Source organism: Streptacidiphilus anmyonensis (assembly GCF_000787855.1).
GTDB lineage: Bacteria > Actinomycetota > Actinomycetes > Streptomycetales > Streptomycetaceae > Streptacidiphilus > Streptacidiphilus anmyonensis.
This window is the reverse complement of the sequence record NZ_BBPQ01000047.1, coordinates 1-57,671: the sequence shown is the minus strand read 5'-3', so window position 1 is coordinate 57,671 and position 57,671 is coordinate 1. Positions and strand designations below refer to the sequence as shown.

General features: G+C 74.2%; 43 protein-coding genes (1 of these 43 running past the window's edge). 13 read left to right on the top strand and 30 right to left on the bottom strand.

Annotated features, from left to right (window positions below):
- The 5 genes from TR50_RS30080 to TR50_RS30060 all read left to right on the top strand — a co-directional run.
- Positions 1 to 94, top strand: partial view of a lantibiotic dehydratase gene (locus TR50_RS30080; protein ID WP_042429246.1) — the end only. Its footprint begins 2,213 nt before the window's first position; 94 of the gene's 2,307 nt are visible here — the last part of the coding sequence; its start codon lies off the left edge, out of view; it ends in the stop codon at positions 92 to 94.
- A gap of 257 nt (positions 95 to 351) precedes the next feature.
- Positions 352 to 6,813 carry a non-ribosomal peptide synthetase gene (locus TR50_RS30075; RefSeq protein ID WP_042429244.1) on the top strand — a complete coding sequence of 2,154 codons (6,462 nt, stop codon included), beginning with the start codon at positions 352 to 354 and terminating at the stop codon, positions 6,811 to 6,813.
- 39 nt (positions 6,814 to 6,852) lie between these two features.
- Positions 6,853 to 14,142: a non-ribosomal peptide synthetase gene (locus TR50_RS30070; protein ID WP_084701211.1), complete on the top strand. Its 7,290-nt coding sequence runs from the start codon at positions 6,853 to 6,855 to the stop codon at positions 14,140 to 14,142.
- The gene (locus TR50_RS30065; protein ID WP_042429241.1) at positions 14,139 to 15,368 is read left to right on the top strand and encodes a cytochrome P450; all 1,230 of its coding nucleotides are present in this window, start codon (positions 14,139 to 14,141) and stop codon (positions 15,366 to 15,368) included. Before TR50_RS30070 ends, TR50_RS30065 begins: the two co-directional genes overlap by 4 nt.
- 64 nt (positions 15,369 to 15,432) lie before the next feature.
- Complete coding sequence (locus tag TR50_RS30060) at positions 15,433 to 16,710, top strand: MFS transporter (protein WP_042429238.1); 1,278 nt, start codon at positions 15,433 to 15,435, stop codon at positions 16,708 to 16,710.
- A gap of 80 nt (positions 16,711 to 16,790) precedes the next feature.
- On the opposite strand, the gene TR50_RS30055 is transcribed toward TR50_RS30060, so the two are convergent.
- The 3 genes from TR50_RS30055 to TR50_RS30045 all read right to left on the bottom strand — a co-directional run bounded on the left by TR50_RS30055 (position 16,791) and on the right by TR50_RS30045 (position 23,518).
- Positions 16,791 to 19,745 (bottom strand): helix-turn-helix transcriptional regulator, encoded by a 2,955-nt coding sequence (locus TR50_RS30055; protein ID WP_042429234.1) that lies wholly within the window; start codon positions 19,743 to 19,745, stop codon positions 16,791 to 16,793.
- A 145-nt stretch (positions 19,746 to 19,890) separates the two neighbouring features.
- Complete coding sequence (locus tag TR50_RS30050; RefSeq protein ID WP_042429231.1) at positions 19,891 to 20,106, bottom strand: hypothetical protein; 216 nt, start codon at positions 20,104 to 20,106, stop codon at positions 19,891 to 19,893.
- A gap of 136 nt (positions 20,107 to 20,242) precedes the next feature.
- Positions 20,243 to 23,518, bottom strand: a complete 3,276-nt coding sequence (locus tag TR50_RS30045; RefSeq protein WP_042429280.1) for a type 2 lanthipeptide synthetase LanM family protein — start codon at positions 23,516 to 23,518, stop codon at positions 20,243 to 20,245.
- A gap of 525 nt (positions 23,519 to 24,043) precedes the next feature.
- Between TR50_RS30045 and TR50_RS30040 the strand changes: the two genes are divergently transcribed.
- The 3 genes from TR50_RS30040 to ddaH all read left to right on the top strand — a co-directional run bounded on the left by TR50_RS30040 (position 24,044) and on the right by ddaH (position 25,973).
- Positions 24,044 to 24,709 carry a helix-turn-helix transcriptional regulator gene (locus TR50_RS30040; RefSeq protein ID WP_042429228.1) on the top strand — a complete coding sequence of 222 codons (666 nt, stop codon included), beginning with the start codon at positions 24,044 to 24,046 and terminating at the stop codon, positions 24,707 to 24,709.
- Positions 24,710 to 24,747: 38 nt separating this feature from the next.
- Positions 24,748 to 25,047 (top strand): response regulator transcription factor, encoded by a 300-nt coding sequence (locus TR50_RS30035; protein WP_152648719.1) that lies wholly within the window; start codon positions 24,748 to 24,750, stop codon positions 25,045 to 25,047.
- A 101-nt stretch (positions 25,048 to 25,148) separates the two neighbouring features.
- Positions 25,149 to 25,973, top strand: coding sequence for a dimethylargininase (gene ddaH, locus TR50_RS30030; RefSeq protein ID WP_369405796.1), 825 nt, complete (start codon positions 25,149 to 25,151; stop codon positions 25,971 to 25,973).
- Positions 25,974 to 26,063: 90 nt separating this feature from the next.
- On the opposite strand, the gene TR50_RS47155 is transcribed toward ddaH, so the two are convergent.
- A complete protein-coding gene (locus TR50_RS47155; RefSeq protein WP_160311210.1) occupies positions 26,064 to 26,711 on the bottom strand; it encodes a glycoside hydrolase family 16 protein in 648 nt (215 codons plus the stop codon).
- Between TR50_RS47155 and TR50_RS47150 the strand changes: the two genes are divergently transcribed.
- Positions 26,692 to 27,099, top strand: a complete 408-nt coding sequence (locus TR50_RS47150) for a hypothetical protein (RefSeq protein ID WP_160311209.1) — start codon at positions 26,692 to 26,694, stop codon at positions 27,097 to 27,099. The genes TR50_RS47155 and TR50_RS47150 overlap by 20 nt on opposite strands.
- 665 nt (positions 27,100 to 27,764) lie before the next feature.
- Here TR50_RS47150 and TR50_RS43070 read toward each other — a convergent pair.
- The gene (locus TR50_RS43070; protein ID WP_052441498.1) at positions 27,765 to 28,784 is read right to left on the bottom strand and encodes a hypothetical protein; all 1,020 of its coding nucleotides are present in this window, start codon (positions 28,782 to 28,784) and stop codon (positions 27,765 to 27,767) included.
- 160 nt (positions 28,785 to 28,944) lie between these two features.
- On the opposite strand from TR50_RS43070, the gene TR50_RS30005 reads away from it, so the two are divergent.
- The 3 genes from TR50_RS30005 to TR50_RS29995 all read left to right on the top strand — a co-directional run bounded on the left by TR50_RS30005 (position 28,945) and on the right by TR50_RS29995 (position 31,993).
- Positions 28,945 to 30,333: a VWA domain-containing protein gene (locus TR50_RS30005; RefSeq protein WP_042429214.1), complete on the top strand. Its 1,389-nt coding sequence runs from the start codon at positions 28,945 to 28,947 to the stop codon at positions 30,331 to 30,333.
- Positions 30,330 to 31,199, top strand: a complete 870-nt coding sequence (locus TR50_RS30000; RefSeq protein ID WP_236654641.1) for a hypothetical protein — start codon at positions 30,330 to 30,332, stop codon at positions 31,197 to 31,199. Before TR50_RS30005 ends, TR50_RS30000 begins: the two co-directional genes overlap by 4 nt.
- 200 nt (positions 31,200 to 31,399) lie before the next feature.
- Complete coding sequence (locus TR50_RS29995) at positions 31,400 to 31,993, top strand: NADPH-dependent FMN reductase (protein WP_042429211.1); 594 nt, start codon at positions 31,400 to 31,402, stop codon at positions 31,991 to 31,993.
- Positions 31,994 to 32,016: 23 nt separating this feature from the next.
- Here TR50_RS29995 and soxR read toward each other — a convergent pair whose 3' ends face one another.
- From soxR to TR50_RS29970, 5 genes are all read right to left on the bottom strand, one after another.
- A complete protein-coding gene (gene soxR, locus TR50_RS29990; protein WP_042429208.1) occupies positions 32,017 to 32,475 on the bottom strand; it encodes a redox-sensitive transcriptional activator SoxR in 459 nt (152 codons plus the stop codon).
- Positions 32,472 to 33,338: a hypothetical protein gene (locus tag TR50_RS47980; RefSeq protein WP_174514873.1), complete on the bottom strand. Its 867-nt coding sequence runs from the start codon at positions 33,336 to 33,338 to the stop codon at positions 32,472 to 32,474. The genes soxR and TR50_RS47980 overlap by 4 nt, the downstream gene beginning before the upstream one ends.
- Before the next feature lie 84 nt (positions 33,339 to 33,422).
- Positions 33,423 to 34,133 carry a TetR/AcrR family transcriptional regulator gene (locus TR50_RS29980; RefSeq protein ID WP_201776897.1) on the bottom strand — a complete coding sequence of 237 codons (711 nt, stop codon included), beginning with the start codon at positions 34,131 to 34,133 and terminating at the stop codon, positions 33,423 to 33,425.
- A 66-nt stretch (positions 34,134 to 34,199) separates the two neighbouring features.
- The gene (locus TR50_RS29975) at positions 34,200 to 34,706 is read right to left on the bottom strand and encodes a 3-hydroxyacyl-ACP dehydratase FabZ family protein (protein WP_174514872.1); all 507 of its coding nucleotides are present in this window, start codon (positions 34,704 to 34,706) and stop codon (positions 34,200 to 34,202) included.
- Entirely contained in the window at positions 34,703 to 35,098 is a 396-nt protein-coding gene (locus TR50_RS29970; RefSeq protein WP_052441494.1) for a 3-hydroxyacyl-ACP dehydratase FabZ family protein, read from the bottom strand. Before TR50_RS29970 ends, TR50_RS29975 begins: the two co-directional genes overlap by 4 nt.
- 137 nt (positions 35,099 to 35,235) lie before the next feature.
- Here TR50_RS29970 and TR50_RS29965 point away from each other — a divergent pair, with 137 nt between their 5' ends.
- On the top strand, positions 35,236 to 36,108 hold the full coding sequence (locus TR50_RS29965; protein WP_042429202.1) for an SCO6745 family protein: 873 nt from the start codon (positions 35,236 to 35,238) through the stop codon (positions 36,106 to 36,108).
- Positions 36,109 to 36,154: 46 nt separating this feature from the next.
- Here TR50_RS29965 and TR50_RS29960 read toward each other — a convergent pair whose 3' ends face one another.
- The 20 genes from TR50_RS29960 to TR50_RS29865 form a co-directional block, all read right to left on the bottom strand.
- On the bottom strand, positions 36,155 to 36,781 hold the full coding sequence (locus tag TR50_RS29960) for a nuclear transport factor 2 family protein (protein ID WP_042429199.1): 627 nt from the start codon (positions 36,779 to 36,781) through the stop codon (positions 36,155 to 36,157).
- Between the two features lie 44 nt (positions 36,782 to 36,825).
- Entirely contained in the window at positions 36,826 to 37,470 is a 645-nt protein-coding gene (locus TR50_RS29955; protein WP_042429196.1) for a DsbA family oxidoreductase, read from the bottom strand.
- An 84-nt stretch (positions 37,471 to 37,554) separates the two neighbouring features.
- Entirely contained in the window at positions 37,555 to 38,550 is a 996-nt protein-coding gene (locus TR50_RS29950) for a Gfo/Idh/MocA family protein (RefSeq protein ID WP_042429193.1), read from the bottom strand.
- On the bottom strand, positions 38,547 to 40,007 hold the full coding sequence (locus tag TR50_RS29945) for an NDP-hexose 2,3-dehydratase family protein (protein WP_042429190.1): 1,461 nt from the start codon (positions 40,005 to 40,007) through the stop codon (positions 38,547 to 38,549). Before TR50_RS29945 ends, TR50_RS29950 begins: the two co-directional genes overlap by 4 nt.
- 33 nt (positions 40,008 to 40,040) lie before the next feature.
- Entirely contained in the window at positions 40,041 to 40,802 is a 762-nt protein-coding gene (locus TR50_RS29940; RefSeq protein WP_042429188.1) for an NAD-dependent epimerase/dehydratase family protein, read from the bottom strand.
- 40 nt (positions 40,803 to 40,842) lie between these two features.
- Positions 40,843 to 41,820 carry a dTDP-glucose 4,6-dehydratase gene (rfbB, locus tag TR50_RS29935; protein ID WP_042429186.1) on the bottom strand — a complete coding sequence of 326 codons (978 nt, stop codon included), beginning with the start codon at positions 41,818 to 41,820 and terminating at the stop codon, positions 40,843 to 40,845.
- The gene (locus tag TR50_RS29930) at positions 41,817 to 42,884 is read right to left on the bottom strand and encodes a glucose-1-phosphate thymidylyltransferase (RefSeq protein ID WP_042429184.1); all 1,068 of its coding nucleotides are present in this window, start codon (positions 42,882 to 42,884) and stop codon (positions 41,817 to 41,819) included. The genes rfbB and TR50_RS29930 overlap by 4 nt, the downstream gene beginning before the upstream one ends.
- A 58-nt stretch (positions 42,885 to 42,942) precedes the next feature.
- The gene (locus TR50_RS29925) at positions 42,943 to 44,088 is read right to left on the bottom strand and encodes a nucleotide disphospho-sugar-binding domain-containing protein (RefSeq protein WP_042429181.1); all 1,146 of its coding nucleotides are present in this window, start codon (positions 44,086 to 44,088) and stop codon (positions 42,943 to 42,945) included.
- Positions 44,085 to 45,317, bottom strand: coding sequence for an MFS transporter (locus TR50_RS29920; protein WP_052441493.1), 1,233 nt, complete (start codon positions 45,315 to 45,317; stop codon positions 44,085 to 44,087). Before TR50_RS29920 ends, TR50_RS29925 begins: the two co-directional genes overlap by 4 nt.
- A gap of 7 nt (positions 45,318 to 45,324) precedes the next feature.
- Entirely contained in the window at positions 45,325 to 47,289 is a 1,965-nt protein-coding gene (locus tag TR50_RS29915; RefSeq protein ID WP_236654642.1) for an SDR family oxidoreductase, read from the bottom strand.
- A 66-nt stretch (positions 47,290 to 47,355) separates the two neighbouring features.
- Positions 47,356 to 48,294 (bottom strand): aromatase/cyclase, encoded by a 939-nt coding sequence (locus tag TR50_RS29910; protein ID WP_042429175.1) that lies wholly within the window; start codon positions 48,292 to 48,294, stop codon positions 47,356 to 47,358.
- A gap of 33 nt (positions 48,295 to 48,327) precedes the next feature.
- Complete coding sequence (fabG, locus tag TR50_RS29905; protein WP_042429172.1) at positions 48,328 to 49,113, bottom strand: 3-oxoacyl-ACP reductase FabG; 786 nt, start codon at positions 49,111 to 49,113, stop codon at positions 48,328 to 48,330.
- Positions 49,114 to 49,311: 198 nt separating this feature from the next.
- Complete coding sequence (locus TR50_RS29900) at positions 49,312 to 49,581, bottom strand: acyl carrier protein (RefSeq protein ID WP_042429169.1); 270 nt, start codon at positions 49,579 to 49,581, stop codon at positions 49,312 to 49,314.
- Positions 49,582 to 49,625: 44 nt separating this feature from the next.
- Positions 49,626 to 49,955 (bottom strand): TcmI family type II polyketide cyclase, encoded by a 330-nt coding sequence (locus tag TR50_RS29895; protein WP_042429166.1) that lies wholly within the window; start codon positions 49,953 to 49,955, stop codon positions 49,626 to 49,628.
- A gap of 29 nt (positions 49,956 to 49,984) precedes the next feature.
- A complete protein-coding gene (locus tag TR50_RS29890; protein ID WP_042429163.1) occupies positions 49,985 to 51,469 on the bottom strand; it encodes an FAD-dependent monooxygenase in 1,485 nt (494 codons plus the stop codon).
- 32 nt (positions 51,470 to 51,501) lie between these two features.
- Entirely contained in the window at positions 51,502 to 53,076 is a 1,575-nt protein-coding gene (locus TR50_RS29885; RefSeq protein WP_042429160.1) for an acyl-CoA carboxylase subunit beta, read from the bottom strand.
- A complete protein-coding gene (locus TR50_RS29880; RefSeq protein WP_042429157.1) occupies positions 53,073 to 54,041 on the bottom strand; it encodes an alpha/beta hydrolase family protein in 969 nt (322 codons plus the stop codon). The genes TR50_RS29885 and TR50_RS29880 overlap by 4 nt, the downstream gene beginning before the upstream one ends.
- A 52-nt stretch (positions 54,042 to 54,093) precedes the next feature.
- Positions 54,094 to 55,413 (bottom strand): aldehyde dehydrogenase family protein, encoded by a 1,320-nt coding sequence (locus TR50_RS29875; RefSeq protein WP_042429153.1) that lies wholly within the window; start codon positions 55,411 to 55,413, stop codon positions 54,094 to 54,096.
- Positions 55,414 to 55,492: 79 nt separating this feature from the next.
- Positions 55,493 to 56,887, bottom strand: a complete 1,395-nt coding sequence (locus TR50_RS29870; protein ID WP_042429149.1) for a carotenoid oxygenase family protein — start codon at positions 56,885 to 56,887, stop codon at positions 55,493 to 55,495.
- On the bottom strand, positions 56,884 to 57,671 hold a 788-nt coding region (locus TR50_RS29865; RefSeq protein WP_052441490.1), incomplete at its 5' end, for a thioesterase II family protein. The genes TR50_RS29870 and TR50_RS29865, both read right to left, overlap by 4 nt.

The window sequence follows — 57,671 nt, the reverse complement described above, 5'->3', positions numbered from 1 at the left end:
GACGTGGCTCACGGACGCGGCCGGCCACACCTACACCAGCGAGCTGCGGTTCGTCGCGGTGGACGAGCGAGACGTCGCCGGAGGTGATGCCTAAAGGTCAGCTCAGACGCGGTGTTGTACCACCTCAGGGGCGCGAGGAACTGCGCGACAAGCCACCGGCATGCGGATGGTCCCGCTGCGACAGGCCGTCCGCCCCGGGGGTGCTCGCGCCCACGCGGCGGAGCCGCATGTCGGGCACAGCCTCGCGCCCCTGTGCGGGAGCGCGCGCTGCGCGCAGCGCTGCGTCTTCTTCCCTACTGGCCATGGCGGCCCGAGCGGCAATCTGCAGGAAACACCGCTTGGAGGCCCCCTGTGACCGCAACCTCAGCCGTCGCCGACGGCGCGCACGACGACGATCGCCCACGCACCGCGTCCTTCGCGCAGCGCCGGCTCTGGTTCCTGGACCAACTCGCCAAGGACGCCTCGGGCTCGCTGCTTCCGCTCGCCCTGCGGCTCCGCGGTCCCCTCGACGCCGACGCGCTGGAGCGCGCGCTCACCGGGATCGCCGACCGCCACGAGGTCCTGCGGACGCGCTTCACCGCCGTCGGCGGCGAGCCCGTGCCGACGGTGGATCCGGCGGGCAGCTCGACGCTGGAGCGGGTCGAGGCGACGGACGTCGCCTCCCTCTTCGCCGAGCAACTGGCCCGTCCGCTCGACCTCGCGACCGAGCACCCGATGCGCGCCGTCCTGGCCAGGCTCGCGGCCGACGACCACGTGCTGCTGGTGACGATCCATCACATCGCGGTCGACGGCTGGTCCTGGGACGTGCTGATGCGCGAGCTCGCGGCCGGGTACCAGGGCGAGGCCGTGGCCGCGCCCGCCCTGCAGTACGCCGACGTGGCGGCCGCGCAGGCGGAGCGGCTCAACGGCGCGCGGATGGAGAAGCTGCTCGGGTACTGGCGCGAGCGCCTCGACGGGCTGGCGCCGCTCGCCCTGCCGACGGACCGGCCGCGTCCCCGGTTCTGGGACGGCGCCGGCGACGTGGTCCGGTTCCGGCTCCCGGCCGAACTCGTCGCCGAGGTGGACGTGCTGGCGCGCAAGCACCGGGCGACCCGCTACATGCTGCTGCTCGCGGTCTACCAGGCGCTGCTGGGACACTGGTCCGGCCGCACCGACATCGCCGTCTGCTCCACCCTCGCCGACCGCGGCAGCGCCCAGGTGGCCGACCTGATCGGCCCGTTCGTCAACACCGTGGTGCTGCGGGCCGACCTCTCCGGCGGGCCCGCGTTCGGCGCGCTGCTGGACCGGGTGCGGGGCGGCGTGCTGCAGGACCTGTCCCGTTGCGAGGCGCCGTTCGACACCGTCGTGCGGGCCGTCGGCGGCGAGCGCGACCTGTCCCGGCACCCTCTGGCGCAGGCCTCGTTCACCCTGCTGAACACCGCCCACCACGAGCTGAGCCTGCCCGGCCTGGAGGTCGAGCTGGTGCCGCCGCCGCTCGGCGGGACGGCGCTCGACGTCTTCCTCGACCTCAACCTCTGCCCGGACGGCGCCATCGCCGCCCGGCTCCAGTACGCGACGGCGCTGTTCGACCCGGCGACGATGGAGCGGTTCGGTGCCGCGTACGTCGAGCTGCTGCGCGCGGTGCTGGCCGAGCCGCAGACCCCGGTACGCGAGCTGGCTGCGCGGACCGGCCTGCTGCCGGGCGCGTCCGAGGGTGTGGACGTCGACACCGTCGTGCAGGAGTGGAGCCGCGCCGCGGACCGGCCGGACGGCGAGCCCGCGCCGGTGGCGATCGGCGGTCCGGCCGAGGCCGTCGCGCTGGTCTGCGGCGACCGCCGGGTGGGCTACGGCGAGCTGGACGGCCTGACCGGCGGCCTGGCCGAAGCCCTGCGGGACGCGGGCGTCGGCGTGGGCGGACCGGTCGGCGTGCTGGTGCGGCGCGGCGTCTGGTCCGTGGCGGCGATGGCGGCGGTCTGGCGCGCGGGCGGCGTGTACGTGCCGCTCGACGCGGACCTGCCGCGGCAGCGCCTCGCCTTCATGGTCCGGGAGGCGGGCCTCGCGGCGCTGGTCGCGGACGAGAGGACGGCGTTCCTCGCCGAGGAGTTGGCCGTGCCGGACCCGGCCGACGCGCCGCACGCGGGCCCCGCGCCCGCCGCCAACGCACCTGGGGCAGACGCGGCCCCGGCCGGCGGGCCGACGCCCGCCGACGGCTCCGGTACCGCTGTTCCCGCCCCGGGCGCGCCTGTCGCAGGCGGCGCGCCGCTGCCTGTGGTCCGGGTCGAGGCCGTCGTGCCGAACGCCGATGCGCCGCGGCACACCCCGCACCCGGCCGAGCTCGCCCACGTCATCTTCACCTCCGGCTCCACCGGCCGCCCCAAGGCCGTCGGCGTGGAGCACCGCGCGCTGGCCGCGCACGTCGCCGCCGCCCGTGAGCGGTTCGGGGTGACCGCCGAGGACCGTGTGCTCGCCTTCTCCTCCTTCTGCTTCGACGCCTCCCTCGACCAGCTGCTGCCCGCCCTCGGCTGCGGCGCGCAGGTGGTGATCCGCCCGGACGAGCCGTGGCTGCCCACCCAGGTCGCCGAGGCCGTCGCCCGGCACGGCCTCACCGTCGTCAACCTGCCGCCGACCTTCTGGACCGAGCTCGCGTTCAGTCTGGACCGCCGCTCCGCCGCGCAGCTGGCGACGCTGCGCCTGCTGATCCTGGGCGGCGAGGCGGTCCCCTCCGGCGCGCTGGCCGCCTGGCAGGAGGCCGCGCCGCAGGTGCGGGTCTGCAACGCCTACGGCCCGACCGAGACCACCGTCACCGCGGCCGTGTTCGACGCCGTCGGGCCGGTGGAGGGCCGCGTGCCGATCGGGCGACCGCTCGGTTGGCGGCGCGCCTACGTGGTCGACGCGCACGACGAGCCGGTCCCGGTCGGCGTCCCCGGCGAGCTGCTGATCGGCGGACCGGAGGTGGCCCGCGGCTACCTCGGTCGTCCGGCGCTGACGGCCGAGCGCTTCGTGCCGGACCCCTTCTCGGCCGACGGGGGCCGTCTCTACCGCACCGGCGACGTGGTGCAGTGGCTTCCCTCGGGCGAGCTGGAGTTCCTGGGCCGCCGCGACGACCAGGTGAAGATCCGCGGCTTCCGTATCGAGCTGGGCGAGGTCGAGGCGGTGCTGCGGTCGGCCCCCGGCGTGACCGCCGCCGCCGTCCGCCCGGACGCGGCCACCGGGCAGAGCCTCGGCGGCTACGTCGTCGGCGAGGACGTCGACCCCGCCGCGCTGCGCGCCTGGTGCGCCGAGCGGCTGCCGCACTACGCGGTGCCCGCGGACTTCCTGGTGCTGGACGCGCTGCCGGTCACCGTCTCCGGCAAGCTGGACCGGGCCGCCCTGCCGGACCTGCGCCCGGACCGCTCCGCCTCCGGCGCCGGCTGTGCCGCGCCGCGCACCGACGACGAGCGGCTCATCGCCTCCGTCTGGGCGGACGTGCTGGGTGTGGAGCGCATCGGCATCGACGACAGCTTCTTCGAGCTGGGCGGCCACTCGCTGCTCGCGACCATGGCCGTCTCCCGCGTCGCGGAGCGCCTGGGCCGCGACGTGGAGCTGCGCGCGCTCTTCGAGAACCCGCGGATCCGCGAGTTCGGCCCGCTGGTCGCCGCCGCCCGCAAGTCCGCGGGGGCGCAGGTGGTCCCGGTGGACCGCTCGGGTCCGCTGCCGCTCTCCTTCGCGCAGGAGCGCCTGTGGTTCCTGGACCGCACCTCGGACCAGGGCGACGAGTACGTGCTCTGGTTCTCCTGGCGGCTGCGCGGCCGGTTGGACCGGAACGCCTGGCAGGCGGCGCTCAATGCCATGACGGAGCGTCACGAGGTTCTGCGCACGGCCCTGCTGGAGATCGACGGCCGTCCGGTGCAGCAGGTCTGCGACGCCGTCCCGGTGCCACTGGAGTGGTTCGGCGCCGGGCACGGCGTGGACGAGGCCGAGCGCCTGGAGGAGATCCGGCGACAGGCCCACGCCCTCGCCACCCGCCGCTTCGACCTGACCCGCCCGCCGATGCTGCGGGCCGGCGTCTGGCAGCTGGACGCCGAGGACCAGGTCGCCGTCGTCGTCTTCCACCACGTCGCCACCGACGGCTGGTCCAAGGACGTGTTCCTGTCGGAGCTCACCGAGCTCTACCGGGCCGAGCTGGTCGGGCGACGGGCCGTCCTGCCGCCGCTGCCGGTCCAGTACGGCGACTACGCCGTCTGGCAGCGCGACCGCGCCGAGAGCGGCGCGCTGGACGCGCAGCTGGACCACTGGGCGGAGGCGCTGCGGGGCGTGCCGGTGCTGGAGCTGCCCACCGACCGTCCCCGCCCGGCGGGTTGGTCGGGGCGCGGCGGCGCGGTGGAGCTGACGCTGCCGACGGAGATGGGCGCGCGGCTGGAGGGCTTCGCCCGCGAGCACGGCGTGACGCGGTTCATGGTGCTGCTCGCCGTCACCCAGGCGGTGCTGGCCCGCTGGACCGGGCAGACGGACATCGCCGTCGGCACGCCGGTGACCGGGCGCGGCCGGGCCGAACTGGAGCGGCTGGTCGGCTTCTTCGTGAACACCGTGGTGCTGCGCAGCGACCTCTCCGACGAGCCGACCTTCACCGCCCTGCTGGAGCAGGTCAAGGGCCGGGTGCTGGACGCCTTCGACCACCAGGAGGTGCCGTTCGAGCGCGTGGTGGAGCAGCTGCGCCCGGAGCGCGACCTGTCGCGCAACCCGCTGTTCCAGGTGATGGTCGACGTGCAGGAGTCCGCGACCGGCGGTCCCGGCATCGAGGGCCTCACGGCGAGCGGCTTCACCCTCCCGTGGCGCTCGGCCAAGTTCGACCTGACGGCCGCCTTCCTGCTGTACCCGCACCGCTTCGCGCTCAACGTCGAGTTCGCCGCCGACCTGTTCGACCCGGAGTCCGCGCTGCGCTTCGCCGCGCACGTCGGCCGGGTGCTGGAGGCGGTGCTGGACGACCCGGACGCGGTCGTGGAGCGGATCGAGCTGCTGACAGCCGAGGAGCGCGCCGAACTGGTCGCCGCCGCGGGCGTCGAGGCCGCCGCCGCGCCGCCGTTCGCCGTCGCGGGGGAGCCGGACGCGGTCGCGCTGGTCTGCGAGGGCGAACGGCTGACCTACGCCGCACTCGACGCGCTGACCGGCGGCCTGGCGGCGGCGATGGTCGCGGCCGGGGTCACCGCGGGCACGCCGGTGGGCGTCTGCCTGCGGCGCGGCACCGGCTCGGTGGCGGCGATGACCGCCGTCTGGCGTGCGGGCGGCATGTACGTGCCGATGGACGCGCAGCTGCCCGCCGAGCGCCTGCGCTACATGCTGGCCGAGGCCGGCGTCGCCCTGGTCCTCGCCGACGCGGCGACCGCCCCCGTCCTCGCCTCCGCCCTCGCCGGACTGGACGTGCCGCTGCTGCGCGTCGACGAGGTGCGGCCGGACCCGGACGGACCTCGGCACCGGAACGCGCCCGACGACCTCGCCTACACCATCTTCACCTCCGGCTCCACCGGCCGTCCCAAGGCCGTGGGCGTCGAGCACCAGGCGCTGGCCGCGCACGTGGCCTCGGCGCGCGAGCTGTTCCGGCTCACGCCCGAGGACCGGGTGCTGACCTTCGCCTCGCTCTCCTTCGACGCCTCGCTGGAGCAGATCCTGCCCGCGCTGAGCGTGGGCGCGCGGGTGGTGGTCCGGCCGGACGAGGTCTGGTCGGTGGAGGAGTTGGCGGCCCGGGTGCGGGACGAGGGCGTCACCGTGATGGAGCTGACCCCCTCGTACTGGGAGGAGGTCGTGGCCCGCCTGGACACGGTCAGGTCCGACCTGGCCTCGCTGCGGCTGCTGGTCACCGGCGGCGAGGTGCTGCCGTCCGGGCCGCTGGCTGCCTGGTTCCGGCACCTGCCGGAGGTGCACGTCGTCAACACCTACGGGCCCACCGAGACGGTCATCTCCGCGACCGCGCACGAGATCGACGCCCCGGTGGCGGGCCGGGTCCCGATCGGCCGCCCGCTCGGCTCGCGCCGCGCCTACGTGGCCGACGCGCACGGCGCGCTGGTCCCGGTCGGCATCCCGGGTGAACTGCTGGTCGGCGGCCCGGAGTTGGCGCGCGGCTATCTCGGCCGTACGGCGTTGACCGCCGAGCGGTTCCTGCCGGACCCGTTCGGTGCCGGCGGCGGCCGCGTCTACCGCACCGGCGACCTGGTGCGCCGACTGCCGAGCGGCGAGCTGGAGTTCGTCGGCCGCAGCGACAACCAGGTGAAGATCCGCGGCTTCCGGGTCGAGCCGGGTGAGGCCGAGGCGGTGCTGCGTCGCCACGCCGGGGTGCACGCCGCCGCGGTGCTGGTGCGCGAACTGCGCGGCGAACCGGCGCTCGTCGGCTACGTCGCAGGCTCCGGTCTCTCGGCCGACCAGCTGGCCGCGCACTGCCGCGCCGAACTGCCCGGCTATCTCGTGCCCTCGGTCTTCGTGCTGCTGGACCAGCTGCCGCTGACCGTGCAGGGCAAGCTCGACACCGCCGCCCTGCCCGAGCCCGAGCCGCCGGCGCCCGTCGAGTTCACCGCCCCGCGCACCCCCACCGAGATCGTCATCGCGCAGATCTGGGCCGAGGTGCTGGGCGTGGCCAAGGTCGGCGTCCACGACGACTTCTTCGCGCTCGGCGGGCACTCGCTGCGCGCCGTCTCGGCGGCCTCCCGCCTGCGGACCGCCTTCGACTGCCCCGTCCAGGTGCGGGACCTGTTCGAGCACCCGACCGTCGAGCTGCTGGCCGCCGAGGTCGAACGGCAGCTCGTGGAGCTGATCTCCGCCATGAGCGAGGACGAGATCGACCTGTCCCTGACCTGGACCGACTGACCGAACGACCGACTGAGCCCTGATTGGACCCCAAGCATCATGACCACTTCGGAGATCCGGCCGGTCACCGTACCCGGCGCCGAGCCCCGTCCCGTCCTGTCCGACGCCGCGCGCAAGCTGCTGGAGCAGCGGCTGCGCGGACTGGCGGCCCAGGTCGCGCCCACCGGGATCCCGCGGCTCGACCCGCGCCCCGAGGAGGTGCCCCTGTCGGCGCCGCAGCAGCGGCTGTACTTCCTCGACCAGATCGACCCCGGCGCGCCGACCTACCTGATGCCGGCCGCCTGGCGGCTGACCGGCCCGCTCGACACGGCCGCGCTCGCCGCCGCCGTCGACGACCTGGTGGCCCGCCACGCACAGCTGCGCGTCACCTTCCCCGCCGAGGACGGGCTGCCGATGCAGCGCGTCCACGCCGCCGGGCTGCCGCTCGCGGTCGTCGAGGCGGAGGGCGACGCGGTGCGCGCGGCCGTACAGGAGGCCGCGACGCGCCCCTTCGACCTGGCCGCCGGGCCCGCCTTCCGGGCCACGCTCGTGAAGGCGGGCGACGAGGACCACGTGCTGGTGCTCGCCATGCACCACATCGTCTCGGACGGCTGGTCGCTGGACCTGCTGGTGCGCGACCTGCGCGAGCTCTACCGGGCTCGCGCCGAGGGCGTCCCGGCGTCGCTGCCCGCCCTGCCCATCGACTACACCGACTACGCCGTGTGGCAGCGCGCCGCCGACCAGAGCGCCGAACTGGACTACTGGCGCGGCCGGTTGACCGGACTCACGCCGCTGGAGCTGCCGACCGACCGGCCGCGCCCGGCCACCCCGTGCCACGAGGGGGCCGCCCACCGGGCCGCCCTGCCCGAGGAGCTGTGCGCCTCGCTCGCGGAGCTGAACCGCCGCACCGACACGTCCTCCTACATGACCGTCGCCGCCGCGTTCCAGGCCGTGCTGGCCTTCCACAGCGGGCAGAGCGACGTGTCGCTCGGCACGGTCGTCGCCAACCGCGAGCGGGCCGAGACCGAGCAGTTGGTCGGCTTCTTCGTGAACACGCTCGTGCTGCGCGCCGACCTGTCCGACGACCCGACGCCGGCCGCGTTGCTGACCCGCACCCGCGACAGCGTCCTCGGCGCGCTGTCGCACCAGGGTCTGCCGTTCGAGCAGGTCGTCGACGCGCTCAGCCCCGAGCGCGACCTCACCCGCAACCCGCTGTTCCAGGTGCTGTTCACGCACGCCGAGGCGGGGCGGGGCGGCTTCGCGCTCGGCGGCGCGCAGGCCGTGCCGTTCCCGGTGGAGCTCACCAGCGCCAAGTTCGACCTGCACCTGGAACTGCGCGACGACCAGGGCGCGCTGGAGCTGGTCCTGGTCTACCGCCCGGACCTCTACGACGCCGCCACCGCCGAGGCGCTGACCGCGCACACCGTCGCCGTGCTGCGCGCCTTCGCCGAGGCCCCGGACGCGCCGCTGAGCACCGTCGACCCGCTGACGCCCGCCGAGCGCGCCTGGCTGCTGGGCGCGCGGGGGCCGGCGCAGCCCGCCGCCGTAGCGGCGTCGCGGCCGCGCACCGCTCCCGAGCGCGTCGCGGAGCACGCCGCCCGCACGCCGCACGCCGTCGCCGTGAGCGGCGGCGGGCGGAGCCTGACCTACGCCGAGCTGGACGAGGCCGCCTCCGCGCTGGCCCGGCGACTGCGGGCGCTCGGGGTGGGCCGGGAGTCCCTGGTGGGGGTCTGCCTCGGCCGGTCCGTGGACCTGGCCGTGGCGCTGCTGGCGGTCTGGCGCGCGGGCGGCGCGTACCTGCCGCTCGACCCCCACCACCCGCGTGCCCGCCGGGAGTTCACCGTGCACGACGCGGGCGTGCGCTACGTGATCGCCGACGCGGTCGGCGGCGCGGCCGTCGAGGGCCTGCCGGTCGAGATCGTCCCGCTGCACGCCGACGGCACTGCGGACAACACGGCAGAGCCGGACGCCGCACCCGAGGCGGACGTCTCCCCGGCCGCCGAGGACCTGGCCTACGTCATCTACACCTCCGGCTCCACCGGCCGCCCCAAGGGCGTCGAGCTGACCCACGCCAACCTGGCCTGGCTGCTCGCCGCGGCCGACGAGCACTTCGACTTCGGCCCCGGGGACGCGTGGACGCTGGTCCACTCCCCCGCCTTCGACTTCTCCGTCTGGGAGCTGTGGGGTCCGCTGGCCAGCGGCGGCCGCGTCGTCGTGCTGACCGAGGACGAGGTGCGCGACCCGTCGTCGGTGGTGCGGGTGCTGCGGGACGAACGGATCACGGTCTTCAACCAGACCCCGGCCGCGTTCAAGGGTCTGCGCGCCCATCTCGCCCAGTCCGGCCTCGACTTCGCTGATCTGAGCCTGCGCGTGGTGGTCTTCGGCGGCGAGGCGTTCGACGTGCGCGACTACCGCGACTGGTTCGCGGGCGGCACCGTGAGCGCTGCGGGCAAGCCGGCGCTGGTCAACATGTACGGGATCACCGAGACCACCGTGCACGTCACCTTCCGCGCCGTCACCGCCGCCGACCCGGACGGGCCCGTCCGCTCGCCCATCGGCCGCCCGCTGACCGGGCAGCACGGCTACGTGCTCGACGCCCACGGCCGCCTCGCCCCGCGCGGCGCCGTCGGGGAGCTGCACGTCGCGGGCGGCGGCGTGGCCCGCGGCTACCGGGGCCGCCCGGAGCTGACCGCCGAACGCTTCCCCGCCGACCCGTTCACACCAGGCCGGCGCATGTACCGGACCGGCGACCTGGTCCACGTGCTGCCCGACGGGGAGCTGGCCTACGTCGGCCGCGCCGACCACCAGGTGAAGATCCGCGGCTACCGGATCGAGCCCGGCGAGATCGAGACGGCGCTCAAGGCCCAGTCCGGCATCGCCGACGCCTGCGTGGTCGCCCGCACCGAGGCGCACGGCGGCGCACGCCTGGTCGCGCACGTGGTGACGACCGAGGGCCGCCCGCTGGACCCGGCAGCCGTGCGCGACCGGCTCCGGATCGACCTGCCCGAGTACATGGTCCCGGCGCTCTTCGTGCGCCACCCGAAGCTGCCGATCACCGCCAACGGCAAGGTCGACCGCAACGCGCTCGCCGCCGTCGCGGGCGCCGACGAGACGGCCGGGACCGCCTACGAGGCCCCTGTCGGCGCCACCGAGGAGGCGCTGGCCCGGATCTGGGGCGAGGTGCTCAGCACCGAACGGGTCGGCCGCACGGCCAACTTCTTCGACCTGGGCGGGGACTCCATCCTCGCGCTGCGGGTGGTCGGCCTCGCCCGCGCCGGCGGGCTGGGCGTCAGCGTCGCGGACGTGTTCCGCGCCCGCACGCTGGCCGACCTCGCCCGGCTGGCCACGACCGCCGTGGACACGCCCGCGCCCGTCGCGCCCTTCTCACAGCTGGACGAGGCGGACGCCGCCCGGCTGCCCGAGGGGCTGGAGGACGCCTACCCGCTCACCCCGCTCCAGGCCGGGATGCTGCACGAGATGCTGGCCGATCCGGGCAGGGGCGCGTACCACAACGTCACCGACCTGAAGATCACCGTCCCGGAGGGCTTCGACCTCGTCGCCTTCCAGGCCGCCGCCGACGCGGTGGTGCGCGCCCACAGCATCCTGCGCTCCTCGGTCGACCTCGCCTCGTTCGCCGAGCCCACGCTGCTGGTCCACCCGACGGCCGAACTGCCCATCGGCTACAGCGATCTGCGCGGCCTGTCGCACGAGGAGCAACGCGCCGCCCTGAAGGTCCACGTGCAGGGCGAGTTCGACCGGCGCTTCGACCTCGCCGCCGCGCCGCTGGTGCGGATCCACCTCTTCCACGTCGACGAGGCCGAACTGCGGCTGGTCCTGACGGACTGCCACATCGTCCTCGACGGCTGGAGCCTGACCTCGCTCATCGCCGACCTGCTGGACCTGCACCGCAGGGCCGTCGTCGACGGCGCCGCACCGGAGCTCCCGCCGGCGCCCGCGTTCGCCGAGTACGTGGCCCTGGAGCGCGCGGCGAGCGGCAGCGCGGAGAGCCTCGCCTACTGGCGGCGCACGCTCGCCGACCTGGAGCCGGTCCACTTCGTCCGCCGAGCCGCCGAGGACAGCTCGCTCTACGAGGCGCGGCGCTCCTTCCCGCAGCTGACCGGGCCGCTCGGCGAGCTGGCCCGCCGTGCCGGCGTGCCGCTGCGGACGGTGCTGCTGACCGCGTTCCACCACGTGATGGGCATGTTCGCCGAGCAGAACGACGCGGCCGGCCCGCACGCGGTCGGCATGGTCGTCAACGGCCGCCCCGAGTACGCCGGTGCGGACCGGATGCGCGGGCTCTTCCTCAACACCGTGCCGTTCGGTCTGCCGACCGCGGCCGAGGACACCAGCTGGCTGGGCCTGCTGCGTCACGTCTTCGCCGCCGAGCAGGAGTTGATGCCGCACCGGCGCGTACCGCTGGCCCGGATCCAGCAACTGTGCCCCGGCGCAGGAACGCTGGTCGAGGCGGTCTTCAACTACGTCAACTTCCACCGGCTGGAGGGCGACAGCTGGGACGAGTCGCTGGAGGTCGCCCGGACCACCTTCCCGCTCGCCCTCAACGCGAGCCCCGGCGGCTTCACCCTGGACACCGACGCCGCCTGCTTCGACACCGCGACCGCCGAGCAGCTCGCCGACCTGCTGCGCGAGTGCCTCGACGCGATGCTCGCCGACCCCGGCGCCCCGGCCGCACGTCCGGTACTACGCGGCGCGGCTCGCGAACAGGCCCTGGTCACCTGGGCGGAGGGACCCACGGCCGCCGACCCGGAGCTCACCTTCCACGGTTGCGTCCGCGAGCAGGCCCGGCTCCGTCCGGACGCCCCGGCCCTCGCCCACGGGGAGACGGTGCTGAGCTACGCCGAACTCGACGCCTCGGCCGACCGCCTGGCCGTGCGGCTGCGCGAACTGGGTGTCGGCGCCGAGACGATGGTCGGCGTCTGCCTGGACCGGGGACCGGAGCTGGTGCGGTCGGTGCTGGCGGTGCTCAAGGCGGGCGGCGCGTTCGTCCCGCTGGACGCCGCCTACCCGACCGAGCGCCTCGCCTTCATGGCCTCCGACAGCGGCATGACCGTGCTGATCAGCCAGCGCGGGCTGGCGGACGCGGTGCCGTTCGACGGGCGGGTGCTGCTCGTCGACGACCCGGCCGACGCGACGCCGCAGAGCGAACCCGAGGACGGGGACGAGGCGGTCGACCCGCTGCACGCGGCCTACGTCATCTACACCTCCGGCTCGACGGGCGTCCCCAAGGGCGTCACCGTGCACCACGCCGGCCTCGCCAACATGCTCCAGGCCCAGCGGGACGGCCTGCGGCCGACGCCGCAGGACCGGGTGCTCCAGTTCGCCTCGTCCAGCTTCGACGCCTGCGTCTTCGAGCTCACCTGGGCCCTGGCCAACGGCGCGTGCCTGGTGACCGCGCCCAAGGACGCGCTGCGTGCCGGCCCGGACCTGGCCCGCACCCTGCGCGGGCAGCGGGTCACCGCGGCCGTGCTGCCGCCGACCGCGCTGGCCGTCATGCCGGGCGAGCACCTGCCGGCGCTGGCGACGCTGATGGTCGCGGGCGAGGCCTGCCCGGCCGAACTGGCCGACGCCTGGTCCCGCGGCCGCCGCTTCCTCAACGGCTACGGCCTGACCGAGACCTCGGTCTGGTCCCACCTGGCCGAGTGCCACCCGGGCGAGGGCCGCCCGGCGATCGGCGGACCCGTCCGCAACACCCGCTCCTATCTGCTGGACCGCGACCTCCAGCCCGTCCCGGTGGGCGTGCCCGGCGAGATCCACGTCGGCGGGCCGAGCGTGGTCCGCTGCTACCTGGGCCGTCCGGCGCTCACCGCGGCGAGCTTCGTGCCCGACCCCTTCGGTCCACCCGGCGCCCGTCTCTTCCGCACCGGCGACCTGGGCCGCCATCGCGCCGACGGCTCCGTCGAGTACCTGGGCCGCCGCGACTCGCAGGTCAAGCTGCGCGGCCTGCGGATCGAGCTCGGCGAGGTCGAGGCGGCGGTGCGGCAGCTGCCGCAGGTGCACTCGGCGGCGGTGCTGCTCCGCACCGACCTGCCGGGCGGCCCCGGCCTGGTCGCCTACGTCGTGCCGTCGCCGGGCGCGGAGCTCGGCGCGGAGACGATCCGTCAGGCACTGCGCACCCGGATGCCCGCCTACATGGTCCCCGGCCGCTTCGTCTTCCTCGACGCTCTGCCGCTGACCAGCAACGAGAAGGTCGACCGCAAGGCTCTGCCCGCCCCCGCCCTGGAGCGGTCCGACCTCAGCGCCGCCTACGTCGCTCCGACCACGCCCGCCGAGCTGGCGCTCGTCGAGGTCTGGCGGGAGGTGCTGGGCGTCGAGGGGATCGGCGTGCACGACGACTTCTTCGAGCTCGGCGGCAGTTCCCTGTCGACGGTCCGGGTGGCGGCCAAGGCGCTGGCGCGCGGCGTCGCGGTCACCGTCCGGGACCTGGTCGAGGCGCCGACGGTGGCCCAACTGGCCGTGCGGGCCGCCCGGTCCGCGCCGTCGGTGATCCGCTCGGAGGTGACCCTGCGCGCGGGCGACGGCGCGCCGCTGTACTGCGTGCACCCGACCGGCGGCTCGGCCACCTGGTACGTGCCGCTGGCGCGGGCCCTGCCCGAGGGGAGCGCGGTGGCCGCCTTCCAGGCACGCGGCCTGGTCGGCGGCGTCGACCCGCGGACCGTGCCCGGGATCGCCGCCGACTACGCGGCCGAGATCGCCGCCCACGGCGACAGCGGCGACAGGAACGGCCCGCGGTCCATCCTCGGCTGGTCCATGGGCGCCAACATCGCACTGGAGCTGGCCACCCAACTCGCGGAGTCCGGACGGCCGGTGGCGCCGCTGGTGCTGATCGAGCCGTACCTGCCGCACCCGGCGGCGGCCGAACGCCTCGCGGGCTTCGTCGCCGACATGGCCGACGCCCTGCGCCTGCGCGACGCGCTGCGGGCCACCCCGGAGGGCTCCCCGGAGCGGGCGGAGGCCTCGGCCATGCTCCAGGACCGGCTGCTCGCCGCCGGCATGGCGACGAGCGAGGCCGCGCTCGTCGCGGACGCGCCGATCGAGGTCTGGCACTCGCTGCTGGCCGCGCTGGCCGACTACGAGCTGCGGCCCTACCCCGGCCACGTCCACCTGGTCATCAGCCAGGCCTGCGCGGAGCTCCCCGACGGCGAGCCGATGCCGGGCCTCGACGTCGACCACGCCACCTACGTGGCCCGCTGGCGCGAGCTGGCGACGGGCGGCCTGACCGTGCACACCCTCCCCGGCGACCACCGCACCATGCTCACCGACCCGCTGGTCGCGAACCTGGCCGCGCTGCTGACCGAACTCACCCCCGCCACCGGGCAGGAGACCCGTCGATGACCACCACCACACTGACGCGCTTCGCGGAGCGCTACCTGCTCGACCCCGCCGTCAACGCCGACCCCTACCCCTACCTGAACGCGCTGCGCGAGCACGAGCCGGTCTTCTGGAGCCCGATGCACCGCGCCTGGCTGGTCACCGGCTACGACCAGGTGATGCGCTGCCTGCGCGACCCGGCGGTCTCCGCCGACCGGGTGCGCCCGCTGATGGACGCCGTCCCCGAGGGCGCCCGCGAGGACGCCGAGCGCGCCTTCGGCATCCTGTCCAGCTGGATGGTCTTCAACGACCCGCCGAACCACCGGCGCCTGCGGCAGGTCTTCCAGGAGCAGTTCGCGGCACGGGCGGTGGGGCGCTACCGGACCTTCACCGAGCGGGCCACCCAGGCCATGCTGGCCCGCAAGGCGGCCCCGGGCCGCACCGGCGATTTGTACGCGGACATCGCCAAGCCGCTGCCCGCCCTGGTCTTCGCCCGCTGGCTGGGCGTGCCGCAGGCCCACGGCCCCTCGTTCTGGTACTGGAACGCCAAGGTCGCCGACCTGGTGCTGGGCACGGCGCAGCAGGAGAGCGAGTACCGCACCTCGCTCCAGTCGCTGTGCAGTCTGGAGGACTACCTCGCGGACCTGGTCGCGCAGCGGCAGGCGGACCCCAAGGACGACCTGATCAGCTCGGTGCTGGCGGCCGGCCGCGTCGGCGACACCGTCACCGGGGCGGAGTTCGTCGGCATGCTGACCCAGATGGCCTTCGCCGGCGGCGAGACCACCAGCAACCTGATCGCCAACACCATGCTGGCGCTGCTCGCCCAGCCGGAGCTGCTGGCCGCCGTCCAGGCCGAACCGGAGCTCGCGGCCGTGGCGGTCGAGGAGACGCTGCGGCTGGACGGACCGTCGAAGATGTCGATCCGCAACGCCGCACGGGACTTCGACCTGGACGGCCACACCGTGCAGGCCGGCGACCGGATCTTCCTGGTCACCGCGGCGGCCAACCGCGACCCGGCCAAGTTCCCCGAGCCGGACGCCTTCGACCTGCGCCGCGCCGACGGCACCCACCTCGGCTTCGGCTTCGGCGCGCACTTCTGCATCGGCGCGGCGCTGGCCCGCCTGGTGGCCGGGGTCGTGGTCTCGGTCCTGGTCCGCGACCGCCCGCGGCTCGCCCTGGACGCGCGACGGCTCGCGTGGCAGCCGTCCCTGCTCAACCGGAGCCTGACCGCCCTGCCCGTCCAGTACTGACGTCCCCTCCACTCCGGGGCGCCGTCCGCAGGGACGGCGCCCCCACGAAAGGTCTCCCCTCACCATGGCTGCCACCGCGTCCGCACCCGCCCCCGCCACCGCCCCCGAAGCCGAAGCCGAGGCACCCCGGCTCTGGGCTCCCCTCCGGCTGCGTTCCTTCCGTCTGCTCTGGCTCGGCCAGTCCCTCTCGCTCCTCGGCGACGGCTTCAGCACCATCGCCTTCTCCTGGATCACGCTCGCGGTCACCCACTCCACCCTCGACCTCGGCTACGTGCTCACCCTCCAGGCCATCCCCCGGGCCCTGCTGACCCTGGTCGGCGGCTCGCTCAGCGACAAGTGGTCCCCGCGCACGCTGATGACCGCCTCCAGCCTCACCCGCGCCCTGGTCATGGGCGCGGTCGGCGCGGCCGGCCTCGGCGGCGGGCTCGGCCTGTGGATGCTGCTGGGCGCGGCCGCGCTGTTCGGCGCGGTGGACGCGTTCTTCCAGCCGGCGCGCGTCACGGTGCTGCCGTCGGTCGTGGACAAGGAGCTGCTCACCCAGGCCAACGCGCTGCTGGGCACCGGCACCCGGATCAGCGCGGTGCTGGGCCCGGCGCTCGGCGGCGTCGTGGTCGCGGTCACCCAGCCGTCGGTCGCCTTCCTCGTCGACGCCGTCTGCTTCGCGCTCTGCGGCCTGCTGGTCGCCCGCATCCGTCCCCTGACGAGCCGCCCGAAGCCCGCCGCCCCCGGCGAGAAGGGCGAAGGCCTCGGCGCCCGCATCCGCGTCGGGGTCGGCTTCGCCCTGAAGGACCCGCGCATCCGCACCATCCTCGCCCTCGACACCGCGGTCAACTTCTCCTACGCGGGCCCCTTCACGGTCGGCTTCGCCACGCTGGCCCGCGCGGCCGGCCACGGCGGCTCCACCACCCTCGGCCTCCTCAACGGCGCGCTGGCCGGCGGCGCGATGCTCGGCACGCTGCTGGGCGGCGTCGTCAAGGGCAGCCCGCGCGTGGGCCTGATGGTCGCGGCGCTGGCGGGCTGGCTGGCCATCGGCATGAGCGCGCTCGGGCTGGTGGGCAGCCCGATCGCGGCGGTGGCGGTGGTCCTGGCGATGGGATTCGGCATCGGCTTCCAGGGCGTCTTCGGGCTGAGCTGGATCCAGCGGAACATCCCGGGCGAGGTGCTGAGCCGGGTCGTCTCGGTGGACATGGTCCTCGGCTACGCGGCCGCGCCGATCTCCCTCGTGGCCTGCGGGGCGCTGGCGCGCACGGGCGCGGGAGCGCTGTTCGCGCTTCCGGCGGTGATCCTGGCTCTGACGGCGCTTGCCACACTCTCGTCGTCTCAGGTTCGCGCCATGCGGTAGCTCGTCAGGGGCGCGGGGCTCTGCCGATGTGCGGCTCCGCCGCGTGGGCGCGAGAGACCAGCCTGCGCGGACGGCCCTGTTCAGCGAGGACCGACTGCCCCGGGTGGCTTGTCACGCAGTTCCCCGCGCCCCTGAACAGTTGCCGACAGTGCACACAGTGCGGCTCTGTTGGTGGCTCCCGTCTTCGCGATCAGAGCGGCGATGTGCTTCTCCACCGTCCGCGGCGAGATGTACAGCCGCTCCGCGATGTCCTTGTTGCCCAGCCGCTCCGCCAGCACCACGAACACCTCGTACTCGCGGACCGTGACCCCCTGCGCCCGAAGACCTTCGGGTATGCGGTCCGCCCCGCTGCGGTGCTGCTGCACCGACACACCCATACCGCGCAGCGCGGCCCTGCACGCGTTCGCGACCGTCGGCACCTCCCGTTGGTGGAAGAAGACCTCCGCCCCGCGCAGCCACGCGACCGGCTCGCCCCAGCCGTCGGCGTGGGCCGACTCCGCCACCAGCCGCAGGCCCAGCTGCTGGGCCACGGGGTACGGTTCCGCCTCCCGGACGGCGTGGGCCACCGCCGCGGCCGCCGCGTCCCCGCGGCCCTCGCGGCCGAGGAGGACCGCGTCGGCCAGGGCCAGGAACTGGCGGTTCCAGCGCATCCGGCCGGGGGCGGTCGCCGCCGCCGCGCTCAGCGCGGTGTGGTCGGCGCGGCCGTCGAGGACGTCCAGCAGGACGCCGACGCCGAGCCGGCCGCTCAGGTAGTACGTGCTGGGGTTGTCCCGCTCCAGCCGGGCCACCTCGGCGAGTTCGCGGCGCGCGAGCTCGCGGTCCTCCTCCATCAGCGCGCAGAACGTGCGGGCCAGGCCGACGGCCAGCACCTCCTCCTGGGAGCCCGCGCCGTCCCAGGCCGAGAAGGCGTCCAGCGCCTCCTCCATGCCGGCCCGGTCGCCGAGGTGCGCGGACGCGCTGGCCCTGGCCATCAGCGTGTAGCGGATCGCGGGGGCCAGGCGCAGACGGCGCACGACGGTCAGGCACTCCTCCGCCGCCTCCCGCGCGCGGTCGAACTCGCCGCGGAGCACCGAGTCGAGGATCAGGATGCCGTCGATGGTGTAGACGATGGTGGCCGCGCCGAGGCGCAGCGCCTCCTCCCGGGCGGTGCGCAGCCCGGTGGGGTCGGTCTCGGCCAGCCAGCCGTTGCCGCCGATGCGCGTGAGCGCGTACAGGCGCTGGAGCGGCAGCCGGTGCCGTTCGGCCGCGCCCAGCGCGCGTTCCAGGACGGACTGGGCCTCCTCCGGGTCGCGTTCCCTGGCGACGACGGCGAGCAGCTCCCAGCCCTGGCAGGCGACGATGGACAGTTCGTGCCGCTCGGCGACCTCCACCGCGGAGCGGGCGAGCTTCTCGGCGAACTGGGTGCGGTCAGGGCCTGGGGTGTCCAGCGCCAGATAGGCCGCGACCACGTCGACGGGCGCCACGTCGGCCTCGTCCGCGAGCGGGCCGAGGGCGTCGCGGGCGAGCGCGACCTGGCGGTTTCCGTCGACCCAACGCCCGGCCGTGTGCGCCACCTTGGCGAGGCGGGTGTGCAGCGCCGCGACCCGCGACCGGCTGAGGCCGGCGCCGCCGAGCTCGCGCAGGTGCTCGGCCAGGTCGAAGGCGCGCCCGAACTCCCCGGCCTCGGCGAGGGCGGGCAGCAGCGACTCGAGCACCTCGGCGCGGGCGACGGCGTCGTCCAGGCCGCTCAGCAGGCGTTCGGCCCGGTCCAGCAGGGCGACGGCGGAGCCGATCGCCCCGTCCGCCAGGGCGCGGCGTCCGGCCTCGGCGTAGAGGCGGCCCGCCTCGGCCTCCTGCCCTGCCTGGAGGCGCAGTTCGGCGGCGAGCGGGCACCACTCGCCGGTGAGTCTCGGGTGCAGTTCCTCGACCGCGTCCGCCGCCCGGTGCGCGAGCTGCGCCCGGTTGTCGGGGGTGAGCTGCGTGAACAGCGCCTCCGGGGTGAGCGAGTGGCGGAAGGCGTACCAGTCCGGCGCGGGCTCGTCGGGCAGCACCAGCTGCGCGGCGACGCCCGCGTGCAGGTGGCTGAGCAGGCTCCGGTCGTCGATGCCGGTCATCCGCTGGAGCACCGTCAGCGGGAACCGGCGGCCGAGCACGGCCGCCGCCGACAGCAGGGCGAGGCCCTGCGGGCCCAGCCGGTCGATCCGCCGCAGGATGCCTCGGGCCAGCGAGCCGGACACGTCGCTGCGCAGGTCGCCGACGACCCGCCAGCCGTCCAGGCCCTGCACCAGCGCGCCGCCGCCGACCAGCGACTGGAGCAGCTCCTCCACCAGGAACGGACTGCCGGAGCTGTCGTCCCACAGCCGTTCCAGCACCGGTTCGGGCACGTGCGCGGGCTCGACGCCGAGGCCGACCGCGATCAGCTCCTGGACCTGGGGCCGAGTCAGCGGCGGCAGGTCCAGAACGGTGCCGGTGCCGCGCCGCCGGGCGGCGGAGGCGAGGTCGAGGGCGTCGCTGAACTCGGTGCGGATCGTCGCCAGCAGCGTCACGGGCGTGTACTCGAGGTTGTCGACGAGGTACTCGACGACGGCGAGCGTCTCCGGGTCGGCCTCGTGCAGGTCCTCCAGGAGCAGCAGTTGGCCTCGACCGCGCCCGGCCGCGATCAGCAGGCGCAGCACGGCCTCGCCGAGGATCACCATGGAGCTGTTCTCGTGGTCCCCGACGCTCCACTCGGGTATGAGGCGGCCGAGGACCGGCCGGTAGGGGCCGAGCGCCTGGTCGTCGATCGGCTCGCCGCTGCGGAACAGCGACATCAGCGCCTCGGTCAGCGGCCGGAACGGCACGGTGGGGCCGGTGGCGGTGCTGCGTCCGCGCAGGACCCGCATGCCGGCGGTGAACGCCTCGCCGGCCGCCTCCGCCGCGAGGCGGGACTTACCCACCCCGGCCTCGCCGACGATGAAGACGGCGCCGCCACGGCCCTGGCGGGCATCCTCGAGTGCCTGCCGCAGGTGCCCCAGCTGGGTATCGCGTCCGATGACGCGTGCCGCCTGAGAACGCATGATCGCTGATCGTAGTTGATAGGTGCACGTCGACGGCAGACTGCGGACGGTCATTGTGGAGGACCTGTGACGAAGCGAGGGCACCGACCCGCACAAGCGGATCAGTGCCCTCGCCCGATATGCCGAGTTCTTACCTGATTCCCGATCAGGAGATGTGCGGCGCGGAGACCGAGGTGTCGATGGTGCTGAGCGCGACCACGAGACCGCTGGTCAGCACGAGGCCCGCCAGCACCCGGGCGCGGGCGCAGACCCGGTTGCGACCCGAGAGGGTGATCCCGCCCGCGGGGTCCTGCTCCGTCGCGTCCACGGCCTCGGCGGAGAGCTCGGTCTCGACGGTCGCGGCGGTGGAGATCTGGTTCATCGGGATTCCCTTTCGTGGGTTCTGCGCGGTCACGGCGGCAGAGGACGGTGGCGGGTCGGGCTTCGGGTGACGCGCTCCAGCGGAGCGGTCCGGCGGTGCGGTGCGGTGTGGTCAGCAGTGCGGTGCGGTGGTGCGGTCAGCAGTGCGGTGCGGTCCAGGTCGCGGCCGGTGACGGCAGCAGCGGGAAGGGGACGTCGTCGGGGCAGGCGAGCCGGAGCAGTCCGTAGCCGATGCCGGCCAGGCCGTTGAGCAGGCCGGGGGTGGGCACCTGGTCGGGCGTCCCGCAGCGGGGGCCGAGCAGCTCCACCGCGCCCAGCAGCTCGCCGCTGCGGCGGTCGAGCGCCGTGCGGGCGGCGGCGCTGCCGCGTCGCGCCAGGAGGCCCAGCGCCTCCAGCGCGCCGAGCGCGCCCCGGCCGAGGCTCTGGTCCACGGGGAGCAGCCGGCCGGCGCCGGCGTCCACGGCCGCAGCCAGCTCCTCGGCCGGCTCCACGTCCACGCCGCGGGCGTCGCTGGAGTCCGCGACAGCGAGGACGACGCCGGCCAGACCGGAGTCCCAGGAGGCGTCTTCGACGCCCGCCCGGGCCGCGGCCAGCGCGGTGCGGAGCAGCTCCGCCCCCACGGCGGCGTGCCGGGCGACCTCGGGCACGTCGCCGTGCGCGGCGGCGTAGCGGGTGAGCGCCCAGCCGATCCCGGCGTCGCCATCGGCGAGGCCCGGCACGCAGGTGGTGCCGGCGGCGGACCGGGCGGCGAGGCGGTCGAGGAGCGTGTCGGCGACGGCCCGGGCCAGCTCCGCCGCCTGTGCGGAGCCGGTCGCCTGCCAGGCGGCGACCGCGGCGGCGAGCGCCCCGGCGAGCCCGGTGGCCAACCCGTCGGCGGCCGTCCCGTCGGTGTCCGCTCCCTCGGCCGGCGCCGCCGCCGGTCCGGCGACGGCGTGGGCCAGCGCGGCCAGCGCCAGGTCCAGGCAGTCATCCGCTGACGCGTCCTCGAACGCCTCGCGGTCGCCCAGCAGTTCACGCAGCCGAAGCAGCGCGTGGACGATGCCGCCGATCCCGTCGAGCGCGCCCGGCCCGGCGGCCAGGCTCAGCTCCGGGTCCAGCGCGAGGGCGCGCAGCAGCGAGGGCAGCGGGCGCAGCACGGCGCGGGCGAGGTCGAGATAGCGGTCTGCCCCGACCAGCCGTCCGGCCTGCGCGAGGAAGAGGGCCACGCCGGTGTAGCCCTGGGCGAGCCCGCCGCCCATCGGCAGCACCGCCCAGTGGGCGCCCACGACCTGCTCCAGACCGAGCCAGTTGGCGCGGTCCCCGGTACGCACCGCACGGGCCACGAGCTCGTCCGCGACGCCGCAGGCGGCGGCGAGCAACCGCCCCCGGGTGGGCGGCACGACGGCCGGGGCCGAGGGGGGCAGCAGCTGCGACCGCGGTCCTCCCGAGCCCGCGGTGGCGGCGGAGACGGCCAGGGAGGCGGCGATGACCCACTCCTGGTCGTACCGGTCGACCTCGCCCATCGCCGCGATCTTGGCGTGCACGGCCGTCAGGGCCGGTACCGGCAGGACCGCGTCCACGCCGACGCCGCCGGAGGTCCACACGGCCGTCCGGTCGGGACGGTGGGTGAACAGCGGCACGTCGCCGCGCCACAGGTCGGCGATCTCGTACTCCACCAGCCGCTGCCGGGCCGGGTCCTGGGCCGACTCGGTCCACAGCACCGCGAAGACCGCGTCCCTGGCCAGCGCGTCGCGCAGCAGGTCCGGGTGGGTCGACTCGTCCAGGAGGGTCGTGTAGAGCCGGGTCGCCCGTACGATCAGCCGTCCCGGAGCGTCCGACCAGCGCGCCAACGGGCCGTCGACGCCCAGCAGTTCGTCGCGGTGCGCGGCGACGGCGTCGTAGCCCAGGCGGAACCCCGCCAGCAGCGCGGCGCGGTGGTCGGTCGGGGCGGCGGCCAGCCCCTGCGGCAGCGGCTGGTTCTGCGCCGCCGGGCTGTCGGCTCCGCCGCGCACGGCGCGCATCAGGTCGGTGCCCGCGTGCTCCCAGCGCAGGCAGGCGCTCGGGTAGGCCCCGGAGTCGACCCGGCCCAGAGCCGAGATGTCCAGTGCGCCCTGCTCGCCGATCAGCAGCGTGGGAAGCAGACAGGTCCGCTGGACGGATGCCTGAAGTGCCTGGGCTGCGGGGTCGTGGCCGACGGTGGTGGCCTGGGGCAGGCCGCCGTGCAGCAGCGTCTCGGCGTCCACCAGCACGGGCTGGTCGCCGCAGGCGATGACGTTCTCGTAGTGCATGTCGGCGCCGTCGACCGCGTAGAGCAGGGCCAGCAGCGCGCCCTGGCGGCGGTAGAAGCGGTCCGCCTCGGCGGTGGTGTCGCACCAGCGGTGCTCGACGAACTCCAGCCAACCGTAGCCGGGTCGACGCAGCGTGCGGGCGGTGCGCAGACCGAGGCCGGGCACCTTGCCGTCCAGCCAGGCGACCAACTCGTCCAGCAGCGCGTGCTGCTCCAGCGGACGCGGCTTGCAGACCGTGCGACGGCCGTCGGCGAAGGTGAGCACGGTCACGCTGCGGTCGCCCTGGTGCGCGTCGCCGCGCCCGAGGTCCAGACCGGTCAGCGGGCCGGGGTCGACGCCGTCGAACAGCTCGGCGACGAGATCCTTGCGGTCGCGGTGAAGACGTGCCGTCAGTTCGGCGGCGGCGTCGGCCGCGTCGAGGCAGGTCTGCCCCAGCAGCCGGGCCAGGACCGGGTAGGCGGCGAACAGCCGGGCCAGACCGGCGCGGGTGCCGAGTTCGGCCGTGAAGGCCGCGAACCGCTCCCGGGAGGTCGATCCCGCCAACTCGCCGGCCCGCCGCGCCCGGTGCAGCTCCGTCACCAGGGTCCGCGCCGCGAGGCGGACGAGCTGGGCGCCGAGGCGCTCCTCGAACGCGGTCCGCACGACGCGCCGCTCCTCGGGCGCCAGAGCCGCCTGCTCCTTGACCTCCGCCCAGGCGCAGCCGATCAGCGGCCGCAGGACGGGCACGAAGACCGCTGCCCCGTCAGCCTCGCCGGCTCCGTCGGAGTCGTCAGCGCCGTCGGAGTCGTCAGTGCGGGAGGTGTCGTGGTCCTCCGGGCGCTCCGGCGCCGCCTCGAGGGCGCGCTCGATCGCCTCCACCCAGCGCGGCTTGGCGGTCCGCGCCGCCAGACGCTCCGGCTGCTCCTCGCCGAGGGCCCGCGCCAGCTCGTCCCCGAGGCCGAGCGCGGTCAGCCGGGCGGCGAGCCCGTCCGTGTGGGCGGAGGCCCACGGGACGGTCCGCAGCGCGTCCAGGCGAAGGCGCGCGGTCCGGTCCACCGTCGGGGCGCCCGGAGCGGCGAGCCGCTCACAGAGGGTCAGGCCCCGCGCCCACCACCACTGCGGCAGGCCGGCGTTCCGGGATTCGAGGAGTGCGGTGCGTTCGGTCACGAGAACAACGTCGCAGAGCCGCGCGGCCCCCACATGGGGGTGCAGCCCCCATATTCTCAAGCGATCCTCGAGTGGGTGGGGAGTCGCACCCCACCCGCGGCCGTCGTTCCCCCACGCGACCCCGTTGAACTGCGGTTCTGCCGAGCCTTCCCAGAGGAGGGAGGGTGCGCGCGGCAAGCGGCGCCGCCTCCCGACGACGGCCGACCGCCCCCGCTGCCGGACCCGACGCCCCCATGTCCCCCGCGCGCCCCCCTCTCTTCCCACCTGCGGCGAAGCAGGCGGAACGACGGCATGACCCCCATGTCCCGAACCAGTCCCGCAACAGTCCCGCATCGGTCCCGACCCCGCCGGGCGGGCGCGCCGTAAAGGTGGGGGGTCGACCCGGATGTCCGTCCTCCGTCCCGGCCGCAGTCTGGATGCTGTGCCCGGCACCACCACCGCCGGCTCCCGGCCACCGATATCCGAGCGTGTGCCGGGTGCTCACCCGTCCCGTCCGCACGTCGGTCCATCAGCCTGGAGGACCCCATGGCAGAACCCGTACCCGTCCGCGTCGTCGCCCTCGACCCGGTGCTCGAAGCGGGAACGCTCAGCGCCCTGGGGCTCAGTCCGCAGCTGACGACCCTCCCCACGACCGCCGCTGAGGGTGGGTCCGCGGGAACCGCCGTCCTCCAGACCCCCGCCGTCGTCGTGCTGACCGTCGACCGCTTCGGCCACGCGGAGCTGGAGCTGCTGCGCGCGGCCAGGGAGACGGCCGCGCGCCCCGCCGTCGTGCTGGTCGCCGGGGAGCTGGCCGCGGCCGACGCCCTCCACGCCCTCGCCGCCGGCGCCCGCGCGCTGCTGCTGCGCCGCGAGGCGGACCCGGCACGGCTCACCGAGGCCGTCCTGGCGGCGGCCCACGGGGACTGCACCCTCTCGCCGGATCTCTTCGAGCAGGTCCTCGGCCGCTCCGGGGTCGCCTCCCTGTCCGCCAGGGGCGACCGCGACCGCGCGGGCGTCGTCTCGGGGCTGTCGGACCGCGAGCGCGCCGTGCTCCAGATGGTCGCCGAGGGCCACGAGACCAGCGAGATCGCCACCCACCTCGCCTACTCGCCGCGCACGGTCACCACCGTGCTGCACGACATCACCCAGAGATTCCGGCTGCGCAACCGCGCCCACGCCGTCGCCTACGCACTCCGAGCGGGGATGCTGTGAACCCGACCTCCCACCGGTCGCCCTGCGGGGCGGTCCGCATGCCGTACTCGGCGCTCACCCAACTGCTGGCCAACGGCCCCACCGAGGCCGCCGCGGGCGCGGGCGCGATCAAACCGTCGCACATGTGGCAGCACGGCGCGGGTAGACCAGTTCTGACGTCACGCCAGACGGCGGTGCTCGACCTGATGGCGGAGGGACACGGCAACGCGGTGATCGCAAGGACGCTGCGCTGCTCCGAACACACCGTCAAGAACACGATCTACGACCTGATGTCCCGACTCCAGGCCCGCAACCGCGCGCACGCCGTGGCCCACGGCCTGCGTCACGGCCTGATCTGAGCCGGCGCACCCACACCCACTGTCCCGACGATCCCGAGTCCCTACTCCCGACCCACAGGCTCCAACCAACAAGCCCGAGTACCGAATCCGGAGAATCCGCCGTGCCCGTCGCCTCCCGCACCCCCAGGCCCCGCCGCTACCTGATGTGCCGCCCCGACTTCTTCGAGGTCACCTACGCGATCAACCCATGGATGGACCCGGTCGTGCCGGTCGACACCGGACTCGCCGTCTCCCAGTGGGAGCGGCTCCACGGCGCCCTGGTCGAGGCCGGTCACACGGTCGAGCTGATCGACCCGCTCCCCGGTCTCCCGGACATGGTCTACGCCGCCAACGGCGCCACCGTCGTGGACGGCAAGGTCCTAGGCGCGCGCTTCCGCAACGAGGAGCGTGCGGCGGAGGGAGCGGCGTATCTGAACTGGTTCCGGCACAACGGCTTCACGGACACCCTGGAACCCCGCCACCTCAACGAGGGCGAGGGCGACCTGCTCACCACGCGCTCCTACATCCTGGCCGGCCACGGCTTCCGCAGCACCGCCGAGGGCCACCGCGAGGCGGAGGAGTACTTCGGCCGCCCCGTGGTCAGCCTGGAGCTGGTCGACCCGCGCTTCTACCACCTCGACACCGCGCTGGCCGTGCTCGACGGGGACGAGATCATGTACAACCCCGGCGCCTTCTCCGACGAGAGCCGCGCCACCCTCGAGCGCCTCTTCCCCGACGCCATCCTGGCCACCGCGGACGACGCGGAGGCGTTCGGCCTCAACGCGCTGAGCGACGGCCGCAACGTCTTCCTCGCCGAGACGGCGCACGCGCTGGCCGAGCGCCTGCGCGAGCACGGCTTCACGCCGCGTCCGATCAACCTCTCGGAGCTGTTCAAGGGGGGCGGCAGCGTCAAGTGCTGCACGCTCGAACTCCGCACGGCCGCCTGACGCCCGCACCACACGTGCGCGGTGTCCGGAGGGGCTGCCTTCGCCTCTCCGGACACCGCGCACCTGCCTTCCCCGGCTTCGCCGTCCGGGTCAGTGCTGCCAGACGCGCACGTAGTCGACCTGCATGTCGGACGGTGCCACGGGCTGGGCGTCGGACGAGTTCAGGCCGTTGTTCAGGATCAGGTACTGCGGCGCGGAGGTGATGCCGGTCGTGATCTTGCCGACCTCCTTGCCGTCGTAGTAGTAGGTGACGGAACCGGGCTCCCAGTCGGCGCCGTAGGTGTGCCACCCGCTGTAGTCGCCGGACGCGCAGCCGCCGGGGCCGCCGGACGGGGAGTGGAAGTGGTAGCAGGCGCCCCCTTCGAGGCCCTCCATCACGTCCATCTCACCGTCGGTCGGCCAGCTCTGGCCGTCCGTCCAGAACGCGGGCCAGTTCGCGATGCCGCCGCTGCCGGCGGGCAGGTAGATGCGGGCCTCGAACGCGCCGTAGGTGAACTGGGCCTTGCCGCTGGACTCGACCAGACCGGAGCGGTACGGGTAGGTCTTGCCGTTCACGGTGGTGGACTGCTGGGCCATGGTCAGGTGGAGCGAACCGCCGCTGACGCTGACTTGCGAGGGCGCGTACGCGTCCTGCTCGCTGCTGTTGACCGGCGGGGTGGTGCAGGTCGCGCAGCCGAGCCAGTTCGGGTTCCACTTCGACGTGTCGAGGCTGGTCCCGTTGAACTCGTCGGCGAACACCTCGTGCCACGAACCCGGGATCCCGACCGGGGACGGGCCCGCCGCGGACGTCGTCGCGGTCGCGCTGGGCGTCGCCGAAGCGGAGGCCGAAGCCGAGGCCGAAGCCGAGGCCGAGGCCGAAGCCGAAGCGGTCGCTGAGGCGCTCGCCGGGGCCGTGGGCGTGGAGGTCGTCGGTGCGCTCGTGATGCTCGTGCTCGGCGACACCGAGGGCGAGGACGACGGCGTGGACGACGGAGAGTTCGACGGCGTGGACGACGGAGACGACGACGGCGTGGCGCTCGCGGCGGGAGTCGCCGCGGAGGTCGGCGTGACGGTGCTGCCGTTCGACGTGAACGATCCCGTCGGGGTGAGCCGGTGCCACGTGTCGGCGGTCTCGTACTCGACGTAGTAGGTGTACGCACCGGCCGCGAAGGTGCGGCTCGCCGGGGTGAACACGGTCTCGGAGGGGCCCAGCGTGGTGGGGCCGGACGCCCGGAAGTCGGAGTGCGCTCCGCTCGCGGACCGGACCGCGACAGTGAGCGCCTGCACCTGGAGGGTGCGCGTGGCATGCACCTTGGCCGTGGCGGTCACCGAGGCGCCCGCGGCCGGGGAGGCCGGGCTGAGCGACAGGCCGTCGACGACGACCCGGTTGGTCGTGTGCGTCTGTGCCGCACTGGCGCCGCCGACAGCGACCGCGGTCACCGTGGCCATGGCCAGCCCGGTGGCGGCCAGCATCCTCATCCGCTTGGCAGGACGGAGGCGGTGTTTCGCTTGATTGGGCATGGCGTGGGAGAACCTTTCGTGTCCCCCCTCGACGTGCCGGGCCGACCGCGGACAGGAGCGGACTGAACGACCCGATGCAGGTGGAGCCTGCGCGACGAGCCCGGACGGGCGCAACCTCCGTGCCCCCGTCCCTCGCGACCACGACGCGCCGCACATCGCGAGGGAACGCGCAAGCTGCCTGGTGACAGGGCGTTTTCGCGCGGTTCCGCCGCGAACCTGTGAGCTCGGACACAAGCTTGGGCTATGTCGGTTTTGCGCCGTTCCAACCAATTGCCCGAGTCTGATGGGAGATCACTCGGTGTAGGTGAGGATCGGGTGGGCCGGGTCGTCGGTGCAGCCCAGCAGCCACAGCTGCCCTCCTCGCCCGCCCCAGACGCCGGTGGGTCGGTTGTCGTCCCACTCCTCCGGATCGCCCCACCCGAAGCCGGGATCACCGCTGGGCAGCCACGGGCCGCCGAGCGCCTCGGAGGTCGCGCCGAGCAGCAGGAAGGTGGGCGCGCCGCAGAAGCAGTGCTCGGCAGGCGGGGGCAGGAACCCCACGGCCGGAACCCATCCGCCCAGCTTCCAGCCGGGCGCGCCCGCATGGTCGGTGTAGTCGTGCTGGTCGTCGAGGCCACGCGGCTCGCCGCTCACGGTCCAACCGGCGCAGCTCCGCTCCAACCGTTCCGGGAGGATTCCGATCAGGGTGTCCTCGAACTCCCCGGAGTCCGGATCGTCGACGGAGACCGGCGGATACTCCTGGACCACTTCAGGATGGAGAACGCACGGTCGCGGCGTGAAGTCGACGTCCGCGTCGCGGGTGAAGAGGTTCAGCGAGGGGTTGCCGTCCAACAGGTCGCCCGGCTCCGACGCGGTGCGCCAGTACAGTCGCACCCGCGGCTCGTAGGTGTCGGGGTGCGGATTCGGGCACCACAGCACCTGCAAGAGGTCCGCGCCGTCCGGGAACATCCACTCCGGCAGGGGCGTCGGCCCGGCCGGGAGGTCGCGTCGGTACAGCTGCAGCACGGAGGCCATGACCACCGGTTCCGCCGGAACGGTACGCGTCGGACGCGACGGCGGGGCCAGGCCCGGTCCCACCTCATCGCCTTCGAGGTCGTCATCGCTCTCGAGGTCGTCATCGCTTTCGTGGTCGTCGGCGCACGTGGGCCAGGGCTCGTTCGCGGGCCAGGCGAGAGGGCCGCCGACGGAGCTCTCCCCGACCGTGGGGCTGCCGGCGCGCGGATGGAGGCGCAGCGCCGTGCGGGCGTACGCCGCCAACCCGGGGTGCAGCTCCAGCAGCTCGGTGCGACGGCGCGGGGTCGTGTCCACCATGATTCAAGGCTCCCGGATGCCAGAGGCGATCAACTGACCCGGACTATACGGACGAGGTACGACGCCGACAGCCCGGATCTCGAATACGGGCGGACGCAGAACAGTTGACCCCGCCTCCGGTGACGACCGAGGCCCTGTCGAAGATCAGTACGATCAGTCGGTGATCATCCTCCGAAGGGCGGCAGCCGGGACAGCAGCCTGGCTCGCCGCACTGGCCCTGCTGGGCGGTCTCCCCACGACCGCCCGCGCGGACAGCACAGACACCACCGCCCAACCCCCGCCCAAGGTCGAGCTCATCCTCGACGTCAGCGGCTCGATGCGCACCGCCGACATCGGCGGCATGAGCCGCATCTCCGCCGCGCAGCACGCGCTCGACGAGGTCGTCGACGCGCTGCCCGACCAGGCCCAGGTGGGCCTGCGCACCATCGGTGCGACCTACCCCGGGAACGACAAGGCCGTCGGCTGCAAGGACACCCAACTGGCGGTGCCCATCGGCCCGCTGGACCGGGTCGAGATGAAGACGGACGTCGCGACGCTGCGCCCGCTCGGCTGGACGCCGATCGGCCTGGCCCTGCGGGACGCCGCCAAGGACCTCGGCGTCGACAGCTCCAGCCGCCACATCGTGCTCGTCACCGACGGCGAGGACGACTGCGCTCCGCCCGACCCCTGCGACGTGGCACGCGCCCTCGCGGCCGACGGCACGCACCTGACCGTGGACACCCTCGGCCTGACCGAGGACGACAAGGTCCGCCGCCAGCTGAGCTGCATCGCCCAGGCCACCGGCGGCACCTACACCGAGGTCCGGACCGAGGGCGAGCTCAGCACGCGGCTCACCCAGCTGGTCCAGTCGGGCGCCACACAGACCGCCACCCCGCCTGCGCCCACGACCGGGACCGACGCGTGCGCGACGGCGCCGGTGCTGACGCCCGGCGTCTGGACCGACCGGCAGAACCCGCAGCAGGACAGCTGGTACCGGGTCGCCGTGCCCGCCGGCCAGGAGCTGCGCGCGTCGGCGTCCATAGCCATCGACCGCCAGGTCGAGCCGCACTACGACATCACGATGCGCGCCACCACGGCCGACGGCCGGGAACTGGCCCGATCCGCCGGGGCGGACAGCGGGCGCAACGACGTCGTCTCCACCGGGCTCCGCGCCCAGGCCCCGGTCGCGGACGCGAGCGCCGACCCGTCGTCCGCGACGGCCGGCGACGCGACGGCGACCACGCCGACCGACTCCCCGGCGTCCACGGCGTCCACGGCGTCCACGGCGTCCACGGCCACGACGTCGACCACGACCTCCTCCGACGGCATGGTCTGCCTCTCCGTCGCCAACGCCCTCAGCGTGCCGACCGCCGGGGCGGCCAACCAGCCGGGCTTCCCCGTCGAGCTCAGCATCGACGTCGTCCCGGGCGCGTCCGCGTCGGGAGGCGGGGCGTCGTGGCTCGGATCCGGTTGGGCGCTGGTCGGTCTGCTCGCACTGATCGGCCTCGTGGCCGGTCTGATCTTCGGCTGGCTCGCGCGGTGGCGCGTGGCCGTGTGGAGGGCACCGTGACCCTGACCCGACCCCAGCCCCGACTGCTGCCCCGACTTCTGGGCACGGCGGGCACGTTGGGCCTGCTCGCCCTCCCGTTCCTCGGGGGCGTCGCCCACGCGGACACCGCGGCGCCGTCCGCCTCCGCCTCGTCCTCGACGAGCGCGGGCCCGGCCTCGGCCGGGACCTCTTTCCGCACCGCAGGGGCGCTGGCGTCCGGCCAGAGCGGCCAGGCGCAGGGCGCGGTGGGCGACTACTTCTACTGGTCCTTCCAGGCGCAGACCGGTCAGAGCCCGAGCATCACCGCGACGGTCCGACTGCCGTCCGGCAGCACCCCGCGCCAGGGCGCGGAGGGCTGGCGGCTCGACGTCTACGACGGCCTGCGCCGCGCACAACCCTGCGTCAGCGGCTCGCCGCAGGCACAGGCTGCGACCGACTCCGCGTCGGTGCAGCTCAGTTGCACGCTGCCGACGATCCGCAGCTGGGCCGAGACCTGGTCCGACGACCCGCTGCCGGGCACGTACTACGTCCGGCTGACGGTCGGCGACCTCGCCGAGCAGGACCTGGGACTGCCGGTCAGCGCCCAACTGAGCCTCACCGCACCGTCGGGCTCCGACGCGTCCACCGACGGTTCGCTGTCCGCGCCGCTCTCCCTGCCCACCGCGGGCCCCAGCGCGAGCGCCACGCCCTCGGCCACGGACGGCTCCCCGGCGCAGGGAGCGTCCGCCTCCGCCTCGGCGGCGCCGGCCGCGGCCGGCTCGTCCTCCGGTCTCTTCTCCGGGGGCAACGCCCGCTGGTGGTGGACCGGCGGAGGGGCGGTCGCAGCGAGCCTGACGGCCGTCATCGGCTTCACCCTCACCCGCCACCCCCGCCGCTGGTTCTCCTGACTCCCCCGGCGGTGCCCGCCCGCCGCCTGCCCGCCTTCCGCGGGCGGGCGGCGGGCGGCGGGCGCCAGGCGACAGGCGGTGAGCGACGAGCGACGGGCCGTCAGATTCTTAACGCGCTTGACCTCAACCAAGGTTCAACTCGTAGCCTCGACTGCGAGTCGGTCGTCCGGTCGGCGTCGTGTCGCCCATGGGGAGGTTTCATGTCCGAGAAGCGCCTGCGAATCGCGGTCATCATCGGAAGCGTCCGCGACGGACGTTTCGGTCCGGTCGTCGCCAAGTGGTTTCTGGAGCAGCTGCGTGAGCACTCCGACCTCGAGGTGGACGCGCTGGACCTGATCGAGGTGCCGCTGCCCATGGCCCTGCCGGCCTTCGGCGCGCAGCCCACGGGTGAGACCGCGGAGGTGGCGAAGTCGGTGAAGGAGCGCCTGGCGGCTGCCGACGCGTTCGTCGTGATCACGCCGGAGTACAACCACAGCTACCCGGCCTCGCTGAAGAACCTGATCGACTGGCACAACGTCGAGTGGCACGCCAAGCCGGTCGCCTTCGTCTCCTACGGCGGCCTGTCGGGCGGCCTGCGCTCCGTGGAGCACCTGCGCCCGGTCTTCGCCGAGGTGCACGCGACGACGATCCGCGACGCCGTCAGCCTGCACAACGTCTGGGGCCAGTTCGACCAGAACGGTGACCCGACGGACCCGGCCGGGACCAACGGCGCGGCCAAGGTGATGATCGACAAGCTGAAGTGGTGGGCCGACGCCCTGAAGGAGGCCCGCACGAAGAGCCCGTACACGTCCTGAGGGCCGGACGGGAGGCCGCCGGTTCAACCGGCGAACCGGCGGCTCCCCGTGCTCTCCTCGGCCGACTGGTCGACGGGGTTGGCCAGGGCGCAGACGCTGAGCGACATGCACCCGCAGCCCATGCAGGCGGCCAGCCGGTCGCGCATGTCCTGCATGCGCCTGATCCGGGCGCTCAGGTCGTCGTGCCAGCAGCGCGAGATCCGCGCCCAGTCCTCGGCGGTGGGCGTGCGCTCCTCCGGCAGCATCCCGAGCGCCTCCTGGATCGCCGACAGCGGTATCCCCAGCTGCTGTGACATCCGGATGAAGGCGACCCGGCGCAGCACGTCGCGCGTGTAGCGACGCTGGTTGCCGTAGGTGCGCTCGCTCGCGATGAGCCCCCGGCGCTCGTAGAAGCGCAGCGTGGAGGCCGGAACCCCGCTCCGGGCGACGAGGTCGCCGATGGTCAGCTGCAGGGGTTCCGGCACGGCTGCGGAGGTGCTCATCCGGTGGCGACCCTTCCGGCCGCCGACCGCGCCTGGTGGCGCGTCGAGTGGAAGGTCTGCTCCACGTCCTCGGCCCAGTAGTAGGTGCGCCCGGCCCGTCGGTCCCGGCGCCAGCGGTGCTCGCTGGCGAGCCGGTACACGGTGCCGGACGGGACGCCCCGCAGGTGGGCGACCTCGGTCGGGCTGATCCACTCCGCGGCGCGACGCGACGTCGCCGGACGCGCCGCCGTCGTGGGCCCGGACGTACCGGGTGCGCCGGCCGCGGCGGAGGCGTGCTCGGCCTCCCCGAGGCGGCGGCTCAACCGGGTCCAGTCGGCGGCGGGCCAGCGGTGGGCCTCGGAGGCGGTGCAGACGATGTCGGCGAGCGCGGGCGCGCTGCCGGAACGGATGTGCGCGACGAGCGTCCCGGTGCAGTCGGGTTCGGTGCAGCCTCCCACCTGGACCCGGCGGACGGAGTCCGGCTCGACGATCCGACGAGCCCTCCTGACGAGCCGTCCGATCTCCTCGGCGGCGTCCGCCGCGGTCTCGTGGGCGGCCAGCCAGTGGGCGTGCAGGCTCAGGAATCGGACGAGTTCGACGACCGTCCTGGCGGGCGGGGCGACGCGGCGCTGCTGGGCGACCATGCCGCTCCACGAGCCCAGCACCGAGAGCATCGCCGCCCGCACCTCGGCGGCGCGGGTGTTGAAGGGCATGCCGGGCAGCGGTCCGCCGGTGGTGCGGCCCTGCGCGGCGGACCCGCCGGAGCGCTCGCCGGCGAGCAGCAGCTCGCAGGAGCGGTACAGCCCGGGCAGGCGCTCCAGGTCGGCCACCAGGCGTCGCGCGCAGGAGTCCGACACCGTGCGTTTCAGCTCAGGGATATCCATGTCTCGACGGTAGGCAGGCGGTCGGTCGCGAACAATGCGCGCTCTTCTAAGATTTCGCTAAGTGCGCTAAGTCTTCGTTCGTTTTCATTCGGCGAGTGCCGCGGCGATACTGTCCAGTACTCTTTCCAGGCCGAACCGGAAACGCTCGTCGGCGGTGAGCAGCGCGGTTCTGGTCTCGCTCAGGATCCGGGTGAACATCGGGTACCGGCCGGACTCGGTGAGGCTTCGGGCCAGCGGCTCGGCGCGCCGGATCCACTCCTGCATGTCGACCCTGGTGCGCCGCGCCTCCTCGGCCCAGCCGACCTCGTTGCGCACGAAGCCCTCGACGTAGCTGCTGAACAGCCCGATCAGGCTGAGCAGTTCGTCCACCGTCAGGTCGAAGCGGGCCAGCGTCCCGAGGACGAACTCCTGCTGCCGCAGGGTGTTCGGCCCCCACACGGGGTGGCCCGGGGTGCGCGTGGCCAGCCACGGGTGCCGCAGCCACAGCGCGCGCCGGGTCTCGGCGGCGGTCAGCAGATCGACTCGCCAGTCGTCGCTCGGCCGCTCGGGCAGCGGGCTCTCCGCGGCGACCTGGTCGACCATCAGCTCGACCAGGTCGTCGCGGTTGGGGATGTAGTGGTAGAGCGTCATCACGCCGACGCCGAGTTCGGCCGCGATGCGGCGCATCGACGCACCTTCGATGCCCTCCTCGTCCGCGATCCGGACGGCTGCGGCGGCGATCTGGGCACGGCTGAGGCTTCGCCTGGGTCCGGGGCCCTGTCGTTTCAGGACCTCCGGGCGCATCCAGATGCTCACGTGATCGTCGTCGGCCACCGCTCTCCCCGCTCTCAGGAGCTAACTTCGTACACAGTACCGCGTCGGTCAGGCCGGCGGGGCCGGGCGCAGCACCGAGGCGGGTCGGAGCGCGGTCATCACCTGGCCGACCTCGAGCACGGGGACGCCGTCCACCGTGGTGCGACCCTCGAAGAACCAGGCGCCCTCCAGCGCCCGGCTGATCCGCACCTCGTGCCGCAGCACGTCGCCGGGCATGGCGGTACCCCGCACCGCGACGTCCGACATGCCGCCGAAGAGCGCGACCTGGTCGGTCAGTTCGCCCCCGGTCCGACCCCAGGCGGCGAGCAGTGCGGCGCTCTGGCACCACGACTCGACGACCAACGCCACCGGGTAGCCGTGGTCCGCGTCCGGGGCGTCGTCCGGCAGGTCGCGGTACCAGGGCTCGTTGCAGGTCACGGCCTTGAGGGTGGTGATGGCCGCGCCCGGGGAGACCGTCAGGACCCGGTCCACCAGCAGCATGGGGTAGCGGTGCGGGATCAGGACCCTGATCATCTCCACGGACAGGGGCGCCGGGATCACGGGTGCGGTGGTCATGCGTCCCCCTGGTGGTCACGGGCGGTCGGGTCGAGGTAGCGCAGGCGCAGGGAGGCGGCCTTGCCGCGGTCCGTGCGGCAGGTGGCCTTGACGCTCCAGCCGTCGCCCACCGCCGACACCGCGGCCTCCACGGTCAGCGTGTCCCCGGGCAGCACGGGGTTGAGGAATCGCACCGAGTCGACGAAGGCCAGCCGCCAGGAGGACCGCTCGGCGGCCGAGCGCAGCACCGCGTGGTGCACCGCGTCCAGCAGGAAGACGCCGGGCAGCAGCGGGAACTCCGGGTAGTGGCCGGCGAACACCGGGGCGGCCGGGTCGACCGGGTGCACGGCCTGCAGGGTCTGCTCGCCGGTCGCCGTCGGCGGCGCTCCGGGCAGCAGTGCGGGGGCACTCATCCGTACTCCACTCCTCTTTCTTCCGATCTTTCTTCCGAACGAAATCTGAATACGACTTCGGAATTACTAAGAAAGCACTTCGCAGACCTGACGGGAATCTATGGGAGGGCCTCCGGAATTGCCGATAGCCTGGGCCCATGACGACACTTTCCCCAGGGGCCGGACGGCAGTGCCTGAGCGCCCTCAATTCCCTGCATTCGATCGTCTATTTCGCACCGGATCTGGACGAGGAACTGGCGGACCGCGGGATCGCCGATCCGATGGCCTGCTATCTCGCCGGCCGGGCCGCCGCGCTCGGCCCGGTCGGCCCGGGCACGGTGTCGGCCACGTTCTACGGCTTCAAGCACGAGATGATCGCCACGCACGTCCCGCTGGTCTGGCGGCTGGCGGACCCTCAGCTCGTGGTCGCCGCCCGGTTCCGGGCCGCCGACGCGGCGCTGCGGCGCTACCTGGGCGAGGAGACCTGCGCCTCTCCGGAGCTGGCCGAGGCGGCGCGGCTCGCGCTGCGCGCGGTCGAGGCGTGCGAGCGGCCCGGCCGCCCGCTGTTCGCGGCGCACGCCGACCTCGCCCGGCCCGAGGAACCGCACCTGGCACTCTGGTACGCGGCCACCCTGCTGCGCGAGTACCGCGGCGACGGGCACATCGCCGCCCTCCAGCACGCCGGACTCGGCGGGCTGGACGCGCTGGTGTCGCATTCGGCCAGCCGCGAGGGCATGCCCAAGCACCTCGTCATGTCCAAGCGCGGCTGGACCGAGGAGGACTGGGCCGCCGCCGAGGACCGCCTGCGGGCCCGGGGCCTCATGGACGCCGCGGGCGAGCTCACCGAGGCCGGCGTCCGGCTGCGCGAGGACCTGGAGGAGGAGACCGACCGGCTGGACCGCGCCCCCTACGAGCACCTCGGCGCGGACGGCGTGGCCCGGCTGACGCAGCTGTGCGAGGGCTACGTCCTGTCCGCCGTCATGGCCGGGGCGTTCCCGGCCGAACTGCTCGCCGTCTTCGCCAACCGCTGACCCACCCGAGGCCCCCGGTCCGCACCGGGCCGGGGGCCTCGGCGACCTAAGGGGTCTCCGCGGCCTCGGCGACCTCCGCGGCCTCGGCGACCTCCGCGACCTCGGCGGCCTCGGCGACATCCGGCAGCGGGCCGTTCGAACCGCCGCTCTGCCAGACGACGGTGAACTTCCACCAGCGCAGTCGCCAGCCCTCGGCGGTCCGCACCGCCTCGCCCTGGTAGTAGCCGCCCATGCCGAACGTGTCGGAGACACCGGGACCGGCCTGCGCCAGCCGGTCGGCCGGATGCACGTGCGAGCCGATGAGCTGGAGCCGCACCGTCGCCCGGTCGCCGTCGAGGGCGATCAGGTGGTTCGAGCTGAGGTGGAAGGTCCGGGCGAACTTGGCCTTCGCCGCCAGGTGGAAGGCCGCCAGGCCGTCCAGCCCTCGGTAGCCGCCGATCGGGAACTCCAGGACGACGTCCTCGGTGAAGATCCGGCGCGGCCAGCTGTCGTCGAAGCCGTTCTCGTCCTGGGTGTCGAGGGCGATCACATAGCGGTCGACGAGTTCGGAGATCTCCGCGCGATCCGCGAGCGACCGCACCCGCCGGCGCAGGTCGGCGTCGAGTTCGGCGTCGAGGACGGCGTCGAAGGCGGTGTGCAGGTCGGCGTCGAGAGCGCCGTCCACCATGGTCATGGATCAGTTCCTTTCCTCTTCGGGGTGACTGCCGGCAAGGCCTGTCAGGCCGTGGTGGCCGCGGACCGCAGCGTGCGGTAGAGGGTGTCCTCCGCCTGCGCTCCGGTCAGCGGGGGGACTCCGTCGACGACGAAGACCGGGACGCCGGTGACGCCGTGGTCCCGGACGTACGCCAGGCGCTCCTTCAACTCCTCGGCGCTCGACGCCTCCTCGGCCGGGTCGACGCGTACGCCGACCTCGGCGGCGAGCCCGGCGAGCACCTCGGGGTCGCCGATGTGCAGACCGTCGGTGAAGTGGGCGCGGAACAGCCGCTCCGTCATCGGCTCGGCCAGCCCCTGGCGGGCCGCCAGCAGCACCAGCCGGTGGGCGTCGAAGGTCCCGGTGGCCACCGCGTTCTCGTAGTCGAAGCGCAGCCCATCGGCGACGGCCCGCTCGGCCATGTCCAGCGCCTGGACCACTGCGTGGTCGCCGAAGGCGTGCTTGAGCACCGGCAGCAGCGGCGAGCCGGTCGTCGGCGCGCCGGGCGCCAACTGGAAGGGCAGCACCCCCAACTGGACGTCCACTCCCTCCTCGCGCAGCCGCGCGACGGCCCGCGAGAGCCGGGTGAAGCCGATGTAGGAGGGGGCGCAGATGAGGTCCAGCACGATCTCCGCACGCACCACCTGGCGTGCGTCCGTCCGCTGCTCCATGAGTTGTTCTCCTCGGTGTTCGTGTCGCATGTCTGATCTTCGGGGGTTCCCGCAGCTGTGCTTCCCGCTGCGGACGCCGTCCAGTCAGCCCGGACCGGCGGCAGCGGCCCGGCGGACGGAGTCCAGCAGGGCCGCCTGGCGGACCAGGTCCCGTCCTGGCGCGGCCTGCGTGCGGACGGCCTCGACGAAGGCCTCCACGGCGGCCGCGACCTGGTCGAACGGCGCGAGCGGGATCCGCTCGACGGAGCCGTCCCGGTGCAGCAGGACTTCGGGGACGTGGTCGGCGGGCGGGGTGAAGGCCCGGCCGACCGTGATGCCGCCCTCGCTGCCCCAGAGCCGGTACTCGCACCGGTAGGCGTGCTCCATCCCGAACTCCAGGTGGGCGGTGACGCCTCCGGCTCCGCGCAGCAGCGCGGCCCCGGAGGTCTCGACGTCGCGACCGGGGGCGGTGCGGAGATGGGCGCCGACGGTCTCCAGCTCCGGGCCGAGCAGGTGGAGGGCGGCCCGGACGGGGTAGAGGCCGATGTCGGCCAGGGCGCCGCCGCCGAGCCCCGGCGCGTACCTGATGTCGCCCGGCGGCGGCGCGGGGATGGTGAACGCCGCGTGCAGGCACCGCAGTTCGCCGATCGCGCCGTCGGCGACCAGCCGCCGGACCGCCGCGTGCTGCGGATGGTGGACGAACATGACGTTCTCGACCAGGGCGAGGCGGGCCGCCTCGGCGCGGGCGCGGAGGCGTTCGGCGGCCTCCGCGTCGGGCGCTGCGGGCTTCTCCACCAGGACGTGCTTGCCCGCGTCGAGCGCCGCCTCGGTCCACGGCAGATGCAGCGCGACCGGGAGCGGGACGTAGACGGCGTCGACGTCGGGGCGGGCCAGCAGCTCGGCGTAGCCGTGCACGGGCGTGCCGCCGAACCGCTCGGCGACGCGGCGGGCCTTGTCCGGGTCGCGGCTGGCGACGGCGGCGAGCCGGAGACCCGGGTGGGCGGCGAAGGCCGGCAGCATCCGGCGCACCGCGATGTCCGCGCAGCCGAGCACCCCGATCCGCACCGGAGCGGCCGGGGAACCGGTCGCCGGATCCGTCATCGCCCGGCCTGCGGACGGGCGTTGAGGCAGGCCAGCAGGGTGCGCGCCTGCACGTTGAGGTAGTGGCCGTGCCGCACCAGCGCGGAGAGCTGCGCGGGGGTGACCCAGGCGTAGCCGGGCGGCGGGTCGGCGGGGGCGTCGCCCTCGTCGGCGTCGACGAGCAGGTAGCGGCTCTCCGCGTCGAGGAAGCGACCGCCCTCCTCGGCGTGCACGGCCTCGTACCGGATGCGCTGCCGCTCGGCCGCGAGCACGGTGTCCATGAACAGCGGGCGCTGCTCGGCGGGCAGGTGGGCGTAGTTCCCCGGGGTGCACTGGACGGTGGGCGCCAGCTCGATGGTGTCGAGGAAGCCGCCCTCGGCGCGCGCGTGCACCAGCACGTGCGGGACGCCCTCGAACTCCCGTACCAGGAAGGCGGCGAGAGCGAGACCCACCGGCTCGATCAGCGGCTGCGTCCAGCCGGACACCTCGCGGTTGTCGGCCCGGACGGCGACGGCGACCACCTGGAAGTACCGGCCGTCGTCGCGGCTGACGGCGTCCTCGCCGCGGGTCCATCCGGGCAGCCCGGCCAGGGGGACGGTCTCGGCGCGCACGTGGTGCCGGCAGCGCTCGCCGGTGATCCAGGAGAGCAGCTCGGTGTCGCCCAGCAGCGCGGAGTCGGCGGACGGGTCGGACTCGCCGCGCACCGGCGTCGGCAGGCAGGCCAGCACGGTCCGCGAGTCCATGTTGACGATGTTGTCGCGGTGCAGCAGCCGGTTGAGCTGACCCAGGGTCAGCCAGACGAAGTCGGGGTGCTCCGGGACGTCGCCGGTGACCTCGACCACCATGTTGCGGTTGGACTTCCGGAAGAACCACGCGCCGTGCTCGGACTGGAGGCTGTCGACCAGCGGCCGGCCCCGGCCGGGCCCGGTGAAGTGCTCGATGTAGCGCACCCGGCCGCCGCCGTGGGCGGCGGTGTAGTTGCTGCGGGTGGCCTGCACCGTCGGCGACAGCTGGAGCAGGTTGGGGTTGCCCGGCTCCATCTTGGCCTGCATCAGGAAGTGCAGCACGCCGTCGAACTCCTTGGCCAGGATGCCGAGGATGCCGACTTCGGGCTGCCGGATGGTGGGTTGGTACCACTCGGCGGCCGGGCCGTCGCCGTACGGCTCGCCCTGCTCGGTGACGTGCAGCCCCTCGACGGTGAAGAACCGGCCGGAGCGGTGCCCGAGGTTGCCGGTGCCCTCGTCGAACGACCAGCCGTCCAGGGCCGGGAAGGGGATCCGGTCGACCCGGAAGGCGTGCGCGCGACCGCGCTCGGCCAGCCAGTCGGCGAAGTCGCCGGTGGGCAGGTGGGCGCCGTCCAGGGCCGCCGCGGAGGCCGCCAGCCGGTGCGGCAGGGGGTCCTCCCGCGTCCGGAGCGCGACGGCTCGGGAGACGGGCGGGGAGTCGGGCGGGGAGGGCGTTGCGGTGAGGATCGGCATGGGAGTCTCTTCTCGGGTCCGGGGGGCGGCGCGTCAGGCCGTCACGAGCTGCGGCCGGGCGACGTAGGCGTCGAGGAGCCGTCGGTGGTAGCCGCCGCCGAAGCCGAGAACGGCGCAGGCGGGCAGCAGCGCGTGCAGCTTCTCGACGGAGATGGTGTGCGGGTGGACGTGGCCGACGTCGACGTACTCGGTCCGCGCGCTGCTGCCGAGGCGGTAGCGCAGGTGGTCGACGATCTCGCCGACCGGGGACGAGATGCCGGAGGCCACGTTGACGGTGACGCCGCGCAGGCCGAGGCCGAGCAGTCCGTCGATCGCGTGGACCACGTCCGCCACGCCGATCAGGTCCCGGGTCGCCCCCCGGTGCACCCGCACCGTGTCCTCCTCCCGCAGCTGGCGGACCAGGCTGGGCAGCAGTTGGTGGTCCGGCTGCGCCGGGCCCACCAGGTGGCTCAGCCGCAGGATCAGGTGGTCGGCGCCGCTGGCCCGGAGCAGCTCCTCCTGGGCCAGCTTGTGGGCGCCGTACGGGGTGACCGGGGTGACCTGGACGTCCTCCCGGGCCGGGCGGTCGAGCGGACCGTAGAAGCCCGCCGAGGAGGTGGAGAAGAACACCAGCCGTCGGCCGTCGGCGGCGCACTGCCGGGCGGTCCCGGCGAGCAGGTCGCGCTCGCGGGCGAAGTCGTCCGCGCTGGTGCCGCTGGCCCAGGAGACCCCGGCGGCGAGGACGACGGTGTCCGGATGGCGGTCGGCGATCGGCCGGAGGTTCCGTGCGAGGAAGCCGTTCCCGATGATGTGCATGCGGCAGGTCCTGTTCCGGTGCGGAGGGGCGTTCGGACGGTCAGTCGGTCGCGTGCTTGACCGGCTTCCACCAGTCGGGGTGGTCGCGGTACCAGGTGACGGTGTCGGCGAGCCCCTGCTCGAAGGCGACCAGCGGGGCGTAGCCCAGCTCTTCGCGGATCTTCGTCTCGTCGACCGAGTAGCGCAGGTCGTGCGCCTTGCGGTCGGCCACGGGTCGGATCATCTCCGTTCCGGCGCCGAGGAGTTCGAGCAGCAGGTGGGTGAGCTCCAGGTTGCTGCGCTCGTTGCCGCCGCCGATGTTGTAGATCTCCCCCGCCCGGCCGCCGTCGAGGACCAGCGCGATGCCCCGGCAGTGGTCGTCGACGTGCAGCCACTCGCGGACGTTGCGGCCGTCGCCGTACAGCGGGACCTGGCGGCCCTCCAGCAGGTTGGTGACGAAGAGCGGGATCATCTTCTCCGGGTGCTGGTGGGGCCCGTAGTTGTTGGAGCAGCGGGTGATCGACAGGTCCAGGCCGTGGCTGCGCCAGTAGGCGCGGGCGACCAGGTCGGACGCCGCCTTGGAGGCGGCGTACGGCGAGTTGGGCAGCAGCGGCAGGTCCTCCGTCCAGGAGCCCTCCGCGATCGAGCCGTACACCTCGTCGGTGGAGACGTGCACGACCCGGCCGATCCCGGCGGCGACGGCCGCGTCGTAGAGCACCTGGGTGCCCAGCACGTTGGTGCGGAAGAACTCCGTCGCGCCCTCCAGCGAGCGGTCCACGTGGGACTCGGCGGCGAAGTGCACCACGGCGTCGTGGCCGGGCAGCAGCTCCCGCATCAGGGCCGGGTCGCCGATGTCGCCGTGGACGAACTCCAGGCGCGGATGGGCGGCCGGCAGGTTGTCGCGGTTGCCCGCGTAGGTGAGCTTGTCGAGCGCCGTGACCCGGGCACCCGCCCAGCCCGGGTAGGCGTCCGCCAGCAGCCTGCGGACGAAGTGCGAGCCGATGAACCCGGCCGCGCCGGTGACCAGGATCCGCTTCACGCCGCCACCTCCACCCGGGTGTGGTCGCCGACGACCAGCCGGACGTGCTCGCCGCCCTCGGCGACCGTGCCGACCGAGGCCGAGCGGCCGATCAGCGAGTGGCGCAGGTCCGGCACGCCCGTCAGCGAGGCGCCGTCCAGGACGATGGAGTCCTGGAGCCTGGTGCCGGTCACCACGCAGTCGCGGCCCACCGAGGTGTAGGGGCCGAGCCGGCTGTCGACGACCACCGCGTCGGCGCCGATGACGGCCGGTCCGGTGATCTTGGAGCGGATGATCCGCGCGCCCGGCTCCACGACGACCTCGCCGACCAGCTCGCTGGCCGCGTCCACCTGGCCCGCGATCGAGCGGCGCTCCGCGTCCAGCAGGTGGCGGTTGCACTCCAGCACGTCCTCGACCCGGCCGGTGTCCTTCCAGTAGCCGTCGTAGGTGTGGGCGCGGACGTCGGCGCCGGAGGACAGCAGCCACTGGACCGCGTCGGTGATCTCCAGCTCGCCGCGCGGCCCGGGCCGGATCGCGGCCACCGCCTCGTGCACGGCCGCGGTGAAGAAGTACACCCCGCACAGGGCGAGGTCGCTCCGCGGCTCCTGCGGCTTCTCGACCAGGCCCAGCACCTCGCCGTCCGGGCCGAGTTCGACCACCCCGAAGGCGCGCGGGTCGGCGACCTTGTGGACCAGCACCTGGGCGGCGGGGCGGCGGGCGGTGAACTCCGCCGCCGCCGCGCCGATGCCGTCGGGCAGCATGATGTCGCCCAGGTACATCACGAAGTCGTCGTCGCCGAGGAAGTCCCGGGCGACGGCCACCGTGTGGGCCAGGCCGCGCGGGGCGTCCTGCCGCAGGTAGGTGACGCGGGAGCCGAAGCGGGAGCCGTCGCCGACGACCGCCTCGATGTCGGCGACGCGGTCGTTGACGACGACGCCGATCTCGGTGACGCCCAGATCCCTGATGTTGCGCAGGACGTGGACGAGTACCGGGGTGTTGGCCACCGGGATGAGCTGCTTGGGCATCGAGTAGCTGAACGGACGCAGGCGTGTGCCCGAGCCTCCTGCCAGCACCAGTGCCTTCATGGGGAGGTCCTTTCGGTTCCGGGAGGTGCCCGCTCGGAGGCGGTCACGGGTGGGGCGGTCAGGCGTGCGGGAGCTTCTCGAGGGCGGGGACGAGCTGCGCGGGGTCGGGCATGGCGGCGATCTCGGCGGCCAGTTCGCCGGCCCGCAGCCGGTAGGACGGCTCGTCGAGCAGTGCGCGGCAGGCCGCGGCGACCGCCTCGGGCGTGTCCTCGCCCGGCTGGAGCGCGACGGCCGCGCCCTGGTCGGCCACCCGCTGCGCGGGAACCCGCAGCACCGCGCCCTTCGGGATCAGCAGCTGCGGCACGCCGGCGGCGAGACCGGTGAGCGTCGACACGCCGCCGCCGTGGTGCACCATCAGGTCGCAGGTCGGCGCGACGACGTCCAGCGGCATCCAGCCCAGGTGCGCGCCGGGCAGCTCCGGGCGCAGGGCGTCGGCGACCGCCTCCGGGGCGGCGACGACCAGCTCGGTGTCCCACTCCGCCAGGTCGCGGGCGAGGGTGCGCAGGAAGGCGAAGTTGCGGTCGTAGCTCTCCTTGGCGACCCGGCTGCCCGAGGTGACGCAGATCCGCGGCCGGGCCCCGCGCGTGTACATCCACGGCTCCAGCGGGCCGCTGTGCCGGGTGACCGGGACGAAGCGCATCGGCAGGGCCGGCGCGGCGTCGGCGGGACGCAGGCTCGGCGGGCAGATGTCGATCAGCAGGTCCGGCTCGGGGAACCGGTCCAGGCCCAGCTCGGCGAGGTCGGGGGCGAGTTCGGCCGCGGCGCCCCGGTGGATCTCGTCGGCGTCGACGGCGTCCCAGGTCTGGCGGACGTACGGGACGCCGAGACGGGCCGCAAGGAGCCCGGCGACGTAGCTGAGGGTGCCGCCGACGACCACGTCCGGACGCCACCGCTCGGCCAGGGCCGTCAGGTTGGGCAGACCGGCCAGCGCCATGCGGGCGAACCAGCCGCCGGTGAAGCGCGCCTCCTCGACCGGGTCGGTGGGGATCGCGACCGGGAGGCCGTCGCGGCCGGTGGTGATGAAGTGCTTGATGGGCAGGTCGGTGGTGGGCACGCCGGGCAGGCCCGTCGACGCGACCACCGGCATCATGTCGTCGTTGGCCGCCATGACCACCTGATGGCCGGCGTTGCGGGCGGCCGTGGCCAGCGGGGCCAGGGCGAACACGGTCGCGGGGCTTCCCGCGGCCACGAACAGGATCTTCACGTGCTCTCTCTCCTCGATGGGCGCAGTCCGGTCAGGGCGGTGACGGCGCCGGCGACCGCGACGGAGGTCAGCAGGACGCGGGCGGCGGCGTCGCCGCCGGAGGTGGCGAGCAGCCCGGCCACCGTCGGCAGCACGAGCGCCGCGCCGAGCTGGACGCCCGCCTGGTAGAGCGGGGCGGCCGCGCCGCGCAGCTCGACCGGGATGGCAGCCATGGCCTGGAAGTTCAGCGCGGCGAAGGACAGCACGAACGCCGCGCCGATCAGCAGCAGTGCGGGCAAGACACCGGTGGCGTAGTCGTCCAGCGCCCCCGGCCGCAGGCACAGCGCCTGGCCGCAGGCGGCCGCCACCGCGCCCGCGGCGACGAGCCGCGGCGCGCCGAAGCGGGCGACCAGCCGTCCGGCGAAGGGCAGCGACAACGCGAGCGGCAGACAGGCCGGCAGGAAGGCGAGAGCCGTCCGCCAGGTGCCCCAGCCGTCCGCGGCCAGACGCAGGGTGAGCAGCAGGAGCAGGCCCAGGTAGCCGCCGTTGAGGGTGGCCGCGCCGAGCGCGGACCGCAGCAGCGGCCGGTGCCGCAGCAGCGCCGTCCCCGGACGCGCCCCCTGCCGCACCGACGCGTCGTCAGCCGGCAGGATCCGCAGGCCGACCAGGAACAGCGGCACCGCCACCAGGGCCGGCAGCACGAGGTCCCAGCGCCAGCCGGGACCGCCGATCGCCCCGGCCGCGAGCAGTCCGACGGTGAAGCCGGCCGCCCCGAACATCGAGTAGACCGAGACGGCGCGGCGCCGTTCCTCGCCCTCGGGGAAGGCGGTGGAGACGATGGCGAGCCCGGTGGGCGCGGTGAGCGCGGCGCACGCTCCGGTGACGACGCGCGAGGCGATCAGCACCGGGCCGTCGGCGGCCAGTCCGCCGACGACGGAGGCGAGCACGAAGACGGGCAGCGAGGCCAGATAGACGCGGCGCCGCCCGAAGCGCGTGGTGATCCGCGGCCCGAGCAGCAGCAGGGCCGCGAAGCCGAGCGCGAAGCCGCTCACCGTCGCCTGGGCTCCCCCCACGGACAGTCCGAGCGCGGACCGGACCGCCGGCAGGGCGACCAGGACGACGGAGACCTCGAGCGCGTCGATGAGCATGTTGCCCGCGAGGACGAGCAGCAGCGCGCGGTCGCGGGGCCGCCACCGCGCGGGCACGGCGGTGTCCCGTAGGCCGGTGGCGGGCCGGGTGGTCGTCGACATCGCGGGCTCAGCCGCCGAGCAGGGTTCCGCCGCTGGCGTCGACGTAGGAGCCGGTGACCCAGCGTCCGTCGGGGCCGGCGAGGAAGGCGATGACATCGGCGACGTCGGAGGCGTCGCCGACCCGGTTGAAGACCGAGAAGGAGGCCATCTGGGCGACCGCCTCGGCGTTGTCGAAGATCGGCGAGCCGTTGTCGGTGATGCCGGGGCCGACGCTGTTCACGGTGATCCGTCGCGGCCCGAGGTGCTTGGCGAAGTGCAGCGTGAGCTGGTCGATCGCGCCCTTGGTCATCGCGTAGGCGATCTCCATGGGGTTGGCGACCCGGGTCAGCCCGGAGGAGATGTTGATGATGCGGCCGCCGTCCGGGATCAGGTCCAGGGCGCGCTGCACGATGAAGAACGGCGCCTTGGCGTTGACCGCGAAGAGCTCGTCGAACTTGGCGGGCGTGGTCTCCTCGGGGGTCACCCCGCCCATCACCCCGGCGTTGTTGACCAGGATGTCCAGGGTGGTGGCGCCGGTGCGCTCCTTCAGCCCCTGCTCCAGACCGACGAAGAGCGCGTGGACGTCACCGGCCACGCCGAGTTCGGCCTGGACGACGAAGGCTCGGCCGCCCTCCTTCTCGATCGCGGCGACGGTCTCCTCGGCCGCGGCCAGGTTGTTCGAGCAGTGCACCGCGACCAGGGCGCCCTCGCGGGCCAGACGGACTGCGGTCGCCCGGCCGATGCCGCGGCTTGACCCGGTGACGAGGGCGGTCTTTCCGGTGAGCTTGCCCATGGTGGTGTTCCTCCATCGGTGGGTGGTTTCGGTCGGGTCGGGCCGGTCGGCGCCGGCGTCGTCTCCGTCGTGGCGGTTGCCGTCGCCGGTCGCCGCGGCGGTGTCGCGAAGCGCGGGCCGGTCGAGGCCGCTGACCATGGCGGCCAGGTGGCGCCGGGTCGCCGGCAGCTCCATCAGCTCGCGCAGCAGCTGCCGCAGCGGGTCCAGATCCGGTGTGCCGAACAGCAGTCGGGTCTGCGCCCGGATGTTGGACAGCACCCGGGCCGCGGCCGGGTGGCACTCGGCGTGGTAGTCGTCGAGCAGCGTCTCGGGGGCCCGGCCCGTCGCCACGGCGGCGAGGCGTCCGCCCAGCGCCGCGGCCTCCTGCAGGGCGAGGTTCATCGCCTGCCCGCCGACCGGCAGTTGGACGTGCGCGGCGTCACCGGCCAGCAGGACCCGGCCGTTGCGGTAGCCGGACACCAGGCGGTGGGCGTCGTCGAAGGCGTCCAGCCAGACCGGTCGGCCGCCGCTGACGTCCTCCCCGGTGATCCGGGCCCACACCTCGCACACCTCGGCGAAGGAGGGCGGCCCGGTGCGCGGCCGCGGGGCCGTGCCGTAGGCGTGCATCATGATCCGGGTGATCCCGTCCGGGCCGCGGCGGGCGATGGCCACGCCGTTCGGGTGGCGCTCGAAGCGCCGGTCCGGGACGGCGAGGCCGGCCACGTCCGCACGGAACAGCTCGCGGCCGGCGGCCTCGCCGGGGAAGTCGAAGCCCGCCAGGGAGCGCACCGCGCTCCGCCCGCCGTCGCAGCCGGCCAGGTATCCGGCCCGGTACAGCCTCTCGGTGCCGTCCGGGCCTTCGGCCGTGACGCGGACCCCGTCGGCGTCCGCCCGCACGGCGGTGACGGTGCGTTCGCGCAGCACGGTCGCGCCGAGGCCCGCCGCCCACTCCCCCAGCACCGCCTCGATCCGCGCCTGCGGCGCTTTCCACAGACCGGCGAAGGCGCTGTCGCCGGCCTCGGCGAGGTCCAGCCGGACCCCGCCGAAGTGCCCGGGCCCCGCGCTCGGCGGCGGCCCGAGCGGGTCGAGCAGCCCGCGCTCGTGCAGGATCTCCATGGTCCGGGCGTGGAGCACCGAGGCCCGCGACTCGCTCGTGGGCTCGGCCAGCGTCTCCAGCACGGTGACCCGGGCCCCGCCCCGGCGCAGTTCGCCGGCCAGCATCAGCCCGGCCGGTCCGGCGCCGACGACCAGGACGTCGATCGTCGCCTCAGATGTCCCGGCCACGGCTCAACGCCGCGCTTCCGCGTACTCCTTGGCCAGCCCCAGGGTCGCCAGGCTGTTGCCGCCGAGGGCGTTGCGCAGGAAGGTGCGCGCCTCGGGGACCCCGGCGTCCTGGCCGAGGACGGCGCCGATGTTGGCGATGTTGACCACCACGGTGTGGTGCGAGGTCGCGACGGTGGTGCCGTCGGCGCCCTCCTCGAGCGTCCACAGGCCGGTGTGCAGGGTCATCAGCGCCGGCAGCGTGGTCTGCTTGTAGGCGATCCGGTGGTGCGGGAAGCAGACCCGGATCGACTCCGTGGTGTGCGAGGAGCCGTCCTTGGTGAGGGTGTCCATGCGCAGCACCTGGAGCCCGGGCGAGGTCTCGGTCAGCCGGACCTCGGCGACGTGCGGGAGCCGCTCCTTCCACAGGTGCGCCTCGTTGAGGAAGTCGTAGACGTCCTTGGCGGAGCCCGCCACGGTGACGCTGTCGGCGAAGGAGAAGCGCAGCTCGTCCTCGGCGGTGACGCGTTCCACGTTCGCCTTCAGCGCGGCCAGCTCCGAGCGGCTGTTGCGGTCGACAGCCTCGTCGATCCACGCCAGCTTCTCCGCGTCGTCGTCGACGGCCCGGTAGTCGTGCAGCAGCCGCACCCGGCAGGCCTGCGGGCCGGACGGCTCCAGCACCCAGGCGCCGCCCATCGCGGCGACCGGAGCGGCGGGCACCTCCTGGCGGAAGGTGATCCGCAGCCCCTCGGGGTCGAGCGTGCGGCGCGAGGTCCAGTTCTTGGCCTCGCCGTTGGCGGTGGCCCAGATCCGGATCCGCTCCTCGCGCTCGCCGCGCTCCACGTGGTCGACGTGGACGGTCGGCGGGAAGATCAGCGGCCAGTTCTCGACCTCGGCGATCAGCTGGTACACCCGCTCGGCCGGTGCCGCGACGGTGATCTCGTGCTCGACTTCGCGCACGGTCATCGGTGTCTCCTTGTCAGGTTGGGGGACGGGGTGTCAGAAGTTGCCGAGGCCACCGCAGACGTTGAGCGCCTGGGAGGTGATGGACGCGGCGGTGTCGGAGGCCAGGTAGCCGACCAGGCCGGCCACCTCCTCGGGGGTGGAGTAGCGGCCGAGCGGGATCTTGGCCTGGAACTTCTGCAGGATCTGCTCCTCGGTGGTGTCGAAGGCGGCCGCGTAGCCGTTGCGCACGCGCTGGGCCATCGGGGTCTCGACATAGCCGGGGCAGACCGCGTTGACGGTGATCCCGGTCGGCGCGAGCTCGTTGCCGAGCGCCTTGGTGAAGCCGACGACGCCGTGCTTGGAGGCCGAGTAGGGCGCGCCCAGCACGACGCCCTGCTTGCCCGCCGTCGAGGCGATGTTGATGATGCGTCCGCTGGCCTTGGCGGACATCCCGCCGGCGTTCAGCACCTCGCGGGTCATCCGGAAGACGCTGTTGAGGTTGGTGTCGACGACGTCGAGCCACAGCTCGTCGTCGATGCCCGCGGTCGGGCCGCCGCCGCTGCGGCCGGCGTTGTTGACCAGGACGTCGACGGTGCCGAAGCGCTCGACGGCCTGCTGGACGAAGCGCTTGACGTCCTCGGTGGAGCGCACGTCGCAGGGCGCGCCGTCGACGTCGAGGCCCTCCTCGCGCAGCTCCTTGACGGTCTGCGCGACGCCCTCGGCGTCCCGGGCGCAGAGGAAGACACGGTGGCCGGCGCCGGCCAGCAGACGGGTCACGGCGAGGCCGATGCCGCTGGTGCCGCCGGTGACGACGGCGGTGCGCGGGTTCTGGTGCGTCATAGGGATCTCCTGGAGGCCGAGTCGGCCGGATGTGCCGCCGCCGGCCGATGGGGGAGATCGGCCGGCGGCGGCGGGAAGGGTGGTCTGGTGCGTCCGGTGTGGGGGGCCGGACGGCGGCGTCCGTTGTGGGGGCGGACGGTGAGGGCGCGGACGCTGTGGGGGGGTCCGGTGCGGGGGGGCCGGCGTGCGGGGCGGCGGTCAGCCGACCTGCACCAGCTCCAGGTGGCGGAAGACCTCGGCGATCAGCTCGCGCGGGGTGGCGGCGTTGGCCAGCACCTCGTCGTCGAGGCTGATGTCGTACTCGCGCTCGATGCGGCCGATGGTCTCCAGCAGCGCGAGGGACTCGTAGCCGAGGGTCTCGAAGTCGGCGTCCAGGATGTCGCCTTCGAGGTTGGTGGCCTCGTCGGCGCCGGCCCCCTCCCGGAGGATGCGCTTGAGGTCGTCGATCGTGAACTCTGAAGCGGACATGGGATTTCCTCTCGTCGTAAAAGTGATGGGCGGTCGGCGGCCGGTCAGCCGCGGGCGGACCAGTGGTAGAAGCGCTGCGCCATGGCGTCGGACGGGGAGCGCCAGGTCGCCGGGTCGTACGCCTCGATGAAGGGCTTGAGGTCCTGGCTGATGCCGACGAAGCGCGGGTCGGTCTTGGCCTGCTCGATGCGCTCGCCGCCGTCCTGCGCGGCGAAGTCCTGGAGGTGGAAGTAGAGGCCGCGGTAGGCGAAGAGCTGGCGGCGGATGGTGCCCATCCGGTGCGGCATCTCCGTGTCGTCGAACGCCCCGAAGAGGCGGGACACGTCGTCGGCCGAACCGGGCTCCATCCGGGCCACGATGAGCGTGCTGTGCATGTCTGTCTCCGTGTCAGTGCGGTGGGTTGTCAGTCCAGGGGGTTGCGGGACGGCCCGAACCACCGTCCGAGCGCCATCGGAAGGTCGTGGTGGCTGCCGGGCGCCGCCCAGGCGACGTGCCCGTCCGGGCGCACCAGGACGGCCGAGACCCCGGCGAGCGCGCTGTTCGCCCCGACCCCGTGGGGGACGGCCGTGACCACGTCGACGCGGTCCGACCAGCCGGCCGCGCGGCCGCGCAGGTGGGCGTTGTCCTCCAGGTCGAGCAGGAAGCCCCGGCCGGAGCGCAGCAGCTTGGCGCTGCTGGTCTTGACGTCCTCGCCGACCAGTTCCAGGTGCGGCATCCGGCGCCCCAGCAGCGGGTTGGCGCCGCCGCCGACGTCGTAGCGGATCTCCAGGCCGCTCACCATGCCGGCCAGGTGCTTGGCGACCTCCTCGTAGCCGAGCAGCTCGCCGACCACGTCGCGCAGCGGCTGGATCTCGTCGCCGCTGAGGAACAGCAGGCCCTGGGCCCGGGTGTTCATCAGCAGCCGCTGCCCGACCGGGAACCGCTCCTCGTGGTAGCTGTCGAGCAGCGCCTCCGGCGCGGCGCCGCGCACCACGGCGGCGAGCTTCCAGCCGAGGTTGACGGCGTCCTGGATGCTGGTGTTCATGCCCTGCCCGCCGGCGGGCAGGTGGATGTGGGCCGCGTCGCCGGCCAGCAGCACCCGGCCGCGCCGGTACTCGGTCACCTGCCGGGTGGCGTCGCCGAAGGCGCTGACCCAGACCGGCTCGGCGTGGGAGATGTCGATGCCGGTCAGGCGCTCCCAGGCGGCGGCGACCTCCTGGTACGGCGGCGGGGCGTCGCGGCGCTGCGGCGGGGTGCCGCGCTCGCAGACGATGATCCGGTTCACGCCGTCGCCCAGCGGGCCGACCATGACCATGCCGCCGGCGACCGTCTGGCCGATCATCCGGGGCTCCAGCTCCACGCCGCGGATGTCGGCCAGGTACATCTCCATGGTGGCGGCGGTGCCGGGGAAGTCGAACCCGGCGGCCTTGCGGACCTTGCTGCGGCCGCCGTCGCAGCCGACGAGCCAGCGGGCGGTGAGGGTCTGCCGGTCCCCCTCGGCGTCGCGCACCTCGACCTCGACGCCGTCGCCGGTGTCGCACAGCGACAGCAGCTCGGTGCCGCGGCGCAGGTCCGCGCCGAGCTCCAGCGCCCACTGTTCGAGGATGGCCTCGGTGGTGGACTGCGGAACGGACTTGGCGGCCTGGTGGACGCTGTCGAGGACGCCGAAGTCCATCGGCAGGCCGCCGAAGTGGCCGGCGTTGCTGGTGACCATGTCGCCGAAGCGCGGCAGCAGACCGCGCTGGTCGAAGATCTCCATGGTGCGGATGGTGAAGCCCAGGCCCCGGGACTCCCCGGTGCGCTGGGCGAGCTTCTCCAGGACGATGACGTCGACGCCGGCGAGCCGCAGCTCCGCGGCCAGCACCAGTCCGGCCGGCCCGGCGCCGACGACGATCACGGGAGCATCCATGTACCTCTCCTTGCAGGGAGCTTGGGGGCGGGTCACTGCGGCGGGTTGCCGTGCTTGCGACGGGGCAGCTCGGCGTGCTTGTCGGTGAGCATCGAGATCGCCCGGCACAGCACCGAGCGCGTCTCGCGCGGGTCGACGACGTCGTCGACGAGGCCGCGCTCGGCCGCGTAGTAGGGGTGCATCAGCTCGTCCTTGTACTGCTGCACCATCTCGGCGCGCTTCGCGTCCGGGTTGTCGGCGGCGGCGATCTCGCGGCGGAAGATGACGTTGGCGGCGCCTTCGGCGCCCATGACCGCGATCTCGTTCATCGGCCAGGCGAGGGCCAGGTCGGCGCCGATGGAGCGGGAGTCCATGACGATGTACGCGCCGCCGTAGGCCTTGCGGAGCACCAGCGAGATCCGCGGGACGGTCGCGTTGCAGTAGGCGTAGAGGAGCTTCGCGCCGCGGCGGATGATGCCGTCGTGCTCCTGGTCGACGCCGGGCAGGAACCCGGGCACGTCCACCAGGGTGATCAGCGGGATGTTGAAGGCGTCGCAGAACTGGACGAAGCGCGCGCCCTTCTCGCTGGCCTTGATGTCCAGCACGCCGGCGAAGGCCGCCGGCTGGTTCGCGACGAAGCCGACGACGTGCCCGTCCAGGCGGGCGAAGGCGCAGACGAGGTTGGTGGCCCACTCGGCGTGGACCTCCATGAACTCGCCGTCGTCGACGACCTCCTCGATGACCTTGCGCACGTCGTAGGCGCGGTTGCCGTCCGCGGGGACGATCTCCAGCAGCCGCTCGGTGGTGCGGTCGACCGGGTCGCCGCTGTGCGCCACCGGCGGCAGGTCGCGGTTGTTGGAGGGCAGCAGCGACAGCAGGTAGCGGACGTCGGCGAGGCAGGACTCCTCGTCGTCGTAGACGAAGTGGGAGACGCCGGAGACCGACGAGTGCACGTCGGCGCCGCCGAGGCCGTTCTGTGAGATCTCCTCGCCGGTGACGGCCTTGACCACGTCCGGGCCGGTGATGAACATCTGCGAGGTGTCGCGGACCATGAACACGAAGTCCGTCAGCGCCGGCGAGTAGGCCGCGCCGCCGGCGCACGGGCCGAGCATCACCGAGATCTGCGGGATCACGCCGGAGGCCCGGGTGTTGCGCTGGAAGATGCCGCCGTAGCCGGCGAGCGCCGAGACGCCCTCCTGGATCCGGGCGCCCGCGCCGTCGTTGAGCGACACCAGCGGCGCTCCGGCGGCCAGGGCCATGTCCATGATCTTGTGGATCTTCTGCGCGTGGGCCTCGCCCAGCGCGCCGCCGAAGATCCGGAAGTCGTGCGCGTAGACGAAGACCGTCCGGCCGTCGACCTTGCCCCAGCCGGTGACGACGCCGTCGGTGTAGGGGCGGTTGCGCTCCAGCCCGAAGCCGCTGGCGCGGTGCCGGCGCAGCGGCTCGACCTCGCCGAACGTGCCCTTGTCGAGGAGCAGTTCGATGCGCTCACGGGCGGTCAGCTTGCCCTTGGCGTGCTGGCGTTCGGTCGCCTCGGGGTTCGGCCCCTGGTGGGCCAGCTCCTTGAGGCGCTCGAGCTCGGCCAGCCGGCCGGCCGCGCCGGTGTCGGCGGGTACGACGGTGGTCATGTGGTGCCTCTTCCTGAAGGTTGGGCCGGCAGTGCCGGTGCGGCGGATACGGGAGGACGCGCCGGGAGCGGCGCGGGACGCGGGCCGTGGTCGGCGACCCGCAGGCAGTCCTCGGCGAAGGCCAGGGCCCGCAGGTGGTAGGCGCGGGCCGCCCAGCTGAGGCTGATGTTGTGACCGGAGCCGGGCTGCCGGTCGACGACCACCCGGGGAGCGGCGGTGAACCGCGCGGTGAGGTCCGCCAGCGCCTCGTCGTCGTGACGCCACCAGCCCTCGTGCGCGGCGAAGGTCAACCGGACCGGCGTGCTGATCCGCGCGGCGATGTCGGCGAACGCGTCGGCCCAGGCCGCGGCGTCGCCCTGCTCGCGCTCCGGGACCGGGGCGACCAGCCTCCCGCTGCTGCGGAAGGTGTCGGGCGGATAGCAGCGCGGCGGTCCCCAGTGCCGGGTGGTCCGGCTGCGCGGGTTCTCCGCACGGCCCGGGTCGCCGGCCAGTTCCCGTCCGCAGCCGGAGACGTCCACCCCGATCAGGTGTCCGCCGCCGGCCCCGTCGGCGGCGGCGGTCAGGGCGAGCATCCCGCCGTAGGAGTGGCCGAGCAGGAGGATCCCGCCGCCGAGGTCGGCGCCCTGGTCCTCGGCGAACCCGTCCAGCGCGGCGCGCAGGATCCGTGACTGCTCCGCCAGGCTGTGACCCCACGGCAGCGTCCCCGCCGAACCCCCGTAGCCGGGGCGGTCGACAGCGAGGACGGCGAAACCGAGCCGCGCGCCGAGCCCCAGCAGGGAGACGTCCGGATGGGCCGGGCCGTCGAAGTAGCCCGCGCTCATCCCGCCGCCGTGCAACGCGACGACCGTGGCGCGCGGCGGCCCGTCCCCCGGCAGCGCCAGCAGCGCGGAGAGCGGCACACCGGCCCCGTCGAGGACGGTGCGGCGGGCCGTGCCGGTCGGCGGTTTCGGCAGGGTGGCGGTCATGGTGGCCTCTCCGGTCGGAAACGGACGGGACGCGCCTCCCGGCGACCGCCCCTCAACGCGGGGGGCCGGAACGCAGTGGCACGTCGAGCACGGGCTTGAGGTGGCTGAACACGGCGAGCGAGTGCCGACCGCGGTAGGCGCCGATCCCGCTGGCGCCGACCCCGCCGAAGGGCAGCTCGGGCGCCATCACCTGCACGGAGGGCTGTCCGAACACGACGGCGCCGGAGGTGGTCCCGGCCACCAGTCGGCGCCGGGTCTCCTCGTTGCCGGTGAAGGCGTAGACGGCGAGCGGGCGCTCGCGTGCGTCGATGAAGGCGACCGCCTCGTCGAGCCCCGCCACCTCGGTGACGGGCAGCACCGGACCGAAGACCTCCTCGCGCATCACCGGGGCGTCCGGCGGCACCTCGGCCAGGACGGTGGGCGCGAGATAGCGGGTCGCCCGGTCGTGGACGCCCCCGACGACCGTGCGGCCGCTGCCGAGCAGCCCGACCAGGCGGTCGAAGTGGCGCGTGTTGACGATCCGTCCGTATCCCGGCGCGGTCGCCGGGTCGGGTCCGTACAGACGGTGGAGGGCGCGGACGAGCTCCGGCTCCAGCGCGCGGGCCGTCACCGGGTCGGTCAGCACATAGTCGGGGGCGACGCAGGCCTGCCCGGCGTTGGCGAACTTCGCGCGCACCAGGCGCCGCGCGGTGTGCGCGAGCGGGACGTCGCGGTCGACGAACACCGGTGACTTGCCGCCGAGTTCCAAAGTCACCGGGGTCAGGTGCTCGGCGGCGGCGCGCATCACGATCCGGCCGACGCCGGGGCCCCCGGTGTAGAAGACGTGGTCGAAGCGCTGGGCGAGCAGACCCGCCGCCGCCTCCGGTCCGCCCTCGACCACGGCGACGGCCTCGGGATCGAGGTACCGGGGCAGCAGCCGGGCCAGCAACCGCGAGGACTCGGGGGCGAGTTCGCTCGGCTTGACCACCGCCGCGTTGCCCGCGGCCAGGGCCCCGGCCAGCGGCAGCAGCGCCAGCTGCACCGGGTAGTTCCAGGGCGCGACCACCAGGACCACGCCGAGCGGCGTGGCGTGGACGGCGGCCGTGGAGCCGGCCGGGCAGCCGGACACCGGTACCGGGCGCGGCGCGGTCCAGTCGTCCAGGAGGTCGAGCAGCAGGTCGATCTCGCGGATCACGAAGTCGGCCTCGACGGCGAGGGCCTCGGGCCGACTGCGCCCCAGGTCCAGCCGGAGGGCCTCGGCGAGGTCGTCGCGGTGCGTGTCCAGCAGTGTCCGGAGCGCGGTGAGCTGCGCACGGCGCCAGGAGGACGGCCGGGTGCGGCCGGCCGCGAAGGCGGCGCGCAGCCGGGCGACGAGTGCGGTCAGGTCGGACAACGCGGCTCCTGCTCTCGGGTCGGTGCGGGACGGGGCGGAACGGGGCGGCGCAGGGCGGATCGCTGCGGATCGGGGCGTGTCAGCTCGGGTCGGGGATCCAGCTGCCGTGGAAGCCGAGCGGGACCCGGACCGGCAGGTGCACCGTGGCCACCGGCTCGCCGGTCACGTCCTGGGCGGAGAGCACCACGAGGTCGGAGGCCCCGCGCACCGGGTCGTGGACGTAGGCCAGCAGCCAGCCGTCGTCCTCGCCGTCGGCCGCGGCCGACGGCACGAACACCGGCTCACCGGTGTAGTGGCCGGCTCCGAACTCCCGCACCTGCGCCGTTCCGTGGGCGAAGTCGTGCTTGATCAGCGCGTGCCCGGCGACCGGACCGCGCTCCAGGTCGGCCGCACCATGGCCGGCCGGGCCGGCGTAGGGGCCGAAGTAGTCGTGCATGTCCGGGACGGTCGCCGCGTAGCCGTAGCGGTGCGGAGCGCCGACCAGCGCCGGGTTGACGTTCGGGAACTCCTGCGGCCGATCGTCGATCCGGGTCTCGGTGACCTTCCCGCTGACCGTGTCCACCACCCACCGGTCCAGCGTGGGAAGGGAGTTCCCGTCCAACCGGAGGTCGCCGAACATGCGCGGGTAGCGCACCACGTCGATCACCACGCGGTCGCCGTCGTCGTAGGCGTTCAGCGTGTGGAAGACCCAGCAGGGCTCGATCTCGAACCAGCGCACCTCGGTGCCGCCCCGCGGCAGCAGCCCGACACGGGCCGACCGGCCCTCCTCCCAGCTGTAGACCGACTGCTCGCGCGCGGCTGCCGCCGCCAGGCTGTTGACCACCGGCAGGTCGTAGAGGACCACGTACCGCTCGGTGAGCCCGAAGTCGTGCATCACCGGGCGGTGCGGGGCGGGGATGTTGACGATCCTCTTGACCAGTCCGTCCGGGGAGACGACCAGATGCTGCACGAAGGCGAACCGGGTGGCGTGCGCCACCGCGTGCAGCTCCCCGGTGACCGGGTCCAGCTTGGGGTGGGCGGTGAACCCGGCCGGCAGCGAGCCCTGGAAGTCGCAGGGCCCGAGAGTGTCGAGCTCCTCCGTCAGCTCGTAGGGCCGGAAACCCGACTCGATCAAGGCGAAGGTCCGTCCGGCGTGCCCGATGACGTGCGTGTTGGGCGAGATGTCGGCGCGGGCGACGGCCGCACCGCGCCGGCGTCGCTCGCCGAGCACCTTCGAGACTCCGGCGGAGCGGACCCAGCGGTTGCGGTACCACTCCGCGCGGCCGTCGCGCAGCCGCACCCCGTGCACCATGCCCTCGCCGAGGAACAGGTGGTTGCGCGGGTCGTCCGGGACCAGCGGGTTCGGGCCGTTGCGGACGTACCGCCCCGTCAGCTCCGGCGGCAGGGTGCCGGTGACGGACAGGTCGAAGGCGGTGACCTCCTCCGTGACGGGCGTGAAGGCCCCGCGGAAGGGCTCCGCGGCCGGGGTGGTCATCGGCTTGCTCCTGTCAGGGTGGTCGCGCGACCCGCGGCCGCGGGGAGGAGATCGAGTGCCTCGGCGAGCTCCGCCAGCACCACGCGTCCGCTGGAGCGCAGGAACGGGAAGAAGTGGGAGCCCTTCACGGTGGCGTGCCGGAACGGGCCGGTGGTGTACCGCTCCCAGCCGGGCACGGCCGCGGCCGGCGCGAGCTGGTCGTCCCGGCCGGCCAGGGCCGTGACGGGGCAGTCCAGCCGCACCCGGGCGACGGCGAGCAGGGCCTCCCGGGCCAGCAGCAGGTCGTGGGCGAGCAGATGCTCGTCCGGGGTGCGGCAGTGCGCGCGGTCGAGCGTGCTCGGCTCCACCCGGTGCCGGGCGAACATCAGCTCCAGCCCCTCGGGGCTGTCCAGGTCGACGGGCAGGTCGAGGGCGTCGGCGCCGGGCAGCCCGGCGGTGACGACCAGGGCCCGGCAGAGCGCGGCATCGGCGTGGGCCGTCCCGGCGGCCAGCAACGCCCCCATGCTGTGCCCGTAGTAGGCGGTGGGGAGGTCCTCCCGGCGGCGCAGCTCGGCGGTCACCCCGGCCACCACCTCGGCCAGCGTGGCGCCGGGCGCCTCGGCGGCCCGGTGCTCGCGGCCCGGCAGGGTGACCCCGAGCAGCTCGACGTCGTCGGGGAGGGCGTCGAGCAGGCGCAGGTAGGTCGCGGTCCCGGCGCCCGCGTGCGGGAAGACCAGCAGCCGGCGGGAGGCGTCGGCGGCCGGGCGCAACCGCACCGTCCAGCGGTACGGCGCCGTCATGACCC

What these genes read in the sequence shown, in the direction of transcription:
- TR50_RS30070 (WP_084701211.1), top strand. Translation starts at nt 6,853, where the DNA reads ATGACCACTTCGGAGATCCGGCCGGTCACCGTACCCGGCGCCGAGCCC.
- TR50_RS30065 (WP_042429241.1), top strand. Translation starts at nt 14,139, where the DNA reads ATGACCACCACCACACTGACGCGCTTCGCGGAGCGCTACCTGCTCGAC.
- TR50_RS30060 (WP_042429238.1), top strand. Translation starts at nt 15,433, where the DNA reads ATGGCTGCCACCGCGTCCGCACCCGCCCCCGCCACCGCCCCCGAAGCC.
- TR50_RS30055 (WP_042429234.1), bottom strand. Translation starts at nt 19,745, where the DNA reads ATGCGTTCTCAGGCGGCACGCGTCATCGGACGCGATACCCAGCTGGGG.
- TR50_RS30050 (WP_042429231.1), bottom strand. Translation starts at nt 20,106, where the DNA reads ATGAACCAGATCTCCACCGCCGCGACCGTCGAGACCGAGCTCTCCGCC.
- TR50_RS30040 (WP_042429228.1), top strand. Translation starts at nt 24,044, where the DNA reads ATGGCAGAACCCGTACCCGTCCGCGTCGTCGCCCTCGACCCGGTGCTC.
- TR50_RS30035 (WP_152648719.1), top strand. Translation starts at nt 24,748, where the DNA reads ATGCCGTACTCGGCGCTCACCCAACTGCTGGCCAACGGCCCCACCGAG.
- TR50_RS43070 (WP_052441498.1), bottom strand. Translation starts at nt 28,784, where the DNA reads ATGGTGGACACGACCCCGCGCCGTCGCACCGAGCTGCTGGAGCTGCAC.
- TR50_RS29995 (WP_042429211.1), top strand. Translation starts at nt 31,400, where the DNA reads ATGTCCGAGAAGCGCCTGCGAATCGCGGTCATCATCGGAAGCGTCCGC.
- soxR (WP_042429208.1), bottom strand. Translation starts at nt 32,475, where the DNA reads ATGAGCACCTCCGCAGCCGTGCCGGAACCCCTGCAGCTGACCATCGGC.
- TR50_RS47980 (WP_174514873.1), bottom strand. Translation starts at nt 33,338, where the DNA reads ATGGATATCCCTGAGCTGAAACGCACGGTGTCGGACTCCTGCGCGCGA.
- TR50_RS29975 (WP_174514872.1), bottom strand. Translation starts at nt 34,706, where the DNA reads ATGACCACCGCACCCGTGATCCCGGCGCCCCTGTCCGTGGAGATGATC.
- TR50_RS29970 (WP_052441494.1), bottom strand. Translation starts at nt 35,098, where the DNA reads ATGAGTGCCCCCGCACTGCTGCCCGGAGCGCCGCCGACGGCGACCGGC.
- TR50_RS29965 (WP_042429202.1), top strand. Translation starts at nt 35,236, where the DNA reads ATGACGACACTTTCCCCAGGGGCCGGACGGCAGTGCCTGAGCGCCCTC.
- TR50_RS29960 (WP_042429199.1), bottom strand. Translation starts at nt 36,781, where the DNA reads ATGACCATGGTGGACGGCGCTCTCGACGCCGACCTGCACACCGCCTTC.
- TR50_RS29955 (WP_042429196.1), bottom strand. Translation starts at nt 37,470, where the DNA reads ATGGAGCAGCGGACGGACGCACGCCAGGTGGTGCGTGCGGAGATCGTG.
- TR50_RS29950 (WP_042429193.1), bottom strand. Translation starts at nt 38,550, where the DNA reads ATGACGGATCCGGCGACCGGTTCCCCGGCCGCTCCGGTGCGGATCGGG.
- TR50_RS29945 (WP_042429190.1), bottom strand. Translation starts at nt 40,007, where the DNA reads ATGCCGATCCTCACCGCAACGCCCTCCCCGCCCGACTCCCCGCCCGTC.
- TR50_RS29940 (WP_042429188.1), bottom strand. Translation starts at nt 40,802, where the DNA reads ATGCACATCATCGGGAACGGCTTCCTCGCACGGAACCTCCGGCCGATC.
- TR50_RS29930 (WP_042429184.1), bottom strand. Translation starts at nt 42,884, where the DNA reads ATGAAGGCACTGGTGCTGGCAGGAGGCTCGGGCACACGCCTGCGTCCG.
- TR50_RS29920 (WP_052441493.1), bottom strand. Translation starts at nt 45,317, where the DNA reads ATGTCGACGACCACCCGGCCCGCCACCGGCCTACGGGACACCGCCGTG.
- TR50_RS29915 (WP_236654642.1), bottom strand. Translation starts at nt 47,289, where the DNA reads ATGCTGGCCGGCGAACTGCGCCGGGGCGGGGCCCGGGTCACCGTGCTG.
- TR50_RS29910 (WP_042429175.1), bottom strand. Translation starts at nt 48,294, where the DNA reads ATGACCGTGCGCGAAGTCGAGCACGAGATCACCGTCGCGGCACCGGCC.
- fabG (WP_042429172.1), bottom strand. Translation starts at nt 49,113, where the DNA reads ATGACGCACCAGAACCCGCGCACCGCCGTCGTCACCGGCGGCACCAGC.
- TR50_RS29900 (WP_042429169.1), bottom strand. Translation starts at nt 49,581, where the DNA reads ATGTCCGCTTCAGAGTTCACGATCGACGACCTCAAGCGCATCCTCCGG.
- TR50_RS29895 (WP_042429166.1), bottom strand. Translation starts at nt 49,955, where the DNA reads ATGCACAGCACGCTCATCGTGGCCCGGATGGAGCCCGGTTCGGCCGAC.
- TR50_RS29890 (WP_042429163.1), bottom strand. Translation starts at nt 51,469, where the DNA reads ATGGATGCTCCCGTGATCGTCGTCGGCGCCGGGCCGGCCGGACTGGTG.
- TR50_RS29885 (WP_042429160.1), bottom strand. Translation starts at nt 53,076, where the DNA reads ATGACCACCGTCGTACCCGCCGACACCGGCGCGGCCGGCCGGCTGGCC.
- TR50_RS29880 (WP_042429157.1), bottom strand. Translation starts at nt 54,041, where the DNA reads ATGACCGCCACCCTGCCGAAACCGCCGACCGGCACGGCCCGCCGCACC.
- TR50_RS29870 (WP_042429149.1), bottom strand. Translation starts at nt 56,887, where the DNA reads ATGACCACCCCGGCCGCGGAGCCCTTCCGCGGGGCCTTCACGCCCGTC.